39 protein-coding genes (1 of these 39 cut by a window edge) are annotated in these 45,700 nt (G+C 71.3%); 25 read left to right on the plus strand and 14 right to left on the minus strand.

All coding sequences use genetic code 11. The features are described 5' to 3' along the window. A protein-coding gene (locus ABZY45_RS22870) for an oligopeptide:H+ symporter (protein WP_356742464.1) crosses the window boundary here: on the minus strand, positions 1 to 569 show its 5' portion. Its footprint begins 922 nt before the window's first position; the window shows 569 of its 1,491 coding nt (coding positions 1-569); the start codon lies at positions 567 to 569; the stop codon falls past the left edge of the window. A gap of 488 nt (positions 570 to 1,057) precedes the next feature. On the opposite strand from ABZY45_RS22870, the gene ABZY45_RS22875 reads away from it, so the two are divergent. Next, complete coding sequence (locus tag ABZY45_RS22875) at positions 1,058 to 1,735, plus strand: response regulator transcription factor (RefSeq protein WP_099177243.1); 678 nt, start codon at positions 1,058 to 1,060, stop codon at positions 1,733 to 1,735. Between the two features lie 15 nt (positions 1,736 to 1,750). Further along, positions 1,751 to 3,016 carry an ATP-binding protein gene (locus ABZY45_RS22880; protein WP_356742466.1) on the plus strand — a complete coding sequence of 422 codons (1,266 nt, stop codon included), beginning with the start codon at positions 1,751 to 1,753 and terminating at the stop codon, positions 3,014 to 3,016. Positions 3,017 to 3,043: 27 nt separating this feature from the next. Here ABZY45_RS22880 and ABZY45_RS22885 read toward each other — a convergent pair whose 3' ends face one another. After that, positions 3,044 to 3,562, minus strand: coding sequence for a GtrA family protein (locus tag ABZY45_RS22885; protein ID WP_356742468.1), 519 nt, complete (start codon positions 3,560 to 3,562; stop codon positions 3,044 to 3,046). A gap of 173 nt (positions 3,563 to 3,735) precedes the next feature. Here ABZY45_RS22885 and ABZY45_RS22890 point away from each other — a divergent pair, with 173 nt between their 5' ends. The 3 genes from ABZY45_RS22890 to ABZY45_RS22900 are packed head-to-tail and all read left to right on the plus strand — an operon-like array spanning position 3,736 to position 6,624. Continuing rightward, a complete protein-coding gene (locus ABZY45_RS22890) occupies positions 3,736 to 4,887 on the plus strand; it encodes a 5-(carboxyamino)imidazole ribonucleotide synthase (protein ID WP_356742470.1) in 1,152 nt (383 codons plus the stop codon). Continuing rightward, the gene (gene purE / locus ABZY45_RS22895; RefSeq protein WP_356742473.1) at positions 4,884 to 5,420 is read left to right on the plus strand and encodes a 5-(carboxyamino)imidazole ribonucleotide mutase; all 537 of its coding nucleotides are present in this window, start codon (positions 4,884 to 4,886) and stop codon (positions 5,418 to 5,420) included. Before ABZY45_RS22890 ends, purE begins: the two co-directional genes overlap by 4 nt. A gap of 7 nt (positions 5,421 to 5,427) precedes the next feature. After that, positions 5,428 to 6,624: a dipeptidase gene (locus tag ABZY45_RS22900; protein ID WP_356742474.1), complete on the plus strand. Its 1,197-nt coding sequence runs from the start codon at positions 5,428 to 5,430 to the stop codon at positions 6,622 to 6,624. 87 nt (positions 6,625 to 6,711) lie between these two features. Here the strand turns inward: ABZY45_RS22900 and ABZY45_RS22905 are convergent, their stop codons facing one another. Next, on the minus strand, positions 6,712 to 7,074 hold the full coding sequence (locus tag ABZY45_RS22905; protein WP_356742475.1) for a VOC family protein: 363 nt from the start codon (positions 7,072 to 7,074) through the stop codon (positions 6,712 to 6,714). A gap of 129 nt (positions 7,075 to 7,203) precedes the next feature. On the opposite strand from ABZY45_RS22905, the gene ABZY45_RS22910 reads away from it, so the two are divergent. Beyond that, positions 7,204 to 7,725: a CGNR zinc finger domain-containing protein gene (locus ABZY45_RS22910; RefSeq protein WP_356742477.1), complete on the plus strand. Its 522-nt coding sequence runs from the start codon at positions 7,204 to 7,206 to the stop codon at positions 7,723 to 7,725. A 27-nt stretch (positions 7,726 to 7,752) separates the two neighbouring features. On the opposite strand, the gene ABZY45_RS22915 is transcribed toward ABZY45_RS22910, so the two are convergent. Then, positions 7,753 to 9,096 (minus strand): UDP-glucose/GDP-mannose dehydrogenase family protein, encoded by a 1,344-nt coding sequence (locus tag ABZY45_RS22915; protein ID WP_356742478.1) that lies wholly within the window; start codon positions 9,094 to 9,096, stop codon positions 7,753 to 7,755. 241 nt (positions 9,097 to 9,337) lie between these two features. Between ABZY45_RS22915 and ABZY45_RS22920 the strand changes: the two genes are divergently transcribed. Continuing rightward, complete coding sequence (locus ABZY45_RS22920; RefSeq protein ID WP_145809368.1) at positions 9,338 to 10,495, plus strand: acyl-CoA dehydrogenase; 1,158 nt, start codon at positions 9,338 to 9,340, stop codon at positions 10,493 to 10,495. A gap of 263 nt (positions 10,496 to 10,758) precedes the next feature. On the opposite strand, the gene ABZY45_RS22925 is transcribed toward ABZY45_RS22920, so the two are convergent. Continuing rightward, complete coding sequence (locus ABZY45_RS22925; protein ID WP_356742479.1) at positions 10,759 to 12,027, minus strand: LCP family protein; 1,269 nt, start codon at positions 12,025 to 12,027, stop codon at positions 10,759 to 10,761. Positions 12,028 to 12,146: 119 nt separating this feature from the next. Here ABZY45_RS22925 and ABZY45_RS22930 point away from each other — a divergent pair, with 119 nt between their 5' ends. Next, entirely contained in the window at positions 12,147 to 12,695 is a 549-nt protein-coding gene (locus ABZY45_RS22930) for an acyl-CoA thioesterase (RefSeq protein ID WP_356742481.1), read from the plus strand. A 141-nt stretch (positions 12,696 to 12,836) separates the two neighbouring features. On the opposite strand, the gene ABZY45_RS22935 is transcribed toward ABZY45_RS22930, so the two are convergent. Next, a complete protein-coding gene (locus tag ABZY45_RS22935) occupies positions 12,837 to 14,201 on the minus strand; it encodes an LCP family protein (protein ID WP_356742483.1) in 1,365 nt (454 codons plus the stop codon). A 326-nt stretch (positions 14,202 to 14,527) separates the two neighbouring features. On the opposite strand from ABZY45_RS22935, the gene ABZY45_RS22940 reads away from it, so the two are divergent. Then, on the plus strand, positions 14,528 to 15,550 hold the full coding sequence (locus tag ABZY45_RS22940) for a glycosyltransferase family 2 protein (RefSeq protein ID WP_356742485.1): 1,023 nt from the start codon (positions 14,528 to 14,530) through the stop codon (positions 15,548 to 15,550). Between the two features lie 64 nt (positions 15,551 to 15,614). Here ABZY45_RS22940 and ABZY45_RS22945 read toward each other — a convergent pair whose 3' ends face one another. From ABZY45_RS22945 to ABZY45_RS22955, 3 genes are all read right to left on the minus strand, one after another. Further along, the gene (locus tag ABZY45_RS22945; protein ID WP_356742487.1) at positions 15,615 to 17,282 is read right to left on the minus strand and encodes an LCP family protein; all 1,668 of its coding nucleotides are present in this window, start codon (positions 17,280 to 17,282) and stop codon (positions 15,615 to 15,617) included. A 696-nt stretch (positions 17,283 to 17,978) separates the two neighbouring features. Next, the gene (locus ABZY45_RS22950; protein WP_356742488.1) at positions 17,979 to 19,346 is read right to left on the minus strand and encodes an LCP family protein; all 1,368 of its coding nucleotides are present in this window, start codon (positions 19,344 to 19,346) and stop codon (positions 17,979 to 17,981) included. A gap of 186 nt (positions 19,347 to 19,532) precedes the next feature. Then, positions 19,533 to 20,285, minus strand: coding sequence for a TIGR03089 family protein (locus ABZY45_RS22955; protein ID WP_356742490.1), 753 nt, complete (start codon positions 20,283 to 20,285; stop codon positions 19,533 to 19,535). A 139-nt stretch (positions 20,286 to 20,424) separates the two neighbouring features. On the opposite strand from ABZY45_RS22955, the gene ABZY45_RS22960 reads away from it, so the two are divergent. The 3 genes from ABZY45_RS22960 to ABZY45_RS22970 all read left to right on the plus strand — a co-directional run bounded on the left by ABZY45_RS22960 (position 20,425) and on the right by ABZY45_RS22970 (position 24,105). Further along, positions 20,425 to 21,873, plus strand: a complete 1,449-nt coding sequence (locus ABZY45_RS22960) for an N-acetylmuramoyl-L-alanine amidase (RefSeq protein WP_356742491.1) — start codon at positions 20,425 to 20,427, stop codon at positions 21,871 to 21,873. A gap of 78 nt (positions 21,874 to 21,951) precedes the next feature. Continuing rightward, positions 21,952 to 23,043: an NDP-sugar synthase gene (locus ABZY45_RS22965; protein WP_356742492.1), complete on the plus strand. Its 1,092-nt coding sequence runs from the start codon at positions 21,952 to 21,954 to the stop codon at positions 23,041 to 23,043. A 90-nt stretch (positions 23,044 to 23,133) separates the two neighbouring features. Further along, the gene (locus ABZY45_RS22970) at positions 23,134 to 24,105 is read left to right on the plus strand and encodes a DNA-3-methyladenine glycosylase 2 family protein (protein WP_356742532.1); all 972 of its coding nucleotides are present in this window, start codon (positions 23,134 to 23,136) and stop codon (positions 24,103 to 24,105) included. Positions 24,106 to 24,114: 9 nt separating this feature from the next. On the opposite strand, the gene ABZY45_RS22975 is transcribed toward ABZY45_RS22970, so the two are convergent. The 3 genes from ABZY45_RS22975 to ABZY45_RS22985 all read right to left on the minus strand — a co-directional run bounded on the left by ABZY45_RS22975 (position 24,115) and on the right by ABZY45_RS22985 (position 27,053). Continuing rightward, positions 24,115 to 25,458: a coenzyme F420-0:L-glutamate ligase gene (locus ABZY45_RS22975; RefSeq protein WP_356742493.1), complete on the minus strand. Its 1,344-nt coding sequence runs from the start codon at positions 25,456 to 25,458 to the stop codon at positions 24,115 to 24,117. Continuing rightward, positions 25,455 to 26,411 (minus strand): 2-phospho-L-lactate transferase, encoded by a 957-nt coding sequence (gene cofD / locus ABZY45_RS22980; RefSeq protein WP_356742495.1) that lies wholly within the window; start codon positions 26,409 to 26,411, stop codon positions 25,455 to 25,457. The genes ABZY45_RS22975 and cofD overlap by 4 nt, the downstream gene beginning before the upstream one ends. Positions 26,412 to 26,552: 141 nt before the next feature. Further along, the gene (locus tag ABZY45_RS22985) at positions 26,553 to 27,053 is read right to left on the minus strand and encodes a cysteine dioxygenase family protein (protein WP_356742496.1); all 501 of its coding nucleotides are present in this window, start codon (positions 27,051 to 27,053) and stop codon (positions 26,553 to 26,555) included. 678 nt (positions 27,054 to 27,731) lie between these two features. On the opposite strand from ABZY45_RS22985, the gene ABZY45_RS22990 reads away from it, so the two are divergent. From ABZY45_RS22990 to ABZY45_RS23000, 3 genes are all read left to right on the plus strand, one after another. After that, positions 27,732 to 27,995: a WhiB family transcriptional regulator gene (locus tag ABZY45_RS22990; protein ID WP_031093859.1), complete on the plus strand. Its 264-nt coding sequence runs from the start codon at positions 27,732 to 27,734 to the stop codon at positions 27,993 to 27,995. A 270-nt stretch (positions 27,996 to 28,265) separates the two neighbouring features. Further along, complete coding sequence (locus tag ABZY45_RS22995; protein ID WP_356742497.1) at positions 28,266 to 32,108, plus strand: glycosyltransferase; 3,843 nt, start codon at positions 28,266 to 28,268, stop codon at positions 32,106 to 32,108. Beyond that, positions 32,105 to 33,649, plus strand: a complete 1,545-nt coding sequence (locus ABZY45_RS23000) for a DUF5719 family protein (RefSeq protein WP_356742498.1) — start codon at positions 32,105 to 32,107, stop codon at positions 33,647 to 33,649. Before ABZY45_RS22995 ends, ABZY45_RS23000 begins: the two co-directional genes overlap by 4 nt. Positions 33,650 to 33,756: 107 nt before the next feature. Here the strand turns inward: ABZY45_RS23000 and ABZY45_RS23005 are convergent, their stop codons facing one another. Then, positions 33,757 to 34,185, minus strand: a complete 429-nt coding sequence (locus ABZY45_RS23005; protein ID WP_356742534.1) for a metallopeptidase family protein — start codon at positions 34,183 to 34,185, stop codon at positions 33,757 to 33,759. A 329-nt stretch (positions 34,186 to 34,514) separates the two neighbouring features. Between ABZY45_RS23005 and ABZY45_RS23010 the strand changes: the two genes are divergently transcribed. The 9 genes from ABZY45_RS23010 to ABZY45_RS23050 all read left to right on the plus strand — a co-directional run bounded on the left by ABZY45_RS23010 (position 34,515) and on the right by ABZY45_RS23050 (position 43,237). Next, positions 34,515 to 34,937 carry a DUF3499 domain-containing protein gene (locus ABZY45_RS23010; RefSeq protein WP_356742500.1) on the plus strand — a complete coding sequence of 141 codons (423 nt, stop codon included), beginning with the start codon at positions 34,515 to 34,517 and terminating at the stop codon, positions 34,935 to 34,937. A 200-nt stretch (positions 34,938 to 35,137) separates the two neighbouring features. Continuing rightward, entirely contained in the window at positions 35,138 to 35,308 is a 171-nt protein-coding gene (locus tag ABZY45_RS23015) for a hypothetical protein (RefSeq protein WP_356742535.1), read from the plus strand. A gap of 62 nt (positions 35,309 to 35,370) precedes the next feature. After that, on the plus strand, positions 35,371 to 36,738 hold the full coding sequence (locus ABZY45_RS23020) for a phosphomannomutase/phosphoglucomutase (RefSeq protein WP_356742501.1): 1,368 nt from the start codon (positions 35,371 to 35,373) through the stop codon (positions 36,736 to 36,738). A 222-nt stretch (positions 36,739 to 36,960) separates the two neighbouring features. Further along, positions 36,961 to 37,143: a Trm112 family protein gene (locus ABZY45_RS23025; protein WP_356742502.1), complete on the plus strand. Its 183-nt coding sequence runs from the start codon at positions 36,961 to 36,963 to the stop codon at positions 37,141 to 37,143. Between the two features lie 42 nt (positions 37,144 to 37,185). Then, positions 37,186 to 38,322 carry an SIS domain-containing protein gene (locus ABZY45_RS23030; RefSeq protein WP_356742504.1) on the plus strand — a complete coding sequence of 379 codons (1,137 nt, stop codon included), beginning with the start codon at positions 37,186 to 37,188 and terminating at the stop codon, positions 38,320 to 38,322. Between the two features lie 64 nt (positions 38,323 to 38,386). Continuing rightward, positions 38,387 to 39,580, plus strand: a complete 1,194-nt coding sequence (manA, locus tag ABZY45_RS23035; protein ID WP_356742506.1) for a mannose-6-phosphate isomerase, class I — start codon at positions 38,387 to 38,389, stop codon at positions 39,578 to 39,580. 87 nt (positions 39,581 to 39,667) lie between these two features. Next, positions 39,668 to 40,660, plus strand: a complete 993-nt coding sequence (locus ABZY45_RS23040) for a cation diffusion facilitator family transporter (protein WP_356742507.1) — start codon at positions 39,668 to 39,670, stop codon at positions 40,658 to 40,660. 262 nt (positions 40,661 to 40,922) lie between these two features. Next, positions 40,923 to 42,380 carry an adenosylhomocysteinase gene (gene ahcY / locus ABZY45_RS23045; protein WP_356742509.1) on the plus strand — a complete coding sequence of 486 codons (1,458 nt, stop codon included), beginning with the start codon at positions 40,923 to 40,925 and terminating at the stop codon, positions 42,378 to 42,380. Positions 42,381 to 42,532: 152 nt separating this feature from the next. After that, positions 42,533 to 43,237, plus strand: a complete 705-nt coding sequence (locus ABZY45_RS23050) for a hypothetical protein (RefSeq protein WP_356742510.1) — start codon at positions 42,533 to 42,535, stop codon at positions 43,235 to 43,237. 19 nt (positions 43,238 to 43,256) lie between these two features. Here ABZY45_RS23050 and ABZY45_RS23055 read toward each other — a convergent pair whose 3' ends face one another. After that, positions 43,257 to 44,156: an RDD family protein gene (locus ABZY45_RS23055; protein WP_356742512.1), complete on the minus strand. Its 900-nt coding sequence runs from the start codon at positions 44,154 to 44,156 to the stop codon at positions 43,257 to 43,259. A 120-nt stretch (positions 44,157 to 44,276) separates the two neighbouring features. Between ABZY45_RS23055 and ABZY45_RS23060 the strand changes: the two genes are divergently transcribed. After that, on the plus strand, positions 44,277 to 45,284 hold the full coding sequence (locus tag ABZY45_RS23060; protein WP_356742514.1) for a stage II sporulation protein M: 1,008 nt from the start codon (positions 44,277 to 44,279) through the stop codon (positions 45,282 to 45,284). Positions 45,285 to 45,700 lie beyond the last annotated feature (416 nt).

A 45,700-nucleotide genomic window follows, 5' to 3' on the forward strand; every position in this document is an offset into this window, starting at 1 on the left:
GCCAGGGCGAAGCCCAGGTGCCAGTTCACGTTCTCACCGACGGTGCCGATGATCAGCGGAGCGGCGAAGGCACCCATGTTGATGCCCATGTAGAAGATCGTGAAGCCACCGTCACGGCGCGGGTCGTCCGGGCCGTCGTAGAGGTGACCGACCATCGTGGAGATGTTCGACTTCAGGAGGCCCGAACCGATGGCGACCAGGCCGAGACCGGCGAAGAAGGTGCCCTCGGACGGCAGTGCCAGCGTCAGGTGGCCGAGCATGATGACGCCGCCCGCGATGGCGACGGTCTTGCGGGGGCCCCAGACGCGGTCGCCGAACCAGCCGCCGGGCATGGCGAGCAGGTACACCAGCGACAGGTAGACGGAGTAGATCGCCGTGGCCGTGGCGGGGTTCATGTGAAGCCCGTTGGGAGCGATCAGGTAGAGCGGGAGAAGGGCGCGCATGCCGTAGTAGCTGAAGCGCTCCCACATCTCCGTCATGAAGAGTGTGGCCAGGCCGCGGGGGTGGCCGAAGAAGGTCTTCTCGGTGCCGGTGGAACTGGCCGAGTCCTTCGTCAGGCTGGACGCCATGGTCGATCCTTGCTGGTCGGGACGCGTCGCCTCGTGAGCGTGCGCGCCCGGTGGGGGGTAGCCGGCACCGGTGCGGAGACGCCCCACCCCCGACGCCTCGAGGAGTTTCGATCCGGCCACGGCTCCGTACGGAGTCTCGAGGGCGGGATCGCGGGACCGACCGCTCCGGGATCCACGCCCGGCGCGCGTCCTCGCGCTCCGGGCCCGGCCCACAGGTCATTCACTGATCGGGGCCGGTGGAAACCGGCCCGTACACAAAAGTGACCCTTGGCGCGAAACGCTGCCCAAAGGCCCTTCGGTGGTGCAACAGGCGTCGAGCAACCATACGACACGACACACACCGATATGGAAGGACTTGAGAGATGGATCACAGGTTCCGATGGAACCAAGGTCGCATATTCAAAGGCGGATGACCGATTCGTGGCCCTGAGCCGCAGGGCCTGTCCAGGGCCTCACTCCGGCGGTCCCGCGCGGACTACCATCACTGCATGACCCGTGTACTGCTCGCCGAGGACGACGCATCCATCTCGGAGCCACTGGCCCGCGCCCTGCGTCGGGAGGGCTACGAGGTCGAGGTCCGCGAGGACGGTCCGACCGCGCTCGACGCCGGACTCCAGGGCGGCATCGACCTCGTCGTGCTGGACCTGGGGCTCCCCGGGATGGACGGCCTGGAGGTCGCCAGGCGGCTGAGGGCGGACGGCCACGCCGTGCCGATCCTGGTGCTGACCGCCCGGGCCGACGAGGTCGACACGGTCGTCGGCCTGGACGCGGGGGCCGACGACTACGTCACCAAGCCCTTCCGTCTGGCCGAGCTGCTCGCCCGGGTCCGCGCCCTGCTGCGCCGCGGCGCCACGGAGCCCGCCCCGCAGCCCGCCACCCACGGCGTCAGGATCGACGTCGAGTCCCACCGTGCCTGGATGGGCGACGAGGAACTCCAGCTCACCGCCAAGGAGTTCGACCTCCTGCGCGTCCTCGTCCGGGACGCCGGCCGGGTCGTCACCCGCGACCAGTTGATGCGCGAGGTCTGGGACACCACCTGGTGGTCCTCCACCAAGACGCTGGACATGCACATCTCCTGGCTCCGCAAGAAGCTCGGCGACGACGCCGCCAATCCGCGTTACATCGCCACCGTCCGGGGCGTCGGCTTCCGGTTCGAGAAGAGCTGACGTACAGAGACAGTCATGCGCCGCCGACTGATCAATTCCACCCTCGCCGTGGTGCTCGTGGTGATCGCCGTCTTCGGCGTCTCGCTCGTCATCGTCGAGACCCGCACCATCAGCAACAGCGCCCAGGAGAGCGTCGACTCCGAGGCGTTCCGGCTGATCAGCGTCGTCGAGAGCCGGCTGCTCGGCGCCGAGCGGATCACTCCGCAGGTCCTGGCCGAGCAGGTCGACCCCAGCCGTTACGCCCGCGTCGAGATCCCCGGGCGGGCTCCCATCGAGGTCGGCGACCGCCCCACGGACAGCGTCATCCGCAGCACCGAGACGGGCGAGCAGGGCGAGAAGGTCACCGTCGAGGAGTCCCGCTCCGCGGTGACCCGTGAGGTCGGCAGGACCCTGCTGATCATCGGAGCCGTGGCGCTGCTCGCCATCGTCTCCGCCGTCCTCCTCGCCGTGCGCCAGGCCAACCGGCTGACCTCCCCGCTCACCGACCTCGCCGAGACGGCCGAGCGCCTCGGATCGGGCGACCCGCGCCCCCGGCACAAGCGGTACGGGGTGGCCGAGCTGGACCGCGTCGCCGACGTCCTGGACTCCTCCGCCGAGCGCATCGCCCGGATGCTGACCGCCGAACGGCGTCTCGCCGCGGACGCCTCGCACCAGCTCCGTACGCCGCTCACCGCGCTCTCCATGCGCATCGAGGAGATCTCCGTCACCGACGACCCGGACACGGTGAAGGAGGAGGCGAACATCGCGCTCACCCAGGTCGAGCGCCTCACGGACGTCGTGCAGCGGCTGCTGACGAACTCCCGCGACCCGCGCACCGGGTCCGCCGTCGTCTTCGACCTCGACGAGGTCGTCAAGCAGCAGATCGAGGAGTGGCGTCCGGCCTACCGCAGCGCCGGCCGCGCCGTCGTCTGCTCGGGGAAGAACGGACTGGAGGCCGTCGGCACCCCGGGCGCCGTCGCACAGGTACTCGCCGCGCTGATCGAGAACTCACTGATGCACGGAGGCGGCACGGTGGCGCTGCGCACCCGCGTGACCGGCAACCAGGTCGTCGTCGAGGTCACGGACGAGGGGCCCGGTGTTCCCGCCGACCTGGGGGCGCGGATCTTCGAGCGGACCATCAGCGGCCGCAACTCCACCGGCATCGGCCTCGCCGTGGCCCGGGACCTCGCCGAGGCCGACGGGGGCCGGCTCGAACTGCTCCAGCAGCAGCCCCCGGTCTTCGCCCTCTTCCTCAGCCGGGTCGCACCGAGCCGCAAGGACTCCGCACGCCCGGTGCGCTGATACGCCGTACGCCCGGCGGACGCGGGGTCAGCGGGGCACAGGGCCCGGAGTCACCTCTTCGGCCGACCGCCGCTGCTCCAGAAACCGTTCCGCGCTGAGCACGGCCTCCTTGGCGGGGAGGGCCCGGAACACCCAGGTGCGGTAGGACCAGAAGCGGAACAGGGTGGCGATCCCGATGCCGAGGATCTTGAAGACGTTGCTCTGCACCGGGCTGTTCCATCCGAAGCCGTACGTCGCCAGATAGAGGACGCCCGTCTCGATCACCGCTCCGACGGCGCTGAACAGCAGGAACAGCATCAGCTCCCGGGTCCGGCCGCTCTTGTCGCGGTCCCGGTAGGTCCAGTAACGGAATCCGACGTAGTTGAAGAGGATGGCGACGACGGTCCCCATCAGCCCGGCCCGCACCACCGGGATGTCCGTGGTACGCCAGATCAGGTTGGACACGACGATGTTGACGACCAGCCCGAGGGCGCCGACCGCGCCGAACTTGGCGACCTCCCGGGCCAGCAGATCAAGCCGGGTCCGCAGTGCGCCCCGTTCGCTCATGGTGATCGCTCAGCCCCGTCCGGTCGGTTTCGTCAACCCGGCCATGCTAACCAGCCCTCCCGTGTGATGCCCCGTGAGCCGACGGGCCCGTATGAGCGGGGCGCCTCCGCCCCGGGGCGGAGGCGCCCCGGAGAGGGTGAGGGGAGCTCCCGGCCGCCCGATACCCTGGAGTGGTGACGTTTCCTGTAGTCGGCATGGTCGGTGGCGGTCAGCTCGCCCGAATGACCCACGAGGCGGGTATCCCCCTCGGCCTGAAATTCAAGCTCCTCAGTGACACTCCCCAGGATTCGGCCGCCCAGGTGGTCGGTGAGGTCGTCGTCGGCGACTACCGCGACCTGGAGACGCTACGGGCCTTCGCCCGCGGCTGCGACGTGATCACCTTCGACCACGAGCACGTGCCGACCGAGCACCTGCGGGCCCTGGAGGCCGACGGGATTCCCGTCCGCCCCGGCCCCGACGCTCTCGTGCACGCCCAGGACAAGGGGGTGATGCGCGCCAAGCTCACGGAGATCGGCGCGCCCTGCCCCCGCCACCGCATCGTCGCGGACCCGGCGGACGCCGCCGCCTTCGCCGAGGAGGTGGGCGGCTTCCCCGTCATCCTGAAGACGGTCCGGGGAGGGTACGACGGCAAGGGCGTGTGGGTGGTCCGCTCCGAGGCGGACGCCGCCGAGCCCTTCCGGGCCGGTGTCGCCGTCCTCGCCGAGGAGAAGGTCGACTTCACGCGGGAGCTGGCGGCCAACATCGTCCGTTCGCCGCACGGCCAGGCCGTCGCCTACCCGGTCGTCGAGTCCATCCAGGTCGGCGGGGTCTGCGACACCGTCATCGCCCCGGCACCGGACCTGGACGAACGCCTCGCCGGCGAGGCCCAGCAGCTCGCCCTGCGGATAGCCGACGAGCTGGGCGTGGTGGGACACCTCGCGGTCGAGCTCTTCGAGACGCGGGGACCCGACGGGAAGCCCGGCATCCTCGTCAACGAGCTCGCGATGCGCCCCCACAACTCCGGGCACTGGACCCAGGACGGCGCCGTCACCTCCCAGTTCGCCAACCACGTGCGGGCCGTCCTGGACCTCCCGCTCGGCGATCCGCGTCCCCGCGCGCCCTGGACGGTCATGTGCAACGTCCTCGGCGGCGACTACCCGGACATGTACCAGGCGTATCTGCACTGCATGGCCCGCGACCCGCAGCTCAAGATCCACATGTACGGCAAGGACGTGAAGCCCGGCCGCAAGGTCGGCCACGTCAACACCTACGGCGACGACCTGGCGGACGTGCGGGAGCGCGCCCGGCACGCGGCCGACTACCTGCGAGGAACGATCACCGAATGACCGCACAAGGCTCCGCCCCCGTCGTCGGCATCGTGATGGGCTCGGACTCCGACTGGCCCGTGATGGAAGCGGCGGCCAAGGCCCTCGACGAGTTCGAGATCCCCTACGAGGTCGACGTCGTCTCCGCGCACCGCATGCCGCGCGAGATGATCGCCTACGGCGAGCGGGCCGCGGACCGCGGCCTCAAGGCCGTCATCGCGGGCGCGGGGGGAGCCGCGCACCTCCCGGGGATGCTGGCCTCGGTCACCCCGCTGCCGGTGATCGGCGTACCGGTGCCGCTGAAGTACCTCGACGGCATGGACAGCCTGCTGTCCATCGTCCAGATGCCGGCCGGGGTCCCCGTCGCCACCGTCTCGGTCGGCGGAGCCCGTAACGCGGGGCTGCTCGCCGCCCGCATCCTCGCCGTCCACGACAGCGCTCTGCTGGAGCGGATGAAGGAGTTCCAGCAGGAGCTCAACGACCAGGCGACGGAGAAGGGCAAGCGGCTGCGCGCCAAGACCCAGGGCGCGGACTCCTTCGGCTTCGGGAAGTAGGCCACCGGTGAGCGACAACCTGGACCGCGCCCGGCTGCTCCTCGCCGGCCACCCCGTCGTCGACGGTCACAACGACCTCCCCTGGGCCCTGCGCGAGCAGGTCGGATACGACCTGGACGCACGCGACATCGCCCGGGACCAGACCGGATCCCTGCACACCGACATCCCGCGGCTGCGGGCCGGCGGTGTGGGCGCGCAGTTCTGGTCCGTCTACGTCCCGCCGCATCTGGCCGGCGACGACGCGGTGAGTGCCACGCTGGAGCAGATCGACGTGGTCGCCGAGATGCTGGAGCGCTATCCGGACGACCTGCGGCGCGCGCTCACGGCCGACGACATGGAGAAGGCCCGCGCCGAAGGCCGGATCGCCTCCCTGATGGGGGCCGAGGGCGGTCACTCCATCAACAACTCGCTGGGCACCCTGCGCGCCCTGCACACCCTCGGCGTCCGCTACATGACGCTCACCCACAACGACAACACCGACTGGGCGGACTCGGCGACCGACTCCCCGCGCGTCGGAGGGCTGTCGGAGTTCGGCCGCGAGGTCGTACGCGAGATGAACCGCATCGGCATGCTGGTCGACCTCTCCCACGTGGCGGCCACCACCATGCGCGACGCGCTCGCCACCTCCGTGGCGCCGGTGATCTTCTCGCACTCCTCCGCGCGGGCGGTCTGCGACCACCCGCGCAACATCCCCGACGACGTGCTGCGGATGCTCGCGGCCAACGGGGGAGTGGCCATGGCGACGTTCGTCCCCAAGTTCGTCCTGCCCGCCGCCGTCGAGTGGACGCTCGCCGCCGACCGCAACATGCGGGAGCACGGGCTGCACCACCTGGACACCACGCCGGCCGCCATGCGGATCCACGCGGACTTCGAGGCGCTCAACCCGCGCCCGATGGCCACCGTGGCGACGATCGCCGACCATCTCGACCACATGCGTGAGATCGCGGGGATCGATCACATCGGCATCGGCGGTGACTACGACGGCACGGCGTTCCTCCCGCTGGAGCTGGAGGACGTCTCGGGCTACCCGTATCTGATCGCCGAGCTGCTGACGCGTGGCTGGTCGGAGAGCGACGTGGCCAAGCTGACCTGGCAGAACGCGGTCCGGGTCCTGCGTGAGGCGGAAGCGGTGGCCCGCGACCTGAGTGTGCGCGTCGGCCCGTCGCACGCGACGATCGAGGAGCTGGACGGCCCGGCGCACTGACTCCTTCGCGACACACGGCGACACACCGGACGACGGCGGGCCGGCAGGGGCTGACACAGCCCCTGCCGGCCCGCCGTCCTCCGGTTCCTAGCAGGCGCAGAGACAGAACGGGTGCCCTGCCGGGTCGGCGTACACGCGCCATGAGCGCGTGGGGGGACCCGCCTCCAGGAGCGTCGCCCCCAGCTTCAGCACCTCCCGCTCCGCCGCGTCCAGGTCCTCCACCGTCAGATCCAGATGGAACTGCTGCGAGCCCTCGGCCTGCGGCCACTGCGGCGCGACGTGACCGGGCGCGGCCTGGAAGGCCAGCTTCGCCCCGTCCTCCGTCCGCAGGTCGACCCAGCGCTCGCCGTCGTGCTCGGGCTCCCCGCCGAGCACCTGGGCGTAGAAAGCGGCCAGGGCGGCGGGGTCGGGGCAGTCCAGGACGACGGTGCCCAGTGCGGCGACGGTCATGACGTCTCCTCTTCCGATCGGAACAGCGAGAGGGCTCGGCACACCGCCATCACCCCCACGGTTACCCGTTGAGGCTCTCAGGCGGTAACCGTTACTGCATGCTCCCGCATAGCCGGTAACCTCGCAACCATGAATGAGAAGGCGGCTGCCCCGGGCGGACTCGCCCTGGTCGAGAGCCTGGTCAACACGCTGGACTTCGAGACCGGCGCGGATGCCCTCGGTACGGAGGAGGGGCGGGCGGCGTTCGGTCTGGCCGAGGCGGACGTGCCCGGCGCGCTGCTCCTGCGCGAGGCGCTGCGCGCCGTCTGCCTCGCGCATGCCGGGCACCGCCAGGAAGGCTCTCCGGTGCCCGCGCTCGACGGGCTCCTCGCCGCCGCACCGCTCAGGGTCACGGTGGACGCCGCCGGTGCCGCGGCGCTGCGGCCCCTCGCTGAGCCCGCCGGGCTGACGGACCGGGTCGCCGCGGCGATCGCGCAGGCCACGGCGGACGGCAGCTGGGCGCGGCTCAAGGCGTGCGAGGCCGAGGACTGCCGCTGGGCCTACTACGACCGCAGCCCTGCGGGGCGTCGCCGCTGGTGCTCGATGTCGGTGTGCGGGGCCCGTGCCAAGATGCGTGCCTACCGTGCCCGGCGGGACGCGGAGCAGGGCTGAGGCGGTGCCGGGCCGTGGGCCGGGAGGTCAGGCCTTCGGGCGGCCCATCGCGCGGTACGTCCACCCGGCCTCACGCCACACCAGCGGGTCCAGGGCGTTGCGCCCGTCCAGGATGATCCGCCTGCCCACGGCCTCGCCGAGCGAGACCACGTCCAGCTCGCGGAACTCCCGCCACTCCGTCAGGTGCAGCACCACGTCCGCACCGCGCACCGCGTCCAGCGCCGTGTCCGCGTAGCCCAGCGTCGGGAAGAGGCGGCGGGCGTTGTCCATGCCCTTCGGGTCGAAGACGGTGACCTGGCCGCCCTGGAGGTGGATCTGCCCCGCCACGTTCAGGGCCGGGGAGTCGCGTACGTCGTCCGAGTCCGGCTTGAACGTCGCGCCCAGCACCGCCACGCGCTTGCCCAGGAAGGAGTCACCGCCGACTGCTTCGCGCGCCAGCTCGACCATGTGACCGCGGCGCCGCATGTTGATCGAGTCGACCTCGCGCAGGAAGGTCAGCGCCTGGTCCGCGCCCAGCTCGCCGGCCCGCGCCATGAACGCCCGGATGTCCTTCGGCAGGCAGCCGCCGCCGAACCCGACCCCGGCCCGCAGGAACTTCTTGCCGATCCGCTCGTCGTGGCCCAGCGCCTCCGCCAGCTTCACCACGTCACCGTCGGCGGCCTCGCAGACCTCCGCCATCGCGTTGATGAACGAGATCTTGGTGGCGAGGAAGGAGTTGGCCGACGTCTTCACCAGCTCCGCCGTCGGGAAGTCGGTCACCACGAACGGCGACCCCTCGCCGATCGGGCCCGCGTACACCTCGCGCAGCAGCTTCTCGGCGCGCTCGCTGCGTACGCCGACCACGAGCCGGTCGGGGTGCAGGGTGTCGTTCACGGCGAAACCCTCGCGCAGGAACTCCGGGTTCCAGGCGAGTTCCGCGTCGGCGCCCGCCGGGGCCAGCTCCGCGAGCCGGTCCGCGAGCCGCGCGGCCGAGCCCACCGGCACGGTGGACTTGCCGACCACCAGTGCGGGGCGCGTCAGCTGCGGGGCCAGCGACTCGAAGGCGCTGTCCACATAGCTCATGTCGCAGGCGTACTCGCCGTGCTTCTGGGGGGTGTTCACGCAGACGAAGTGCACGTCGCCGAAGTCGCCCACCTCCTCCCAGGAGGTGGTGAACCGCAGCCGGCCGGTGGACCCCTCGATGCCCGCGACATGCTTGCGCAGGAGCTCTTCCAGCCCCGGCTCGTACATCGGCACCTTGCCCGCCGAGAGCATCTCGATCTTCTCGGGCACGACATCCAGTCCGAGGACCTCGAAGCCGAGCTCCGCCATGGCCGCTGCATGGGTGGCGCCGAGGTAGCCGGTGCCGATCACGGTGATCTTGAGGGCCATAGGTGCTCCTGAACGAGGCGGACGACGTGCGGAGCCGAGCATATCCGGGCCCTCCGACGCCGGATTTCCGGCCGTCCCACACCCGCCCGGGAGGCCGGTCACCAGGCCTTTCCGGGACTCTCGCGCCCGTGGTCCACGGGCTGTCGGCAAGGTCACGTGCCCCGCCCGTATGCCTTCGTGAGTCCGGGCCACTAAAATTAGGTTACTTAACGGTAGTTAGCATCCTTGGGGAGTGAACGTCTTGGCGGGTTCGACCGATTTCGACCTGTACCGTCCGGCCGAGGAGCACGACATGCTCCGCGAGACGATCCGTTCGCTCGCCGAGGCGAAGATCGCCCCGTTCGCCGCCGCGGTCGACGAGGAGGCGCGCTTCCCGCAGGAGGCGCTCGACGCACTGGTCGCCTCCGACCTGCACGCGGTCCACGTTCCGGAGGAGTACGGCGGCGCGGGCGCCGACGCGCTCGCCACCGTGATCGTGATCGAGGAGGTGGCCCGCGTCTGCGCCTCCTCCTCCCTGATCCCGGCCGTGAACAAGCTGGGCTCGCTTCCGGTGATCCTCTCCGGCTCCGAGGCTCTGAAGAAGAAGTACCTCGGTCCGCTCGCCAAGGGCGACGCGATGTTCTCGTACGCCCTCTCCGAGCCCGACGCCGGTTCCGACGCGGCCGGCATGAAGACCAAGGCCGTCCGCGACGGTGACTTCTGGGTCCTCAACGGGGTCAAGCGCTGGATCACCAACGCGGGGGTGTCCGAGTACTACACGGTCATGGCCGTGACCGACCCGGAGAAGCGCTCGAAGGGCATCTCGGCGTTCGTCGTGGAGAAGTCCGACGAGGGCGTCTCCTTCGGTGCCCCGGAGAAGAAGCTCGGCATCAAGGGCTCCCCGACGCGCGAGATCTACTTCGACAACGTCCGCATCCCCGCCGACCGCATGATCGGCGAGGAGGGCACTGGCTTCGCCACGGCGATGAAGACCCTGGACCACACCCGCATCACGATCGCGGCCCAGGCCCTCGGCATCGCTCAGGGCGCCCTGGACTACGCCAAGGGTTACGTCCAGGAGCGCAAGCAGTTCGGCAAGCCGATCGGCGACTTCCAGGGCGTCCAGTTCATGCTCGCCGACATGGCCATGAAGCTGGAGGCGGCCCGCCAGCTCACCTACGCGGCGGCGGCCAGGTCCGAGCGCCTCGACGGCGACCTGACCTTCTTCGGCGCCGCGGCCAAGTGCTTCGCCTCCGACGTCGCGATGGAGGTCACCACGGACGCGGTCCAGCTGCTCGGCGGCTACGGCTACACCCGTGACTACCCTGTCGAGCGCATGATGCGTGACGCCAAGATCACTCAGATTTACGAGGGCACGAATCAAGTTCAGCGCATCGTCATGGCGAGGAACCTTCCCTAGCAGGTTTTTGCGGGTCAGAAGCTGTTTCGAAGGCTCCGAGGGACACCCTTGGCTTTCTGCCCGCTGCGGCCCGTCCAGGGCCGTTCCTGGGCGTCATGCCGGGGGAATCCTGGGCAGATGCCGGGCTGAGAACAGCCACTGACCTGCACAAACAACACAGCCCCCGGCGTGACGCCGGGGGCTGTTGGCGGATGCGGATCAGGCGACTTCTGACGCCTCCGTGGGGTCGTCAGCGCCGGCCGCTTCCGGCCGCCGTGCCGCGCTCAGCTGCCCTTGACGGTGACCTTCTCGTCGTTCTTCAGCTGCTCCACGAGCTGCTTGACCTTGTCCTTGTCCCAGACCAGGTTGCCGTTCACGCTCTGCCCGGAGAGCGGGATGTTCATCGACGTACCCTCGCCGCCCGTGACGCCCTTCATCGCGAAGAACATGTTGCCGAGCGACCAGAGCGACATGTCCTTGTCGACGATCAGCGTGTCCAGGCCGGCGCCCATCGTCGGGTAGAGCTTGAACGGGTTGAGGATCGTGGACGGGGTCGCCGTCTGGGAGGCCAGGGCCGCCAGGAACTTCTGCTGGTTCTTCGTGCGGTCCAGGTCGCTGCCCGCGAAGGCGTAGCGGGTGCGGACGAAGGCGAGGGACTGCTCGCCGTTCAGCGTCTGCTTGCCGGCCTGGAAGTCGGCACCGGACTTCTTGTCCTTGAATGCCTTGGGGATGTCCAGCTCGACGCCGCCGATCGCGTCCACGATCTTGGCGAAGCCGCCGAAGCCGATCTCGACGTAGTGGTCGATGCGCAGCCCGGTGTTGAACTCGACCGTGCGGACCAGCAGCTCGGGGCCGTCCTCCGCGTACGCGGCGTTCAGCTTCACCTGGCGGCCCGTGCCCTTGAAGGTCTTGCCGGACTCCGAACCGATGAAGGTGGGGATCTCGACGTTCGAGTCGCGGGGCAGGGAGATCAGCGTCGGGCCGTTGGAGCCGTCGTGCAGGATCATCATCGAGTCGGTGCGCTTGCCCTCGGCGGAGCCCGTGTGCAGCTTCTTCTTGTCCTCGGCCGTCATGCCCTCGCGGCTGTCGGAGCCGACGATGAGGTAGTTCGTGCCGTCGCCCTCGGAGGGGCGGTCGATGACCTTGGAGAGGTCCACATCACGCTTGAGCTTGCCGTCGGCCCAGAAGTACGTGCCGATGGAGACGGCGAGCACCACCACGACCAGCGTCAGGGCGCCGACCTTGAGGCGTCGGCCCCAGTTGGGCGCCGGGCGGGGCTGGACGTATCCGCTGTCGCCGCCACGGCCGCCCCCGTGACCGCCGCCGCGCTGTCCGCCGCCGTAGACCTGGCCCGTGTTGTAACCGCTGTCGTAGCCGGCTCCGTCGTCGTATCCCTGTCCAGGCTGCGGGGGGATGCGCGGCGGGGCCTGCGGCGGCGTGGGGCGTCGCCGGACGTGCGGCATGGCACGGGCGCTCTCGGGCTGGGGGCTGGCACTGCCCCGCCCGTAGCGCTCGCCGGGTCCGCCGTTCCGTCCTTCGGGCCAATCGCTCATGCGGACCAGTGTGCCGTCTCGGCCTGTGGCTCTTACAGGGTGTACGGGAGATCGGGTCACGGCTGTTGCGAAGCTGATGCAAAGCAACCCGGTGCAAGCCCCCGCATAAGGTGGACGGCATGACAGATCAGCCCCAGCCGCCGGAGGGCGATGTTCCGGTCAAGCCGACCTCGGCTTCCCGGACCACCCTCAGCCACATCATGACCAGCCACGACACCAACCTCCTGGGTACCGTGCACGGCGGCGTGATCATGAAACTCGTCGACGACGCGGCGGGAGCGGTCGCCGGCCGGCACTCCGGCGGTCCGGCCGTGACGGCGTCGATGGACGAGATGGTCTTCCTGGAACCGGTCCGCGTCGGTGACCTTGTTCACGTCCGGGCCCAGGTGAACTGGACGGGCCGCTCCTCGATGGAGGTCGGCGTCCGGGTCATGGCCGAGCGGTGGAACGAGTCCACCCCCGCCCAGCAGGTCGGCAGCGCGTACCTCGTGTTCGCGGCGGTCGACGAGGAGGGCAAGCCGCGCCGCGTGCCGGAGGTCGTCCCGGAGACGGAGCGCGACAAGCGGCGCTACCAGGAGGCGCAGATCCGCCGTACGCACCGCCTCGCCCGGCGCCGCGCGATCAAGGAGCTGCGCGAGCGGCGGGCCGCGGAAGGCATCGACGACTAGGGCATCTCGTCCGGAAAGCCCCGTGGCCTCTCGGTGGCGGGGCTGACACCGAGGCGCTCCGCCAGGCGGGCGGCCGGCTGCCGGAGCGGGCGCCGGCCGGTCCGGTGCCGCCGCGGGCCGGGACTGCCCGGCCCGCGGGCGTCACGGGCAGACCACCTGGTCCCCGGTGACCGTGCCGAACTCGCCGCGCTGCGAGTTCTCGGCCTTGACCCGTTGCACTTTCTTGAAGTCGGAGCCCGCGACGACCTTCATCGTGCCGCCCTGCCCCTTCACCGCCAGGAGCTCACAGCCGGGCAGCGCCGCGGCCAGGGACTTCGCCGACCTGTCCCAGCGCGGGTCGTACCTGACCACCGTCCGGGTCAGATCGCTCGGCCCGCCGTTCAGCGGAGCGCGGGTGGTGTCGAAGCCGGTGGCGCGCAGGGCCGCGTCGACGTCCTGGCCGAGACCGTCCTTCGGGGTCCCGTTGTAGACCTGGACCCGGATCTGCTGCGGGGCCACGTCGACGAGCTTCGCCTTGGGCTCCTTCGGCAGGTGCGGGGCGAGCGGCCGGTCCTCGCGCAGGGCCTGGAACAGCTTCTTCGACTTCTTCACGTCCCACTTCACCGTGGCGCCGATGCCCTCGACCTGGTACCCCTCCTCCTCCAGCGGCACGGAGGCGAATTCGGAGGAGGCCGGAGTGAAACCGCGCATGGCCTTGCCGAGCTCCAGCATCTGCTCCGTACCGAAGCCCTTGTCGGCGCGTACGGATTCCAGCATCGTCGCCGTGACCTGCTGGAACTTCACCGGGTTCATCAGCACGCCGCTGCTGGTCGTCTGCTTGATCAGCGCGGCCATGAACCTCTGCTGGCGCTGCATCCGGCCCAGGTCGGCGGCTCCGTCGAGATGCCTGGAGCGCACGTACTGCAGGGACTGCCCGCCGTCCAGCTTGTGGGTTCCGGGCGCCAGGTCCAGGCCGGTGTACGCGTCCTTGAGCGGCTTCGCGGTACAGATCTCGACCCCGCCGAGGGTGTCGACCGTCTTCATGAAGCTGGTGAAGTCGATCTCCAGATAGTGGTCGATCTTGATGCTCGTCATCTGTTCCACGGTCCGCACCGTGAGCTGGGGCCCGCCCTCGGCGTAGGCGGCGTTCAGCTTCACCGGGTGGGGGGAGTGCTCCTTGCCGGTGGTGGCGTCCGTGTGTCCCGGGAGCTCGGCGTAGCTGTCGCGCGGCAGGCTGATGACGCTGGCCCGCTGTTTGTCGGCCGAGAGGTGGACGAGCATCAGGGTGTCGGTGCAGTGGCAGGGGGCGCCGCCCAGTCTGTACTTCTTCTTCTCCGCCTTGGTGATCCTGTCGCGGCCGTCGGTGCCGACGAGCAGGAGATTCATCCCGTGGCCGCCTTGCGGCCGGTTCTTCATGTCCTTGAACGGATCGACCCGGTCGATGCCGGTCTCCAGGCCGCTCACGACGGCATGGCCGATCCCGCCCGCGCCGAGCACCAGCACGGACAGCCCGGTGGCGACCCGCATACCCCACCGGGGCGGCGTCTTCCGTCCGCCGGCCCGGTTCCGCCGCGCGGTGCGGCCTCCGGACTGCCGGGGAGTCCTGCGCTGCGGGGGAGCGGTGCGGGGGTGCGGTGGACGGGGCGATCGGGGCGGCGTGGGCACGAGGGACACCTCCGCGGTGCGAGTGGGACTTTCGCACGGTAGGCCCATACGATCTGTGGACCGGGAGGAGACCCGGCGGCGCGCGCCGCTGTCCCTCGTTCGCGGTAACGTGGCGGCCGAATCACGCCGCCTCCTGGGGTGCGGAAACCCCCGGACCCCCGGCACCCCCGAGGACCCCCGAGGACCACATGTCTGCCGCGCAGTACCCCGCCGTCTCCGTGATCATGCCGGTGCTCAACGAGGAACGCCATCTCAGGAACTCGGTCCGGCACATCCTGGAGCAGGAGTACGCCGGCGAGATGGAGATCGTGATCGCCCTCGGCCCCTCGGACGACCGTACGGACGAGATCGCGGCCGAGCTGGTCCGGGAGGACTCCCGGGTCCACACCGTCCCCAACCCGACCGGCCGCACCCCCGCCGCGCTCAACGCCGCGATCAAGGCCTCCCGTCACCCGATCGTGGTACGGGTGGACGGCCACGGCATGCTCTCGCCCAACTACATCGCGACGGCGGTGCGGCTGCTGGAGGAGACCGGCGCGCAGAACGTCGGCGGCATCATGAACGCCGAGGGCGAGAACGCCTGGGAGGACGCCGTCGCCGCCGCGATGACGTCGAAGATCGGTGTCGGCAACGCGGCCTTCCACACAGGCGGCGAGGCAGGGCCGGCCGAGACCGTGTTCCTGGGGGTCTTCCGCCGCGAGGCCCTGGAGCGGGCGGACGGCTACAACGTGGAGTTCATCCGCGCCCAGGACTGGGAGCTGAACTTCCGCATCCGGGAGGCGGGCGGCCTGATCTGGTTCTCACCCGAGCTGAAGGTCCAGTACCGCCCGCGGCCCAGCGTGCGCGCGCTCGCCAAGCAGTACAAGGACTACGGCCGCTGGCGCCACGTCGTGGCCCGCTACCACTCCGGCTCGATCAACCTGCGCTACCTCGCCCCGCCGACCGCCGTCTGCGCCATAGCCGCGGGCATCGTCGTCGGCGCCGCCGTCACCCCGTGGGCCTTCGTCGTGCCGGCCGGATACGTCGCGGCCATCGTCGCCGGGTCGCTCCCCGCCGGGAAGGGCCTGCCGCTGAAGGCCAGGGTCCAGATCCCGGTGGCCCTGGCCACCATGCACATGTCCTGGGGATACGGCTTCCTGACCAGCCCCCGCTCGCTCGCGAAGAAGGTCATCGCCAGCCGTCGCCCGGCCATCCAGGAGCAGACGGCCTGACGGCCCCCCACACAAGCGGAAGAAGGGCCCCGCCGGCGACGGCGGGGCCCTTCTCACACGTGGGTCACCAGGTGAAGGACGGGTTGACGTGCATGCACGCCTTCTCGTTCGCACCGTTGAGCGGGTTCGCGGAGGTCGGTGTCTTCTCCTCGGCGTCCTTGGCCGGGTAGGCCCCGTCCTCGCGCCAGTCCGCTCCCACGGCCAGCACGATGCCCGAGGCGTCCGTCGACTTCTTCACCTGGGAGACCGGGATGCCGAGCGCCTTGGCGACCGCCTGCGCATCGCCCTCCATGTCCGCGCTGGGGTAGAGGATGCCGGTCCTGGCGGCGCCCTCGACGTTCTGCGAGTCGACGGCGGCCCGGGTGAAGCCGGCCTCCGTGAGCAGATCCTTGACCGTGTTCGCCCGGCCCCGGGCCGGGCCCAGGGTATCGGTGCCGGTCGCGTTGCGCACGGTGACGGCGATCTCCGCGGCGGGTGCCGCGGTGTCCTTGGTGACGGGCGTCTTGCGCTTGGAGGCCTTGCCGTCCAGCGGGATGTCCTCACGGATCATCCGGAACACCTGCTCGGCCTCCTCGGCCTTCGGGTAGACCCGGCCCGCGTATTCGCCCGTGCCGTAGACGTTCGGCATGGTCGTCATCGTGATGCGGTCGGTCGGGGCCTTCTTGAGCTCCTCGGCCAGGTCGTACAGCTTCTTGACGGTGTCGAGGCCCTTGTCGACCGTCAGCGCGCTGGTGGCGGCCTCGGCGAGGTTCATCAGCTTCCCGGGGTCGGTGAGCTTGGTGCCCTTGCGCAGCTCACGGACCATCGAGTTCAGGTACTGGTGCTGGGCCTTGGTCCGGCCGAGGTCCGTGTTGTCCTCGAAGCCGTAGCGCGTACGCAGCCACTGGAGGGCCTGCTTGCCCTTGACGGAGGTGGTGCCCTCCTCCAGCTTCAGCCCCGAACCCTTGCCGTCGCTGGTGTGCGAGTAGACGTTCGCGTCGACACAGACCGGGACGCCGCCGACCGCGTCGGCCATGGAGACCACGCCCGCGAAGTCGATCATCATGAAGTGGTCGATGGTGATGCCGGTGAGCTCGTACCAGGTGGCCACCGTGCACCCCGGACCGCCGCGGCCCAGGCTCTCGTTGGTCTGGACGTCGAGCGTGCTGGCCTCGTACACCTTGCCGGAGTCGGGGTCGGTGCACTTGGGCATCTTCAGCATGGTGTCGCGCGGCATGCTGACCACGGAGATGTTGGTGCGGTCCGCGGAGAGGTGGAGCAGCATCTGCACGTCGGCGAGCGGCGTGCCGCCGAAGGTCTCCTTGGCGCCGCCCAGCTTCTGGTTGGCCTTGGAGTCGCGGGCGTCGGAGCCGATGAGCAGGATGTTCAGCGGGGTCTGACCGGCGGCGTTGGCCTTGTGATCGGCCATGTCCTTGTCGCCGAGGGTCAGATCCTCCTTCTTGATGTTGCCGTTGAGGTGCTTGTAGTAGACGTAACCGGCGCCGCCGGTGCCGAGTATCAGCACGGCGAGGACGACGGCCACCCAGCGCAGTACCCGCCGCTTACCGCCTTTCGCGGCCCGCCGCGTACGGCGGTTCGGCCCTCCCCGGCCCTGCCCGCTCTCCTCGGGCACGGACCGCTCCCGCCGGCCGTGCCCGCCACGCCCCACCCGGCCGCCCGCGTCGCCCACGCCGTCGCCGTCGTGCCGGCCGCGCGGCCGAGTCCCCTCCCCGCGTGTGCTGCTCCGTCCCACCAGGACCCCCCTACTGCTCAGAATTCTGTTGTGGCGCGGCGACGGTCGTCACTTCGCGCGTACCGCCTTGTCGGCGTCTGCCTTCCGGATGTCTTCCGGCGCCTTCCCCGCGCCCGTGACGGGCGCCCCTGCGCCCTGGAGGTCCGCCCCCGCGTTCGGCCCCGTCGCGCGAAGCCCGTCGGTGCCGGCTGCCCCCGGGGTCGGCACCATCGCCTGGAGTGCCTCGGCGCCGTCCGCTCCCCGCCGCGGCGCGACGGCCGGCAGGCCCCTGATGTCCGCGAGGGCGCGGCCCTCGGCCGCGCGCGTGCCGGGATTCGTGACCTGGGCCGATGCGGGGGCCCGATGTGACGAAAGGGCCCGGTGACTCTGTTCCGGAGTTGTCCGGTCGCAATTCGTGAGTACCGGTCCGCGGGTCGAGCACCCACTGGTCGGCGGGGTCTGTTTCCTCCGCCCGCCCACGACGGTGCGCGTCCACGGTTGCCGGGTCCTCCGTCGGTGCCACGCGAGGCGTTTCCCCCGGCGCGGCGCTCGATTCCTCACTCCGGCCGTGTGCGGTCTGGTCGCCGCCTGCACCGGATCGCGTCACACTATCCGCCCGATTCACCCACCGGGGGCGCGCGTGACACATTCCACGCTCCTTACAACCGGGCATTCCGCCTATTCCGCGCCGATTGCCACTCCTGCTTGGGAATTGTTTTACGGGCCGCACGGATCCTCGGCCGCATTCGACCCCGAATAGGTGGGAGCGGGCGTGGGGCTCGCGCCCGTATCACCGGGCTTTTGACCGGACGAGTCCTTCTCGGAGCTGTGATCCGCCTGTGAATCCCCGGAATTCATTTCGTCGGGGGGAACCACCGCCACGGGTGCGTCCTTGCGCAGCGCCGTGAACAGCTGGTCCGCGGCCGGCTGCACGAGCTCGTCCCGGTTCGCGTCGGCGCGGTAGGACTGCCGGGGCACGGTCAGGAACTGCACCTTGTCGGTCGGGACGTTCCGCATCCCGCGCACCAGGTCGTACAGATCCCTCAAGGAGTCGAGGCCGGGGTCCGTGGTGAGCGACTTCGTCGCCGCGTCCAGCACCGGGTAGAGCCGCGTCGGGTTCAGCAGGACGCCGTTGCTCTGCATCTTGTTGACGAGGGCCCCCAGGAACTTCTGCTGGCGGTCCATGCGCTCGGTGTCACTGCCGTTGCCGATCGACTTGCGGGCCCGTACGTACCCGAGAGCCTCCTCGCCGTCCAGCTTCTGACGGCCCGCCGGGAGCTTGAGGTGAGCGTCGGCGTCGTCGACAGGCTTCTTGAGGCAGACCTCGACGCCGTCCACGGCGTCCACCATGTCCTTGAAGCCGCTGAAGTCGATGACCATGTGGTGGTCGACGCGAATGCCCGTCATCTTCTCCACCGTGCGGATCGTGCAGGCCGTGCCGCCGAGCTCGAAGGCCCAGTTGAACTGGGCGAACTGCTCCTTGGTGGCCTTGCCCTTCGCCGTGTGGCAGGCGGGGATCGCGGTCATCAGGTCACGCGGGATCGAGACCGCCGTGGCGCTCCTGCGGTCGGCCGCGAGGTGGAGCAGGATCGTGGTGTCCGAACGCTGGCTGCCGCCGTCGTCCCGTCCGTAGGCGCTGTTGTCCCCGGACCGGGTGTCGGAGCCGATGAGCAGGATGTTCTGCGCGTCCCGTGCGATCGGCAGCGGTCGGTCCTTCTCGTAGGCCTTGAGTTCGGCGGCGGCGCTCGTGTCGGTCGTGATGTTCCCGTCGAGCTTCTTGTACAGCCACCAGCCGGCCCCGGCGGCGATCAGCACGAGGAAGGACGCGGCGAGGGCGGTCCAGCGGAGCCAGTGACGTCTGTGCTCCCCCGGGGCCCGCTCGGGCCGCGCGCCCCAGGTACCGTCTCCGGCCTCTCCGGCCTCTCCGGTGGTTCGGGCGGCGGTGGGGGACGCGTCGTCCTGCGGAGCGGCGCCCGCGGTCTCCCGGGCCCCTTCCGTCCGCCCGTCCCCGGCCGAGCTGTCCGCGTTGTCCGGGCGGTCCGGGTCGGCCGGGGTGCCGGGGCTGTCGCTCACGTCTGCGTCCATCCTCACGTTCGGCGGCGCGATGGGCCGCCGGTCGCAGAAGTAGACGGCTGAACCTCACGCTTGGTTGTGCATCCGGGTGGCGTTCTCGTCGGTGCCCCCGTACCGCCCGATCATGTACCGCCGCCGGTGCTCAGTCCCGGGGGCTCGGCCCGCCATGGGCCGGACGAGTGGCCCTCAGGGCGCTTGTCATACCGCGGTGCCGGTGATGCGCTCGCTCTCGACGCGCTTGGCCAGCGCCTGTGCGTCCAGCTGGTCCAGATGGCGGCACAGGACCACGGAGCCGCCCGCGGCGAGCGGCGCGAGGAGTCCCGTGGACAGCCCCTCCCACGTGTCCCAGGCGAGCCCGGCCAGCAGCCTGGACCCCGGGCCGAGCCCCAGCGCCGCCGCGTCCTCGCGGGCCCGAGCGACCACCTGGTCCGCCGTCAGTCCGGTGCCCTCCACGGCCAGCGCGGGCGCCGCCGGGTCCACCGGGGCGTACGGAGCGAAGCGGTCACCCTGGCCCGGCACCTCCACCGCGTAGTCCGCGAACCCCTCGGGCGGTTGCGGGAAGCGGCCTCCCATCGGACGCAGCGCCAGCGCCACACGCTCACCGCGGCACGCGCGGGCGCGGTCGAGGCTGTCGGGGCCGCTGACCACCAGGTCGGCCGATGCCGGATCGCCCTGCACGTCCGCGACGACACCCACCGACGAGCAGGCGAGCAGCCAGACGGCCGACTGCCAATGGGCCGGAAGCAGCAGGGCGAGCCGGTCGCCCGGCTCGGCGGCCAGGTCGCCCTGGAGAAGGTTGGCGGTCTTCGCCACCCAATTGGCGAAGGTGGCCACCGACAGTTCGACGCGCTCTCCGGTTGCGTCGTCGTAGAAGGTGACGAGGGGGCGGGCCGGGTCCGCGGCGAGCGCGGATCGCAGCAGGTCGGCGGGGGTGCGATCACTGGCGTTCATCCGCGCAAGGGTACGCGGGGGCCGCGCGCCCGACAGGACATGACGGGTGTTCGATACACCGGTTCGGCAGACGGTGTGTCAGCTTGACCCGCGGGTACTCCAGTCGCCGCTGTGCCGGACTGCGTCAAGGATTTCCGTCATGCGAGCACTTCTTGCGACTTCCATCGGCGTCACCTGCGCGACGGCACTCACCCTTCCGCTCGCCGCGCCCGCCCCCGCCACTGCCCCCACGGCCCCGGTCGCCCAGGCGTCCGCGGTGTCCCCCGCCGAGCCCGTCGAGCCCGTCGGATCGACCCAGTCCCTGCCCTTGCGGGCCCTCACCGGCACCGCGCCGAGGGCCACCGGCGAACCCGCCGAGTCCTCGAACCCCGCCACCGCACAAGGGCTGCTCCGTCGCGACGCGCACCGCTTCTCCCTCGTCGGCGTGGTCTGGGACGACGCCGACGCCGAACTCCACGGCACCGTCCAGGTCCGCACCCGTGCGACCGGCACCGGCCGCTGGTCCGGCTGGCAGTCCCTGGAGACCCACAACACCGACCACGCCGCCGACTCCGGCAGCGCGGAGCGCGAATCGGGCAAGGTGCGAGGCTCCACCGCCCCGCTCTGGGTCGGCGATTCGGACGGGGTCGACGTACGCGTACGGTCCGAAAGCGCCGCACCCAGGCACACCGCCGGTGCCCGAGCACTCCCCGCCGGACTGCGGGTGGAGCTCGTCGACCCGGGCGAGGACCCGGAGCAGCCGGGCACCGAAGGTGCCCCGGCCACGGGCAGCCCTACCGCCGTCACCGCCGTCGCCCCGTCGGCGGGAGCCACCCCGGCCGTCCAGCCGGGCGCGCTGCCCGAGATCGCGGGCCTCACCCTGGCCGCTGCCGAGAGCTCCGCCGTCAACGCCGACCTCGCGCCGCTGGGCGCCACCGAGATCTCCGCCCTGAGCAAGGCCGAGTCGGAGGAACAGGCGGTCGTCGGGGCGGGCGCCAAGCCGTTCGTGGGACCCCGCCCGCGCATCGTCACGCGCAAGGGCTGGGGCGCCGACGAGAGTCTGCGCGAGCGCGCCTTCGCGTACACCTCGACCGTCAAGGCCGCCTTCGTCCACCACAGCGCCACCGGCAACAACTACACCTGCGCCCAGGCGCCCTCGGTCCTGCGCAGTATCTACCGCTACCACGTCAAGAGCAGCGGCTGGCGCGACTTCGGCTACAACTTCGCCGTCGACAAGTGCGGAAACATCTACGAAGGGCGCGCCGGAGGCGTGTCGAAGGCGGTTCTCGGGGCCCACACGCTCGGTTTCAACACCAACAGCATGGGCATCGCGGTCCTCGGGACGTACAGCTCGAAGAATCCGCCCGCCGCCGCGGTCACCGCCATCGCCAAGCTGACGGCCTGGAAGCTCGGACTGTTCGGGCGCAACCCCAAGGGCAAGGTCACGCTCGTCTCCGGAGGCAGCGGCAAGTACAAGAAGGGCGCGAAGGCCAAACTCAACGTCATCTCAGGGCACCGCGACGGATTCGCAACCGAATGCCCTGGAATCCGTCTCTACAAGAAGCTCGGCACGGCCCGGACGAGTTCGGCCAAGCTGCAGGGCCGCTGACCGGGAGGTCCCGAACGGTCTGCATACACTGGCCAGCCGATACGAGGCCCGGCCCCAGCAGGAAGCAGAGACGGTGCTGTGACAGAGGCAAGAGAAGCGATCCTCCTGGTCGGTGGCAAGGGCACCCGGCTGCGTCCGCTCACGGTGCACACCCCGAAGCCGATGGTCCCGGCCGCGGGGGTGCCGTTCCTCACGCACCAGCTGGCGCGTGCCAGGGCGGCCGGGGTGGAGCACATCGTGCTCGCGACGTCCTACCTGGCGGAGGTGTTCGAACCGTACTTCGGTGACGGTTCCTCGCTCGGCCTCTCCATCGAGTACGTCACCGAGCGCGAGCCGCTCGGCACCGGCGGGGCCATCCGGAACGTGGCGTCGCGCCTGGCCTCGGCACCGGACGAACCGGTCATCGTGTTCAACGGGGACATCCTCACCGGTCTCGACATCCGGGCCCTGGTCGCGGCGCACGCCACGTCCGGGGCGGATGTCTCCCTGCACCTCACGAGGGTGGAGGACCCGCGGGCCTTCGGTCTCGTGCCGACGGACGCCACGGGCAGGGTGACGGCCTTCCTGGAGAAGCCGCAGACCCCCGAGGAGATAGTCACCGACCAGATCAACGCGGGGGCGTACGTCTTCCGCAGGTCGGTCATCGACACGATCCCAGCGGGCCGGCCGGTCTCCGTCGAGCGCGAGACCTTCCCCGGGCTCCTGGAGTCCGGGGCCCACCTCCAGGGCATGGTCGACTCGACGTACTGGCTGGACCTCGGCACCCCCCAGGCGTTCGTACGCGGCTCCGCCGACCTGGTCCTGGGCCGCGCGCCCTCCCCGGCGGTCCCCGGCCGCTGCGGCGACCGGCTCGTCCTGCCCACCGCCTCCGTGGCCGCCGACGCCAAGCTCACCGGCGGCACGGTCGTCGGCGAGGGGGCGCTGATCGGCGAGGGCGCGAGGATCACGGGATCCACCGTGCTGGCCGGCGCCGTCGTCGAGCCGGGCGCGGTGATCACCGACTCACTGGTCGGAGCGGGCGCCCGGATCGGCAGCCGTACGGTCCTCACGGGCGCGGTGATCGGTGACGGCGCCCACGTCGGAGCCGACAACGAACTGCGTGACGGAATCCGGATCTGGTGCGGCGCGAGCCTGCCCGACGCCTCGGTCCGCTTCTCGTCCGACCAGTGAAGGGTCCTCGTCGGCCTTACCCTCGACAGGTACCCCCGACGAGCTAGGACCCCTCCCGTGGCAGGACGCTTCGTACCCCGCACCACCGCCGTGCCGCGACAGCAGACGGCGGTCGCGGTCGCGGACGCGTCCGCTCCGCCATCGACCCGGACCTGGACACCGCCCGGGCCGCTCGACCTCCGGCTGGTCCTGAGCCCGCTGCGGCGCGGCCCGGCCGACCCCTGCTTCCGGGCCCTGCGCGACGGGACCTTCTGGCGGGCGACCCGCACCCCGGCGGGTCCCGGCACCCTGCGCGTCTCCGCGGCCCCCGACGGCCGGGTCTCGGCGGCGGCCTGGGGCCCCGGCGCGCAGTGGCTGCTGGACGGCCTGCCCGCGCTCCTCGGCGCCGGCGACGAGCCGGAGGCCTTCCGCCCGCGCCACCGGCTGGTCGCCGAGACCCAGCGCCGGCGGCCCGGTCTGCGCCTGCTGCGCACCGGGCTGGTCATGGAGTCGCTGATCCCGTCGATCCTGGAACAGAAGGTCACCACCGACGAGGCCTACCGCGCCTGGCGGCTGCTCGTCCGCACCTACGGCACCCCGGCCCCCGGCCCCGCCGACGCGGCCTTCGGGGCGTACGGCCTCCACGTCATGCCGGACGCGAGGACCTGGTCGCTGATCCCCTCCTGGGAGTGGCACCGCGCCGGCGTCGACGCCAAGCGCTCCGCCACGGTCCTGCGCGCGGTCCGGGTGGCCCGGCGCATGGAGGAGGCGGCCGCGATGGAGCTGCCCGAGGCGATGGCCAGGCTCCAGATCATTCCGGGCATCGGGCCCTGGACCGCGGCGGAGACCCTCCAGCGCTCCAACGGCGCGGCGGACGCGGTCTCGGTCGGCGACTACCACCTGCCGGGCATCGTCGGCCACGCGCTCGCGGGCAACCGCGACGCCGGCGACGAGGAGATGCTCACGCTGCTCGAACCGTACGAGGGCCAGCGCCACCGGGCGACCCGCCTGATCCTGCTCTCGGGCCACACCCCGGCGCGCCGGGCCCCCCGTATGACGCCGGGCGACATCGCACGGCTGTGACCTTCCGCCTCACCGCACCGCGATGAACGCCTCCGCGTCACGCGGGGCCCGGGCGGGCGGAGTCCCCTTCGGGTGCCCCACGGCCACCGCGCCCAATGGATCCCAGGAGTCCGGCAGGCCGAGCACCTCGCGCACCACGGACCGGCAGAACATCGTCGAGGACACCCACGCGGAGCCGAGCCGCTCGCCCGCGAGCGCCACCAGGAAGTTCTGCACACCCGCACCGGCCGCGACCACGAACATCTCGCGCTCCGCCGTGTCCCTGCGCTCGTCCCCGTAGGAGTGCGAGCCGTCCATCACCAGGCACGGCACGGCCAGGTACGGCGCGTCGCGCAGGACGTCGCCCCGCCGCACCCGCTTGGCGATCGACTCCTCGCTGCGCCCGTCCCGGCGCAGATCCGCGATCCACGCGTCACGCATGGCGTCGAGCAGCCGGGTCCGCGCCTGCGCCGACTCCAGCAGGACGAACCGCCAGGGTGTCGTGTGGTGCGGGGCCGGGGCGGTCACGGCCGCGGCCACGGCCCGCCGCACGGCACCCGGATCGACCGGCTCGTCCGTGAACTCCCGCACCGTGCGCCGGAGACCGAGCGCCTCCCGCACCGCCTCGGACGTGCCGAGCCGGAACATGTCGTCGGCCGCGCCCCGCACCATGGCCCGGGCGCCCTGGTCGTCGTACGCCTCACCGGACGACGCGGGACCCGCCGCCACCACGTGGGGAAGGCCGCGCACCACCGCGACCGGCAGTCCTGCCGCCTTGCCCTTCACCAGGTCACCGGCCGATGCCAGCTCGTCGGCCGTGGCCACGACCGTGGCGCTCAGCGGATTGCCGTACCCGTCGGTGCCGCCCCTCAGGTCGTCCAGCACCCTGACCCCCGACGCTCCGATCGCCACGTCGGTCAGACCGTTGCGCCAAGGGCGGCCGAAGGTGTCCGTGACGACGACCCCGACCTCCACACCGAGCGCGTCCCGCAGGCCGTCCCTGATGGTCCGGGCCGAGGCGTCCGGGTCCTCGGGCAGCAGCAGCACGGTCCCGGCCGGGGTGTTGGACGCGTCCACGCCGGCCGCGGCCATGACGAGCCCCTGCCGGTTCTCCACGATCCTGAGCGTCCCGCGCCGGGCGACCACCCTGACCGTCTCCGCGTCGATCGCGGCCTCCCGGTCGGCGGCCTCGACGATCCTGCCCTCCGCCTTGGAGACGATCTTCGAGGTGACCAGCAGGACATCGCCGTCCACGAGGCCGGGCTCCGTGGCGGCGATCAGCTTCGCGAGGTCGTCGCCCGCCCGGACCTCGGGCATCCCGGGCAGGGCCCACACCCGGTACGAGGGTGCCTCGCCGCTGGTGCCCGTGCTCATGCCCGTACCTCCTCTGCCAGCGCCAGGGCCTGCCGGGCCATCTCGGCGGTGGCGTCCACGTCCGTCATCATCAGCGGAACGGCGCGGCAGCGGATCCCCGCCGCCTCCACCTCGTCGACCGCTCCGGCGTCCACGGTGTCGACCAGCCAGCCGTCGAGCAGACCCGAACCGTAGTGACGGGCGACGGCCGAGGCGGTCGACTCCACGCCCACCGCGGCCAGGACCTTGTCGGCCATGCCCCGCACGGGCGCGTCGCCGACGATGGGGGAGAGCCCGACCACGGGGACACCCGCGTCGGCGATCGCCTCCCGGATGCCGGGCACGGCGAGGATGGTGCCCACCGACACCACGGGGTTCGACGGCGGGAAGAGGACGACGTCGGCCTCGGCGATGGCCTCCAGGACTCCGGGGGCGGGCTTGGCCTGTTCCGCGCCGACCGGCACGACGGCCTGTGCCGCCACCGAGGCGCGCATCTTCACCCAGTACTCCTGGAAGTGGACGGCCTTGCTCTCGCCGTCGACATCGACGGCCACGTGCGTCTCGACGCGGTCGTCGGACATCGGGATCAGCCGGACCCCGGGCTTCCAACGCGCGCAGAGCGCTTCCGTGACCGCGCTCAGCGGGTAGCCGGCGCCGAGCATCTGCGTCCGGACGATGTGGGTGGCGAAGTCACGGTCGCCGAGGCCGAACCACTCCGGCCCCACGCCGTACCGCGCCAGCTCCTCCTTGACCCGGAAGCTCTCGTCCTTGCGTCCCCAGCCCTGCTCCTCGTCGATGCCACCGCCGAGGGTGTACATCACGGTGTCCAGGTCGGGGCAGACCTTCAGCCCGAACAGATGGATGTCGTCACCGGTGTTGCCGATCACCGTGATGTCCGCGTCAGGAGCGGCCTGTTTGAGGCCACGCAGGAAACGAGCACCACCGATACCGCCGGCCAGAACCACAATGCGCATGCACAACAGTCTGTCAGGCGAAGCCTGATCCTTGTCGGGGTGGTGGTGGGCGACGGGTGGGACTGTCAGGCGAAGCCTGATCCTTGTCGGGGTGGTGGTGGGCGACGGGTCAGCTGTTCGCTTGGTGACCTGGTGGAGCTGTCAGACGGGTACGGAGTTGGCGACGGCCGGAGCGCACTGTGCCGAGTGCATCGGCATCTCGGTCAGGCCGGGGAAGTAGACGTGCAGGCTGACGGCGGGTTCGAGGGAGTCGTTGACGGCCTCGTGGACGTAACCCGGGGCGAAGACGCGCTCCGCGCCGGCGCCCAGGGTCAGTGGGCCGCGTGCGGTGTGCTCGGTCAACTCGCCCTCCAGGACCGTCAGTACGCCGGAGGACGGCCCGTGGTCATGGCGTCCGCTGCCCTGGCCGGGGACCCAGCTCAGCAACCACACCTCGTAGCCCGGGCCCGTGCGCAGCCGGTGGTACCAGCGGGTCGTGGTGTCGTACCGGACAAGCGGGGCCCAGCTGTCGCGGTCGGCCGCGATGGAGCGGGCGAGTCCGACGAACTCGGCCACGGTGGTGGGATGGGGGCGGGCAGGACGCAGAAGGTGCTGGACATCGAGGATGTCGCCGGCGATCGAGAGGTCGCTGTCGCTGTTCATGGGTGCGGTGGTTCCTCGGCATGTGGATGCGCGTACGTGGGGGTGTCGCGGAAGACCGGAGATGCGGTGGAGCGGGATACCGGAGATGCGGTGAAGAGGAGCTGGATCAGAGCTGGAGCTCTACGGCTTCAACAGCTGTGACAGCTGGAACAGCAACAGCGCGCCTGGACAGCCGTACGGAACCCACGGATGCGGGTCGTGTACGAGGCTGCGGTCGCTGGCATGCGGTCAAGGAGACCGGCTCCATGGGCGGTCTGTCAACTCAATGCCCGATTTGGCGGCAATGTTTCACCCCATCCGGTCGCGGGAGGTGGAGAAAGGTTTTAGCTCCCCTCCTAGAGGCAAGGTGGCGCATCAACCGCACCCTCGAACGCGGCTGACGCCCCGTGACCCCGCTGTGATCTTGGTCGCTTCGGTGATCAAATCGAAACATTGTGGCGGCCTAGGTCGTCTCACTGGGTGAGAGGGTGCGGCGGGAGAGGCCCACGGCATATGTCAGATTTTTGGTGATTTGAACACTTTCTGTATACGCTTGGTTCCGCAGAGTGAATACCGCGGCCAATAGCAGATCTTCGCTTGACTGGCCCGAAGCTACACACTTGTAATTTCACTCGTGTCGTTCGGCCGCATCGGTAACGGCCGCATCACGGGGACGCAAGAGACAGACGAGGGGCGCACATGACCGAGCTGTTCCAGCAACTGCTGGTCGAGGACGCGGACGAGGAACTCGGCTGGCAGGAGCGCGCGCTGTGCGCCCAGACCGACCCCGAGTCCTTCTTTCCTGAGAAGGGCGGCTCCACCCGCGAGGCCAAGAAGGTCTGTCTCGCCTGCGAGGTCCGCTCCGAATGCCTCGAGTACGCCCTCAACAACGACGAACGCTTCGGCATCTGGGGCGGCCTCTCCGAGCGTGAGCGACGACGACTGAAGAAGGCCGCGATCTGACGCACCCGGCGCGACCGGACGCCGGCACCGCGATGGCCCGGGGGCCGCACCCTGTACGCAGGGTGCGGCCCCCGGGCCATCGCGGTGTCCGGCCCCTCCCGGCCGCCCCCGATCCCGCCGGTCAACCGCTCGGCGCGGGGCGCACATCCGTACCGTTAGTGTGGGGCCCCGTCCGAGAGACGCGCCAACGCCCCGCCGGGGCGCGCGTGTACACCGATGCAGCCCCCGGGGGGGACCCCCTCCGGACCCGGCCGGAGGGCCCCTACCCCGATGTCCGTGCACAGCCACTCGGCGGCGCCGAACGAGGCCGCCGCCCCAGAGTTCCCCCGGCACGTCGTCACCGCCGTGCTCGTCTCGCACGACGGCGCACGCTGGTTGCCCCGCGTGCTGGCCGGACTGCTCGGGCAGGAACGCCCCGTGCAGAACGCCGTCGCCGCCGACACCGGCAGCGCCGACGACTCCGCCCGCCTGGTCACGGAGGCGCTCGGAGGCGAGCGCGTCCTGCACCTCGCACGGCGTACGAGCTTCGGCACCGCCGTCGACGAGGCGGTCCGCACGGCCGGGGTGCTCACCCCCGACGACCTGCCGTACCTGAAGCGCCCCAGCGGCTGGGACCCCGTCACCCGCAGCTGGCGCGACGACGCGTACGACCTCCCCGAACTCCCGCACGGCGAACCCGTCCAGTGGCTCTGGCTGCTGCACGACGACAGCGCACCCGAGCCGGACGCGCTCGCCGAGATGCTGCGCGTCGTCGAGAACGACAAGCACGCCGCGATCGTCGGGCCCAAGCTGCGCGGCTGGTACGACCGCAAGCAGCTCCTGGAGGTCGGCGTCTCCATCGCCAACAGCGGACGCCGCTGGACCGGCCTGGACCGCCGGGAACAGGACCAGGGCCAGCACGACCAGATCCGTACGGTGCTCTCCGTCTCCTCGGCGGGCATGCTCGTGCGCCGGGACGTCTGGGAGGAGCTCGGCGGCTTCGACCGCAGGCTCCCCCTGATGCGTGACGACGTCGACCTCTGCTGGCGCGCGCACATGGCCGGCCACCGGGTGCTCGTCGCCCCCGACGCCGTGCTGCGGCACGCCGAGGCCTCGGCGAGGGAACGCCGCCCCATCGACTGCGCCGGACGCTCCGTGGCGAGCCCGCACCGCGTCGACAAGGCGGGTGCCGTCTACACGATGCTCGCCAACGCCCGTGGGAAGCAGCTGCCGTGGGCGCTTCTCCGCCTCGTCGTCGGCACCCTGCTGCGCACCCTCGCCTATCTCGTCGGCAAGGTGCCCGGGCAGGCGCTCGACGAGGTCGCCGGACTCTTCGGCACCCTCCTGCGCCCCGGGCGGATCATCGCCGCGCGCCGCGCGCGTGGCAAGGGGGCCGTGGAAGCGGCCGACCTGCGGTCCCTCTTCCCGCCGCCCGGCGCCACGGTCCGGGCCACTGTCGAACAGGTCGCGGGCAACTTCGGCAGCCGCACCGAAGCCGACTCCGGCGGTTCCCGGCACGGCGCGGTCGAGTCCGGGCCCGGCGGGGACGACGCGGACTTCCTGGAGATCGAGCAGTTCGCGCGGCTCAAGCGGGTCGGCCGCAAGCCCGGGCCCGTGCTCTTCCTGCTCCTCCTCCTCGTCTCGCTGGTCGCCTGCCGCGGTCTCCTCGGCAGCGGCTCCCTCGTCGGCGGCGCCCTGCTGCCCGCTCCGGCCGACGTCTCCGATCTGTGGGCGCGTTACGCGGACGGCTGGCACCCCGTGGGGACCGGCGGAACCCAGACCGCGCCGCCCTACCTCGCGGTGATCGCCGCCCTCTCGGCGCTGTTCCTCGGCTCCACGGGTTTCGCGCTCACGCTCCTGCTCGTCTGCTCGGTCCCGCTCGCCGGGCTCACCGCGTACTTCGCCTCCCGGCCGCTGATCGAGTCCCGTCTCCTGCGGGCCTGGGCGAGCATCGCGTACGCCTTCCTGCCCGCCGCGACGGGAGCACTGGCCACCGGACGCCTCGGCACGGCCGTCCTGGCCGTCCTCCTGCCGCTGATCGCCCGCGCCGCCGTCGCGGCGCACGGGCTGCGCGGAGACGGCTCCACCGCGCGCGGCAGCTGGCGCGCCACCTGGGCGTACACCCTGTTGCTCACCTTCACGACGGCCTTCACCCCGATCGTCTGGCCGCTCGCGCTGGTCCTCGGCATCGGGGTGCTCGTGCTGCGGCGGGGCGACATCGCCGCGTACGGACTGCGCTTCCTGGCCACGGTGGGCACCCCGATCCTGGTGCTCGCGCCCTGGTCGCTCTCGCTGCTGGCCGACCCGTCCGGCTTCCTGAAGGAGGCCGGGCTCGACATCGGCACGGGCACGGCCTCCGCCCTCGACCTGCTCGGCATCAGCCCCGGCGGCCCCAAGGCCGCGGGCGGCATCCTGCTGCTGGGCATCGTGCTCGCGGCGCTGGCCGCGCTGCTGCGCGGGGAGCGGCAGTTCGCGATCCGTACGGCCTGGGTGGTCGTGCTCGTCTCCCTGGTGTTCGCGGGGATCTCCAACGGCTCCACCTGGGCCGGCCCCGCCACCCTCGTCTACGGCGTCGCGCTCCTCACCGCCGCACTGCTCGGCGCGGACGGCGCCCGGGTGCGCGTGGCGGCGCTGAGCTTCGGCTGGCGTCAGCCGGTCGCCGCACTGATCGCCCTGGCCGCCGGGCTCGCACCGGTCCTGGCCGCGGTGAGCTGGATGATCGGTGGCGCCACGGGACCGCTGGAGCGCCGCGACCCCGTGCAGGTGCCCGCCTTCGTCGCGGAGGAGAGCACCACCCGGGACCAGCCGCGCACCCTGATCCTCGGGGGCACGTCCCCGGCGTCCGTCTCCTACAGCCTGGTCCGCGGCTCCGGCGCGCGGCTCGGCGACGCCGAGCTCACCGAGGCGGGCGGCAGCAACTCCCACCTCGACAAGGTCGTCGCCAACCTGGTCGCGGGCTCGGGCGCCGACCAGGGCAGCCAGCTGAGCGGCTTCGCGATCCGCTACGTCCTCGTACGGGACGGAGCCCCGCGGCAGATGAGCCGGGTCCTGGACTCGACCCCGGGTCTGAGCCGGCTCAGCCAGCTGGACGGCAGTGCCCTGTGGCGCGTCGACCGTCAGGCGTCCCGCCTCACCATCGTCCCCTCCGGCGAGGGCGCCGAGCCCGTCCCCGTGGGGTCGCTGCCCGTCGAGGCGCACACCAAGATCCCCGACGGCGGCTCCGGCCGGGTGCTGAGGATCGCCGACGCCGCCGACCCCGGCTGGCAGGCCACGCTGGACGGGGTCGCCCTGACCCCGAAGACCGTGGACGGCTGGGCCCAGGGCTTCGAACTTCCCTCCGGCGGGGGGACGCTCGACCTCACGTACGACACCCCCGTCGCACACACCGCATGGGTCTGGACGCAGGTGGCGCTGGGCATCGTCCTGGTGGTCCTGGCCCTGCCCGGCCGCCGCAGGGAGATCGACGACGACCTGCCCGAGGAAACCGAGGCCGTCCCGGCCGAGCCGGTCGCCGGTGAGGGGCGCCGGGCGCGCAGGCTGCGCGCGGCTGCCCAGGCGGAAGCCACGGCGGCGGGCGAGGACGAAGCCGCAGCCGAAGCCGGTGCCGGTACCGCCGCGGCATACGCGGAGGCTCCCTACGCGGAGGCTCCCTATGCCGAGGCCGCGCCGGCCGCCGACGGGCAGTACATCCCGGCGCAGCAGAGCACCGATCCGTACGCGGCGGCCCCGGGCGACCAGGACGGCACGGGTTCGTACGCGGCTGTTCCTGTGGACCAGGACGGCACGGGTTCGTACGCGGCGGTCCCGCAGCAGAGCGGCTACGGGGAGTGGGACGCCCAGCAGCAGTACCAGGGCGCCGACTACAGCCAGTACCAGGGCGGCCAGGACGCCGGCCAGTACTACCAGGCCGAGTCCTACCAGCAGGACCCGTACCAGCAGCAGGGCGCCTACGACCCGTACGGCTACCCCCAGCAGCAGCCCTACTCCACGGCGGCGGACGACTCCACCCCGTACGGCGGGACCGACGAGAACCCTGCACCGGGCCAGGACCCGTGGCAGACCGGCAACGGCAGCAACGGCAGCAACGGCAGCAACGGCAGCAACGGCAACGCATCGCGAGGCGAGTCCGAGTGAAGTCCACCCCCCTGTCCCTCATCGCGGGCACCGTCGCCCTCGCCGCAGTCACCGGCTTCGCCGCGCTCACCGCGCCCGGCGACGCGGGTGAGCCCGAGGCGAAGGCGGCGGCCCGGCTCCCTGTGGAGCGCACGAGCCTGCTGTGCCCCGCCCCCAGCACGTCCGACGTGGCGGAGACGACGTACACGTCCTTCACGCCGGCGGGGAAGAGCGGCGGAGAGGCCGGTGCCGCCGAGCTGGAGCCCGCTGAGGCACTCCCCGTGGACGAGGACGCACCCGCCGACGAGGACGCCTCGTCCGACGAGGAGAAGGAGAAGGACGCCGACAAGGAGAAGGCGACCGACGGCAAACCCGTCATCTCCCTCAAGGACCCCGGCAAGCCGTCCACGGCCGATACCGACAAATCCGACGCTCCCGCGCTCATCGGCACCGCCACCGGCAAGCTGGCCCCCGGCTGGGCCGCCCAGCAGACCACCACGGCCGCCGCCGGCGGTGCACGCGGCCTCCTCGGCGTGAGCTGCTCCGCGCCCGACACGGACTTCTGGTTCCCTGGCGCGAGCACCACGGCGGCGCGGCAGGACTACGTCCACCTGACCAACCCCGACGACACCGCGGCCGTCGCCGACATCGAGCTCTACGGCGCCGAGGGCGCTCTCAAGTCCGATGTCGCGGAGGGCATCACGGTCCCGGCGCGGTCGAGCGTCCCGATGCTGATCTCCACGCTGACCAGCGAGGAGGCCGAGAACGTCACCGTGCACGTCACGACCCGGTCCGGACGCGTCGGAGCGGTCGTGAGCGCGGCCGAGGACGAGGTGGGCAGTGACTGGCTCGCCGCGTCCGCCGATCCGGCGCAGACCCTGGTGATGCCCGGTATCCCGGCCGACGCCACGTCCGTACGCCTGGTGGCCTTCGCGCCCGGCGAGGACGACGCCGACGTGAAGGTCCAGCTCATGGGCAAGAACGCGACGTTCGCGCCGGCCGGCAACGACACCCTGCACATCAAGTCGCAGATGACGGCGAGCGTCGACCTCAAGGACGTCACGCGCGGCGAGCCCGGATCGATCCGGCTGTCACCCGCGGACGGCAGCGGCACACCGGTGGTGGCCGCTCTGCGCGTGGTGCGCGGGACCGGTGCCGAGCAGGAGGTCGCGTTCATCCCGGCGACCGCGGCGGTGGGCGACCGCGCGAGCGTCGCCGACAACCGTGCCAAGGGGTCCGTGCTCTCCCTGACCGCCCCGGGTGCGACCGCCAAGGTCAAGGTGACGGCCTCGGCGGGCAGCGACGGCGGCGAGCCGACCGTCAAGACGTACACGGTCAAGGGCGGTACGACGCTCGAGGTCACCCCCGAGGCTCCGTCCGGTCTCAAGGGGAGCTACGCGCTGACGGTCGAGACCGAGTCGGGCGGGCCGGTCCACGCCGCCCGCACGCTCACGCTCACCGCGGGCGGGATCGACATGTTCACCGTGCAGACGCTGCCGGACGACGGCGGCACGGTCGAGGTGCCCCAGGCGCGGCAGGACCTGTCGGTTCTGGACGACTGACGGCGGGACCTGCCGGCCCGGACGGCTGGCGGACCTGTCGGTCCGGACGGCTCCCGGCGGGACCTGTCGGTCCGGACGGCTGGGCCGCGGGACGCGCTGTGGGCGGCTCAGTCCTGCCCGTAGCGCGGGTCGACCGACTCGGGGGAGAGGCCGAGCAGCTCCGCGACCTGCTCCACCACGACTTCGTGCACCAGCAGGGCTCGCTCGTCGCGGCTCTTGGTGCGGATCTCCACCGGACGCCGGTAGATCACGATCTGCGCGGGCTGCCCCTTCACGGCGGAGAGCGCGCGGCCCAGCGGCACGGTCTCCTCCAGCGATCCCGGTACGTCGAGGACCAGGAAGTCGACGTCTGCCAGCTGCGGCCAGCGACGCTCCAGCCGCTCCACCGAGTCCTGGACGAGATCGCGGAAGCTCTCGGCCCTGCTGACCGAGAGCGGCACCTGCGGCGGCGCGAGCGGTCCACGCATGCCACGGCCGTGACGGTCGCGGTGGCGGGGCCGTGGCTCGGACGAAGGGGGCGGTACAGGACTGTCCATCACCGACGCAGCGTAACCCTCCGATGCCCCCGGCGATCACGGCTTCCTCGCGGGCCCGCCGGATGCCCGGCGGATGCGCCGCCGGGCGCCCGACCGGGCTCCGGACCGGATGACGGCCGGATGTCCGCGGATGAACATTCAGGCCAGGGTTGAGAACGGATCCGGCCCTTGGTTCGACCGCCGGCCATCCGCCGGATGACCGCATATGTTCTCCCCGGCGACTGCGGAGCGGCCCGCGCACACCGGCTCGCACCTGCTGCCGCGCAGGTCGGAAGGGGTACGCCCGAACCGTCCGTGACCCGGGCCCAAGGGCGACACGTGAGGGTGAGGTGAGGGAGAGTCGTCGCAGCCCGCTCAAGAGTGCGGTACCGTCCAACATCGTGAGCCCTGTACGTCGCTGTTCGCGAACCGCGTGCGGCCGTCCCGCCGTCGCGACACTGACGTACGTCTATGCCGACTCGACCGCGGTCCTCGGCCCGCTCGCCACCTATGCCGAGCCCCACTGCTACGACCTCTGCGCCGAACACGGCGAGCGGCTCACCGCCCCCCGTGGCTGGGAAGTCGTCCGGCTCTCCGACCCTTCGGCCCCCACCCGCCCCAGTGGTGACGATCTCGAAGCGCTCGCCAACGCGGTGCGCGAGGCGGCCCGGCCGCAGGACCGGCAGCAGGCGGTCCGAGGGCCGCGCACGGCGGACCCGGTGGAGGTCGCGCGCCGGGGACATCTGAGGGTGCTGCGCTCACCGGACTCCTGACGGCGCTCCGCCCGGGTGACCGAGACCGTTCGGTCCCGATCCCGGGAGACCGTGACCGTTCGGTCCTCCGCCCGGGGTGACCGAGACCGTCCCGTTGTGCCGGGTGACGGCGACCGTCCGGTTCTCCGCCCGCCGGCCGGTGGGTTCATCCGCACCACCCGTCACATGCTCGCCCGAAAGAGGTTTTCCGGTACGGAGCATTGACGTCCACTTGTCGCGGACACGGCCATCGCCTGCGCGGCCGTCGGCCTCGCCGGGCGGGAGGCGACCTGCTGCGCAAGGTGCTGCCGTGGAGCCTGGGCCTGCTGCTGGTGATGTGCCTCTTCGTGACGGCCCAGAGCACGGCGGTGCTGGGCTGGATGCTCCCCTGACCCCGGGCCGAGGGGAGCCGGGTAGTTTGGGCGGTCCGTAAAGACCCCCAGGAGGACCGGCCGTGGTTGCTGATCTGTCGCAGCTCGTGAAGGCGTACGACGTGCGCGGAATCGTGCCCGACCAGTGGGACGAGCCGCTGGCGGAGCTGTTCGGAGCGGCCTTCGTACAGGTCACCGAAGCGGACGCGATCGTGATCGGGCACGACATGCGGCCGTCCTCGCCCGGCCTGGCCGCCGCCTTCGCCCGCGGGGCGACGGCACGCGGCGCCGACGTGACCCTCATCGGGCTCTGCTCCACCGATCAGCTGTACTACGCGTCCGGCGCACTGGACCTGCCCGGAGCGATGTTCACGGCCTCGCACAATCCGGCGCGCTACAACGGCATCAAGCTGTGCCGCGCCGGAGCCGCGCCCGTCGGCCAGGACACCGGCCTGACCGAGATCCGCACCCTGGTCGAGCAGTGGTCCGAGCACGGCGCCCCGGCGAGCCCCGCCGGAACCCCCGGCACGGTCACGGAGCGCGACACGCTCACCGACTACGCCGCCCACCTGCTGGGTCTCGTCGGACTCTCGGGGATCCGGCCCCTCAAGGTCGTCGTGGACGCGGGGAACGGCATGGGCGGCCACACCGTCCCGACGGTCTTCGCCGGGCTCCCCGTCGACCTCGTACCCATGTACTTCGAACTCGACGGCACCTTCCCCAACCACGAGGCGAACCCGCTCGATCCGAAGAACATCGTCGACCTCCAGGCCCGTGTCCTGGCCGAGAACGCCGATCTCGGCCTCGCCTTCGACGGCGACGCGGACCGCTGCTTCGTCGTCGACGAGCGCGGCGAAGGCGTGTCCCCGTCCGCCATCACGGCCCTGGTCGCTGCCCGGGAGCTCGCGCGCAACGGGGGCGAGGGGACGGTCATCCACAACCTGATCACCTCCTGGTCGGTCCCCGAGGTCGTCAAGGAAGCCGGCGGCACGCCCGTCCGCACCCGCGTCGGCCACTCCTTCATCAAGGCCGAGATGGCGCGGCACGGTGCGATCTTCGGCGGCGAACACTCCGCCCACTACTACTTCCGCGACTTCTGGAACGCCGATACGGGCATGCTCGCCGCCCTGCACGTCCTGGCGGCGCTCGGCGGCCAGGACGGCCCCCTCTCCGGGCTCCTCGACCGCTACGACCGCTACGCGGGCTCCGGCGAGATCAACTCCACCGTCGCCGACCAGGCCGGAAAGCTCGCGGAGATCAGGGCGGAGTACGGGAGCCGTGACGGCGTGAGCTTCGACGAACTCGACGGGCTCACGGTGACCGGCGCCGACTGGTGGTTCAACCTCCGCCCCTCCAACACCGAGCCGCTGCTGCGCCTGAACGTCGAGGCACGGGACGAGAAGACGATGACGGGCGTACGCGACGAGGTTCTCGCTCTCGTGCGCGCGTGACCCCACGCGTCGCGGGCACACGCCCTGCGGGGCGTACACGACGCACCCGGTGTCCGATCCGCCCACCGGGTGTCCCCGCCCGACGCATGCGCCGTCGGGCGGGGGCCTGCCGGGCCGCGACCCTCACGGCCCGGCGGTAGGCTGACCACGCCCCACGCTCCGCGGACCCCGACCGGGGTGCCCGGAGCGGATCCGCCCCGTACGCCCGAAGGGACCCACCTCATGCCGCTCGAAGCCGGCCTCCTGGAGATCCTCGCCTGCCCGGCCTGCCGTGCCGCGCTCGACGACCGCTCCGCGGCCGAGAGCCCCGAGCTGGTCTGCACCGGCACGGACTGCGGTCTCGCCTACCCGGTACGGGACGGCATCCCGGTCCTTCTCGTCGACGAGGCCCGCCGCCCCGCGTAACCACCGCACCATGATCAGCACGGCGATCGGAGGCCCAACGCCATGCTCGACGAGTCGCTCCTCGACGCACCGGAAGCCCTGGCCCGAGCCGACAGGCGAGGTCTGCTGCGCGGCGCCGCCGAGGCCGGCGCGCGTGTGCGCACCGCTGCCCGGCACGCCGCCGAGGCCGGCATCGGCACCCTGGCCCCCGAAGGCCGGCCACGCGCCGTGCTCGTCGCGGGCCCCGGCACCGCCGCTGCGGGCGTCGCCGACCTGATCGGCGCCCTTGCGGGAGCCGCCGCCCCCGTCACCTCGATCCGGCCCACCGGAGTCGCGGCAGCGGGCGGAGCGCTGCGCTGGACGCTGCCGGGCTGGGCCGGGTCCGTGGACCTGCTGCTCATCGCCACGGCCGACGGTTCGGAGCCCGGCCTGGCACTGCTCGCCGAGCAGGCGTACCGCCGCGGTTGCACGGTCGTCGCCGTCGCCCCGGTCCGCTCGCCGCTGCGCGAAGCGGTGGACGGGGTCCACGGCCTCGTCGTACCCATGGCAGCCGCCCCGCACGGGGAGTACGACGCCGAGACCTCGGCGGCGGGTCCCGGCACGCTCTGGGCCCTGCTCACCCCGTTGCTCGCCCTGCTCGACCGGGTGGGGCTGATCGACGCCTCCCCGGACACCCTGCAGAAGGTCGCCGACCGGCTCGACCGCACCGCCGAACGCTGCGGTCCGGCCATCGCCACGTACAGCAACCCCGCGAAGACCCTCGCGGCGGAACTGGCCGACAGCCTTCCGCTCGTCTGGACGGAAGGCGAGGCCGCCGGCCCCGTCGGGCGCCGGTTCGCCGCCGTCCTGGCCGAGCTCGCCGGCCGTCCGGCGCTCGTGGCCGAACTTCCGGAGGCGCTGCCCTCGCACGGGGGGCTCCTCGCCGGGGCCTTCGCTGCGGGAGCCGCCCCCGACGACTTCTTCCGGGACCGCGTGGACGAGCCCGAAGCCATGCGCGCCCGCGTCGTCCTGCTCCGCGACCGGCCCACCGGCGGCCTCACCGCCGCGCCGGCCGCCCGCGAACTCGCCCTGAGCCACGACACGGCCATCAGTGAGCTCGAACCGGAGGAGGGCACCGAGCTCGAGGCGCTCGCCGAACTCCTCGCGGTCACCGACTTCGCCGCCGTCTACGCCTCCCTGGCCTCCGACAACCGGGCCTGACGGCCCGCCCCTTGCCCTGGGCGCCACTGCCCCTCGCACCCACGCACCACGAGGACGAATCTCCATGGACCGGCTGTCCAACACCGTGCGCCCCTACGCCTGGGGGTCCACGACGGCCATACCCGAGCTGCTCGGCACGGCTCCGACCGGCGAACCGCAGGCCGAGATGTGGATGGGCGCCCACCCGGGAGCACCGTCCCGGCTCTCCCGCCCCTCGGACTCCGCCGCCGCCTCGGGCTCCGCCGCTGTTGAGCTGTCCCTCACGGACGTCATCGCCGCCGATCCCGTACGGGAACTGGGCGCCGCCACCGTCGCCGCCTTCGGCCCCCGCCTCCCCTTCCTCCTCAAGCTGCTCGCGGCAGGCGCCCCGCTCTCCCTCCAGGTCCACCCCGACCTCGCGCAGGCACAGCAGGGGTACGCGGACGAGGAGCGCCGGGGCATCCCCGTCGACGCCCCGCACCGCACGTACAAGGACGCCAACCACAAGCCCGAACTCATCTGCGCCCTCACGCCCTTCCAGGGACTGTGCGGTTTCCGCCGGCCCGCGGAGGCCGCCGAACTGCTGTCGGCCCTGGGCGTCGACTCCCTCAAGCCCTACGTGGACCTGCTCCGTGCCCAGCCCGAGGAGGCCGCCCTGCGCGAGGTCCTCACGGCGATCCTGGGCGCGGACCCGGACGAGATGGCGCACACGGTCGCGGAGGCGGCCGAGGCCGCGGAACGGCTCGGCGGTGACCACGCCCCGTACGCCCAGATCGCCCACCACTACCCCGGCGACCCGGGCGTCATCGCGGCCATGCTGCTGAACTACGTCCAACTCCAGCCCGGCGAGGCCATGTTCCTCGGCGCGGGTGTGCCGCACGCGTATCTCGGAGGCCTGGGCGTCGAGATCATGGCCAACTCCGACAACGTGCTGCGCTGCGGCCTGACCCCCAAGCACATCGCCGTACCCGAACTGCTGCGTATCGTCCGCTTCGAGGCCACCGACCCCGCCATCCTGCGGCCCGAGGCGGGACCCTCCGGCGAGGAGCTGTACGAGACGCCGGTCGAGGAGTTCCGGCTGTCGCGCTACGTCCTGCCGGCCGGCGGCGCCCCCGTCGGCCTCGGCGCCCCGACCCCGCAGATCCTCCTCTGCACGGCGGGTGCCCCCAGAGCCGGGGAGATCACGCTCGCTCCGGGTGAATCGGTGTTCGTCGCGGCGGACGAAACGGTCGAAGTGTCGGGTACGGGGACGCTCTTCCGGGCGACCGTGGTGGCCTGACGTACCGTCCGCACCAGCGACTGCAACAATGTCCGGCCGTAACGCGGCGACCGTGCCGCAGCACCGAGGAAGGGACACCAGGCACCCATGAGCGCGTCAGGCGGAACCAAGGCGATCGTGGCGGCACTAGCCGCCAACCTCGCGATCGCAGTGGCCAAATTCGTGGCGTTCCTCTTCAGTGGCTCGTCGTCGATGCTGGCGGAGAGCGTCCACTCGCTGGCGGACTCGGGCAACCAGGGCCTTCTGCTGCTCGGCGGCAAGAAGGCCAAACGGGAGGCGACCCCGCAGCACCCCTTCGGTTACGGACGCGAGCGCTACATCTACGCCTTCCTCGTCTCGATCGTGCTGTTCTCGGTCGGTGGCATGTTCGCGATCTACGAGGGCTACGAGAAGATCAAGCACCCGCACGAGATCGAGGCCTGGTACTGGCCGGTCGGTGTGCTGGTCTTCGCCATCATCGCCGAGAGCTTCTCCTTCCGGACGGCCATCGCCGAGTCCAATCAGACGCGCGGCAAGCTGTCCTGGACGCAGTTCGTCCGCCGCGCCAAGGCGCCCGAGCTCCCCGTCGTCCTCCTCGAGGACCTGGGCGCGCTCGTCGGCCTGATCCTGGCCCTCGCGGGCGTCGGTCTGGCCCTCGGCACCGGCAACGGTGTGTGGGACGGCATCGGCACCCTCTGCATCGGCATCCTGCTCATCGTCATCGCCATCGTTCTCGCCGCCGAGACCAAGTCGCTGCTGCTCGGTGAGGCAGCCGGTGTCGAGGACGTCGAGAAGATCCAGGCCTCGGTGGTCGACGGCGACACCGTCACCCGCGTCATCCACATGCGCACGCTCCACCTCGGTCCGGAAGAACTGCTGGTGGCCGCCAAGATCGCGGTGCGTGCCGAGGAGTCCGCGGCCGAGGTCGCCGAGGCGATCAACGCCGCGGAGAACCGGATCCGCGAGGCTGTCCCGATCGCCCGGGTCATCTACCTGGAGCCCGACATCTACAACGAGGCGGCCGCCGCGGCCGGCACCAACCCGGGCAAGACCCCGGGCGGCCCCAGCGCTCCCGACGCAACGGACGAATCCGGCCACTGACCTGCCGAGGATCAGCCCCGAACGGCCCTGTGACCCACTCCGCCGCCCCGGCGGGCTGGGGCTCACTGGGCCGTTCGGTGTAGATTCGGGGGAGTACCAGACGTCGCTGCTGATGGCGGTCGATCGGTCCGCGGACGCGGGCCGGCCGAGGGAGAGAGGGCCTCCGACGGACTGCACTGCGGATCGCCCGGGCATTCGTATGTCCGTGGCCGCCGCAGAGCCAGCCAGCCCACCCTCGACCCATCACGAGGAGCAGCCCGTTATGACGACGGCCGCCAATCGCCAGGACTTCAAGGTCGCCGACCTCTCCCTCGCCGCCTTCGGGCGCAAGGAGATCACCCTCGCCGAGCACGAGATGCCCGGCCTGATGTCGATCCGCAAGGAGTACGCCGCCACGCAGCCGCTGGCCGGTGCCCGGATCACCGGCTCGCTGCACATGACCGTGCAGACCGCGGTGCTCATCGAGACCCTCGTCGCCCTGGGCGCCGAGGTCCGCTGGGCCTCCTGCAACATCTTCTCCACCCAGGACCACGCGGCCGCCGCCATCGCGGTCGGCCCGAACGGCACCCCGGACGCCCCCGCCGGCGTCCCGGTCTTCGCCTGGAAGGGCGAGAGCCTGGAGGAGTACTGGTGGTGCACGGAGCAGGCTCTGACCTGGCCGAACACCCCCACCGGCGGACCGAACATGATCCTCGACGACGGTGGCGACGCCACGCTGCTCGTCCACAAGGGCGTCGAGTTCGAGAAGGCCGGCGAGGCCCCGGACCCGTCGACCGCGGACAGCGAGGAGTTCGCCCACATCCTCACCCTGCTGAACCGCACGCTCGGCGAGTCCCCGCAGAAGTGGACGCAGCTGGCGTCGGAGATCCGCGGCGTGACCGAGGAGACGACGACCGGTGTGCACCGGCTGTACGAGATGCACCGTGACGGCACCCTCCTTTTCCCGGCGATCAACGTCAACGACGCGGTCACCAAGTCGAAGTTCGACAACAAGTACGGCTGCCGCCACTCGCTGATCGACGGCATCAACCGCGCCACGGACGTCCTGATCGGCGGCAAGACCGCCGTCGTCTGCGGCTACGGCGACGTCGGCAAGGGCTGCGCGGAGTCCCTGCGCGGTCAGGGTGCCCGGGTGATCATCACGGAGATCGACCCGATCTGCGCGCTCCAGGCGGCGATGGACGGTTACCAGGTCACGACGCTGGACGACGTGGTGGAGACTGCGGACATCTTCGTCACGACGACGGGCAACAAGGACATCATCATGGCCAAGGACATGGCCCGGATGAAGCACCAGGCCATCGTCGGGAACATCGGCCACTTCGACAACGAGATCGACATGGCCGGCCTGGCGAAGATCGACGGCATCGTCAAGGACGAGGTCAAGCCGCAGGTCCACACCTGGACGTTCAAGGACGGCAAGGTCCTGATCGTGCTGTCCGAGGGCCGTCTGCTGAACCTCGGCAACGCCACCGGTCACCCCTCGTTCGTCATGTCCAACTCGTTCGCGGACCAGACCCTGGCCCAGATCGAGCTGTTCACGAAGCCCGAGGCGTACCCGACCGATGTCTACGTGCTGCCGAAGCACCTGGACGAGAAGGTCGCCCGTCTCCACCTCGACGCGCTGGGCGTGAAGCTCACGACCCTGCGTCCGGAGCAGGCCGACTACATCGGTGTCCCGGTCGAGGGCCCGTACAAGTCCGACCTCTACCGCTACTGAGCAGGCCGTCGGCCGGCCGCCGGTTCAGCACCGGCTGAGCCGGCCGGCCGCCCGAGTTCTCAGCAGCAGGTTCGAGCGCAGGCCCCCGCACCCCCGTGTCGGGGGCCTGCCCCGTACCGCACCCGCACAGCCCGAGGAACCAGAAGGACCCCATGCCCCGCGGCCGTTATTCGCTCCACGATCTCCACGACCACACCCCCCTCGGCGAAGAACACTTCCACTGCGCACCCGGCCCTTCGGGCTGGCGCTACGTCTCCCAGACCACGGGCCCCTCGGGTTCTCACCTAGGTTCCGTCGATCTGGCTCTGGACGAACTCGGCCGCCCCATCCGCCTTGAACTGCACGCCGCGAGCTGGCAGATCCGCGGCGCCGCCCTCGACGGGGTCACCTGGGTGCGGACCGATCCGACCGGCACCCACGCCACCGAAGGCAATGTCCGCGCCCATACCTTCTCCGGCACGTCCCCCGCGTTCCTCATCGCCGTCGCCCGGCTCCTGCGCCTCACCCCCGATTCCCCCGCGACCCGCGTCCGTCTGGTCACCTTCACGGACCCGGTCCTCGCCCCCCGTACCGTCGACCAGTCCTGGTCCCTGCTGAACAGTGAAGCGCACGCCACTGACAACGGGCCTCTGATCGTGGACGAATACCAGGTCAACGCGCTGGACACCGGTGAGCAGCACGCCGTCCACATCGCCGGCGACGTGGTGCTGGCGGCGCCGGGCATCGAGCTCGAACACCTCGAGTCCCCGCCGTCGGCCATGCCCCGTCCCGACGGCCGAGGCGGGGGCCACGGCCAGGACGGGAGTGGGTACGGAGACGAGGACGCCGGCCAAGGCTGGGCTCAGGCCCAGGACTAGTCCGGCGGAACAGGAAGTCTCAGGCGGGCGGGGCGAAACCGGTCGTGGACGGCCGCCCGTCGGCCGCGTTCCGACCAGGAGCAGGACCAGGAGCAGGAGCAGGCGGATCGAGGGGAGCAGGGGCGGTAGCGGCTACCGCGACCGGTCCCTGGATCCGGGCGCCGCGCCCGTGGGCCGCCGAGACCCGCCGGACGTCGCGCGCCTGCCGCTCGTTCACGACAGCCGCCAGATACGCGGCGGAGGGCACCCCCTGCGGCACCGGGACACCCGTGCGCGCGGCGAGATCGGCGGCCAGCCGCTCGGCCATGGACCAGCGGACGGCAGCGTCGAGCTGGTTCATCCGTGTCAGGTACTGGCGGATCGCGAGCCAGAGGCCGTCCGGGACACCCGAAAGATCGAGCTGCGCGAAACGCCCCACCAGCCAGGGCGGCGGAGGCGGCACGGCGAGTGTGCGCCCCGTCCGCACCCGCTCACGTACGACGAGCGTTCCGGCGAAGACGTCGCCGAGCCGGCGCCCACGGGCGGACACCAGGGAAGCGACGCAGGCCACGACGCCGACCGTCCCCAGAATCTCGACCATGCCCATGGCGCCCCGCACGAGCGCGTGCCGGAAACGGATCGGCCCGCCGTCGTCCCGCACCACCCGCAGACCGCAGGCAAGCTTCCCGAGCGAGCGACCATGGGTGAGGGTCTCGACGGCGACCGGCCCGCCCACCAGCACCAGGAGGAAGACGGCTACCGCGATCGCGGCGGCAGCGGCCTCGTCCAGCGTCACCGTCGCCACCGCCAGGCCGATGGACAGCAGGACGAACACAGTCAGGACCACCGCAAGGTCGATGGCGATCGCCAACGCCCGGCTGGGCAGCCTCGCCGGCTGCAGTCCCAGTACGACCGCGTCTCCGGTCACGAGCTCATTCATCGCCACCCCACCCCTCGCCACCCTTCCCTGCCCCTCGGGCCCACAGTCTGCCAAGCTGACCCGCAGCGCGCCGCCGAAGTACGGACCCGTACGCACCCATGCCTGGAGCAGCAGCCGACCATGGATCTCGACGTCTTCGTGACCACCCACCACACAGAGTGGGACCGCCTGGACCACCTTCTGCACCGTGGGCGCAGCCTGACAGGTGCGGAGGCGGACGAACTCGTCGCCCTGTACCAGCGCACCGCCACGCATCTGTCCCTGATCCGGTCCAGCGCCCCGGACCCCGTGCTGACCGCCCGTCTCACGCAGCTCGTGGCCCGTGCACGCTCGACCGTGACGGGGACCCGCCGGGCCTCGTGGCGCGACGCCGGGCGGTTTCTGACAGCCGGGTTTCCCGCAGCCGTCTACCGTTCGCGGCACTGGTGGATACCCACCGCCGTGCTCTCCGTGCTCCTGTCGGCCGTCATCGGCTGGTGGATCGGTGCCAACCCCGACGTGCAGGCGGCCATCGCCGCCCCGGAACACCTGCGCGCCCTGACCCGGCCCGGTGGGGAGTACGAGACGTACTACTCCAGTCACCCGGCAGCCTCCTTCGCCGCACAGGTCTGGACGAACAATGCCCAGGCGGCGGCCATGTGCCTGGTCCTGGGAGCGTTCCTCTGCATACCGGTGATCTGGATCCTGTTCGTCAACGTGCTCAACCTTGCCGTCGGCATCGGCCTGATGTCCTCGGCGGGCCGGCTGGACACGTTCCTGGGGCTCGTCCTGCCGCACGGCCTGCTGGAGCTCACCGCGGTCTTCGTCGCAGCGGGAACGGGACTTCGCCTCGGGTGGACGGTGATCGACCCGGGGCCCCGAACCCGGCGTTCCGCGCTGGCCCAGCAAGGCCGAGCGGCGTTGGGCATGGCCATCGGTCTCGCTCTGGTCCTGTTCGTGTCCGGCGTCATCGAAGGCTTCGTCACCCCCTCCGGCCTTCCGACGTGGGCCCGCATCACCATTGGCATCCTGGCTGAGCTGGCGTTCCTCGCGTACGTCTACGTTCTCGGAGGCAGAGCAGCCCGCGCGGGGGACATCGGAGATCTCGACACCGCCGAGCGAAGCGCGGAGCTTCCTGCCGCAGCCTGAGAGGCGATGTGCGTACGAGGCCGCTGACCTGCTAGTCTCCTCCTCGCCCACAAAAACCGTTGACACGGTCGGCGTGGGGAGGTAGATTTTAACGGTTCCAGGGGGATGGACAAGCCCGGCTGGAGCAGCTAAAGTTGAACTTGCTCGTGCAGGGGACAGGGTCTCCGCAGAGCCGATCGATTCTTCTCTTTCGAGCAGTCAGCCGGTTCGCTTCGGCCGAAATGCTTCTGATAAAGTCGAGTCAGCCGAAAGGCAAAGGCCATTCCGCAGGCCGCTGGAATCAAATTCGGACCGGAAACGGAACGGAAAAGAGTCTGGTAAAGTCGGACTCGCCGGAAAGGGAAACGCGAAAGCGAAGAACTGGAAAGCGAAACAAGCAGTAACCCGCTTCGACCGGGAATCGGACACGAAAGAGT

The sequence above is a fragment of the Streptomyces sp. NPDC006516 genome, from assembly GCF_040611875.1.
In the GTDB taxonomy this organism is placed as follows: Bacteria; Actinomycetota; Actinomycetes; order Streptomycetales; family Streptomycetaceae; genus Streptomyces.

Bases quoted from the DNA above. Each gene is read 5' to 3' on its own strand.
- ABZY45_RS22875 (WP_099177243.1), top strand. From the start codon at position 1,058: ATGACCCGTGTACTGCTCGCCGAGGACGACGCATCCATCTCGGAGCCA.
- ABZY45_RS22880 (WP_356742466.1), top strand. From the start codon at position 1,751: ATGCGCCGCCGACTGATCAATTCCACCCTCGCCGTGGTGCTCGTGGTG.
- ABZY45_RS22885 (WP_356742468.1), bottom strand. From the start codon at position 3,562: ATGAGCGAACGGGGCGCACTGCGGACCCGGCTTGATCTGCTGGCCCGG.
- purE (WP_356742473.1), top strand. From the start codon at position 4,884: ATGACCGCACAAGGCTCCGCCCCCGTCGTCGGCATCGTGATGGGCTCG.
- ABZY45_RS22905 (WP_356742475.1), bottom strand. From the start codon at position 7,074: ATGACCGTCGCCGCACTGGGCACCGTCGTCCTGGACTGCCCCGACCCC.
- ABZY45_RS22910 (WP_356742477.1), top strand. From the start codon at position 7,204: ATGAATGAGAAGGCGGCTGCCCCGGGCGGACTCGCCCTGGTCGAGAGC.
- ABZY45_RS22915 (WP_356742478.1), bottom strand. From the start codon at position 9,096: ATGGCCCTCAAGATCACCGTGATCGGCACCGGCTACCTCGGCGCCACC.
- ABZY45_RS22925 (WP_356742479.1), bottom strand. From the start codon at position 12,027: ATGAGCGATTGGCCCGAAGGACGGAACGGCGGACCCGGCGAGCGCTAC.
- ABZY45_RS22930 (WP_356742481.1), top strand. From the start codon at position 12,147: ATGACAGATCAGCCCCAGCCGCCGGAGGGCGATGTTCCGGTCAAGCCG.
- ABZY45_RS22935 (WP_356742483.1), bottom strand. From the start codon at position 14,201: ATGCGGGTCGCCACCGGGCTGTCCGTGCTGGTGCTCGGCGCGGGCGGG.
- ABZY45_RS22940 (WP_356742485.1), top strand. From the start codon at position 14,528: ATGTCTGCCGCGCAGTACCCCGCCGTCTCCGTGATCATGCCGGTGCTC.
- ABZY45_RS22950 (WP_356742488.1), bottom strand. From the start codon at position 19,346: ATGGACGCAGACGTGAGCGACAGCCCCGGCACCCCGGCCGACCCGGAC.
- ABZY45_RS22955 (WP_356742490.1), bottom strand. From the start codon at position 20,285: ATGAACGCCAGTGATCGCACCCCCGCCGACCTGCTGCGATCCGCGCTC.
- ABZY45_RS22960 (WP_356742491.1), top strand. From the start codon at position 20,425: ATGCGAGCACTTCTTGCGACTTCCATCGGCGTCACCTGCGCGACGGCA.
- ABZY45_RS22975 (WP_356742493.1), bottom strand. From the start codon at position 25,458: ATGAGCACGGGCACCAGCGGCGAGGCACCCTCGTACCGGGTGTGGGCC.
- cofD (WP_356742495.1), bottom strand. From the start codon at position 26,411: ATGCGCATTGTGGTTCTGGCCGGCGGTATCGGTGGTGCTCGTTTCCTG.
- ABZY45_RS22985 (WP_356742496.1), bottom strand. From the start codon at position 27,053: ATGAACAGCGACAGCGACCTCTCGATCGCCGGCGACATCCTCGATGTC.
- ABZY45_RS22990 (WP_031093859.1), top strand. From the start codon at position 27,732: ATGACCGAGCTGTTCCAGCAACTGCTGGTCGAGGACGCGGACGAGGAA.
- ABZY45_RS22995 (WP_356742497.1), top strand. From the start codon at position 28,266: ATGTCCGTGCACAGCCACTCGGCGGCGCCGAACGAGGCCGCCGCCCCA.
- ABZY45_RS23005 (WP_356742534.1), bottom strand. From the start codon at position 34,185: ATGGACAGTCCTGTACCGCCCCCTTCGTCCGAGCCACGGCCCCGCCAC.
- ABZY45_RS23025 (WP_356742502.1), top strand. From the start codon at position 36,961: ATGCCGCTCGAAGCCGGCCTCCTGGAGATCCTCGCCTGCCCGGCCTGC.
- ABZY45_RS23030 (WP_356742504.1), top strand. From the start codon at position 37,186: ATGCTCGACGAGTCGCTCCTCGACGCACCGGAAGCCCTGGCCCGAGCC.
- manA (WP_356742506.1), top strand. From the start codon at position 38,387: ATGGACCGGCTGTCCAACACCGTGCGCCCCTACGCCTGGGGGTCCACG.
- ABZY45_RS23040 (WP_356742507.1), top strand. From the start codon at position 39,668: ATGAGCGCGTCAGGCGGAACCAAGGCGATCGTGGCGGCACTAGCCGCC.
- ahcY (WP_356742509.1), top strand. From the start codon at position 40,923: ATGACGACGGCCGCCAATCGCCAGGACTTCAAGGTCGCCGACCTCTCC.
- ABZY45_RS23050 (WP_356742510.1), top strand. From the start codon at position 42,533: ATGCCCCGCGGCCGTTATTCGCTCCACGATCTCCACGACCACACCCCC.
- ABZY45_RS23055 (WP_356742512.1), bottom strand. From the start codon at position 44,156: ATGAATGAGCTCGTGACCGGAGACGCGGTCGTACTGGGACTGCAGCCG.
- ABZY45_RS23060 (WP_356742514.1), top strand. From the start codon at position 44,277: ATGGATCTCGACGTCTTCGTGACCACCCACCACACAGAGTGGGACCGC.